The following is a 57671-nucleotide window of genomic DNA, read 5'->3' as shown; positions in this document are numbered from 1 at the left end:
ACGGCCGATGTCGCGGGAAAAACGCTTTTCTGTGATCCCGCTCCGATTGAAATGGGGCCTTGTGCCCCCATCTAGAGCAGAATAATCCCGTATCAAGCCGAGCCGGCAGGCTCAATCCCCGAAGCATGTTGATGGAGTAGCCCATGGCGCTGAGCACAACCCAGGAAATCATTGCCGATATCAAGGCTGGCAAGATGGTGATCCTGATGGATGACGAAGACAGGGAGAACGAAGGGGACCTCATCATGGCCGCCTCCTGTGTCCGCCCGGAGGATATCAACTTCATGGCCCGCTACGGCCGTGGTCTCATCTGCCTGACCCTGACCCGGGATCGCTGCAAGCAGCTGGCGCTGCCGTTGATGGTTGATCGCAACAATGCCCAGTTCTCCACCGCCTTCACCGTCACCATAGAAGCCGCCGAAGGGGTGACCACCGGCATCTCGGCTGCCGATCGCGCCGTGACCGTGCAGGCGGCGGTGGCCCCCAATGCCAAGGCCGCCGATCTGGTACAACCGGGCCACATATTTCCGCTGATGGCACAGGATGGCGGCGTGCTGACCCGTGCCGGTCACACCGAGGCTGGCTGTGATCTGGCCCGGCTGGCCGGTTACGAGGCGGCCTCCGTCATCGTCGAGATCCTCAACGAGGATGGCACCATGGCGCGCCGTCCTGATCTCGAGATCTTCGCCGAGCAGCACGGCATCAAACTTGGCACCATCGCCGACCTTATCGAATACCGCAACCAGCACGAGACCACGGTGGAGAAAGTGGCCGAGTGCAAGCTGCCAACCGAATATGGCGAGTTCGACCTCATCACCTTCCGCGACACCATAGACAACCAGGTGCACTTTGCCCTGAAGAAAGGCGAAATACAGGCCGAGCAGCCGACCCTGGTGCGGGTCCATCTGCACGACGTGCTGAGCGATCTGCTGCTGACCGACCGCCACGCCGCCCGCAGCTGGCCGCTGCCCAAATCCATGGCTCGCATCGCCCAGGAGGGTGGGGTGCTGGTAATTCTGGGGGCGGAATCTCATGGCGAGGAGCTGCTGGCCCGGGTCAAGGGCTTTGAAGCCGCCGACAAGGGGTTGCAACCGGAAGGGGCCAAGTGGCAGGGTACTTCGCGTCGGGTCGGCGTAGGTTCCCAGATCCTCAAGACGCTTGGGGTCGGCAAGATGCGGCTGTTGAGCTCGCCGAAGAAATACCATGCCCTCGGCGGTTTCGGCCTGGAAGTGGTGGAATACGTAGGCGAATAAGCCTGATGCGATGAAATGGATATGAAACAAGGGATGACCTCGGTCATCCCTTGTTGTTTTGCCTTAGCGGCGACGGCGCAACCAGACAAGCGGCAGCAGCAACAGGGCTCCGAGACCCATGGCGCCACCACCACCGCCACCATTTGAGGTCGTGGTGGTCGTTGTTGGGTCAGTGGTCTTGGTGGGTTCGCTGGTGAGGCTCATCAAGGCGGATTCAAGACGCTGACTCGCGCCTCGCTCGTCAGTGACGGTGAGTTCTACCCCCTGCAGGCGAAGCGTGCCGACCGTGTCGTTGCCGTCGGCACGAAGGCGCAGAGCGCAGGTTTGGCCTGCTTCCAGACGGCCGGGACAGCCGTTGCTCATGGCCGGAGCATCGCTGTAGACGCCGCTCAGGGTCACAGCCTGATTGCTGCGGTTGGCTAGCAGGTAGTCGGCCCAGCCACTGGTGCCTGAGGGCAGGATGAGGCCGCGGATCGTGGTCAGGGTAACGCCCTGCTGTTGCTCGGTGATCCAGTCACTGAAGGCAGGCGCGTAGACGTAGCCACCGGCGCTGCCGGTAGCACAGGGGAAAGCCCCGTAGCTGGTCACGCCGACCAGCTTGCCGCCATAAGTCAGCGGACCGCCACTGTCGCCTTTGCAGGTGTCCTGACCGGCCAGGCTGCCAGCAAAGATGTGGGTGGTGGTCGGGTCACCGTACCAGTAGTCCCGCTCCCCCCGATAGGCGAGATCCACTGCCAGCAGCTGCGGGCTGGATTTGGTCGCATCGGGGTCGGTGCCACCGTAACCAAGGGCATGCAGCATGGTCGTGCTCCACTGCCAGGTATCCTTGATGACTGGGTCTGCGATGGCGATGGGGGCCTGGGTGACCGGAGTGGCAAGGTGCAGCAGGGCCACATCCGAAGAGTATGGGGGCTCGCCGTTACCCAGATTGCTGAGCAAATTGACATAATACTCGGGGTGCATCAGCACCTGATCGACCTTGCTGCGAGTGTGGGGACGGCTCAGGTCTGTTACTCCAATGGCCACTTCCATGGTGCCGGACTGGGCATCCGCTACGCAATGCGCAGCGGTGAGTACCCACTGCTTGTCGATGAGGGTGCCGCCGCAGAAATTGCTCCAGTTGCCGTTGACGACTTCGCCGACTGCCACCATCCAGCTTGGGGCCGTCACGGCACTACCGCCGATGATGCGCGGGCTACCAACACCGTCTGCCTGAACAGCCAATGGCAGCAGGCAGGCGACTACGATGCTGCTGCGTTTTAAATCCAACATACTGAACTCCTTGATGTTATTATTTTTAGCCCGTGCCAGGGCCACGTATTATTAACAGGTCGGAGCAGATAATAAAAAGATCAATAGCAGTCTCGTTGTCGAAACTGTGATGCATGTTTTTGTCCGATTCCCCTTTGTGCTAGAATGTGCGCACTTTTGACTCCGGCCCCTTTTGATTGCACAGATACAGGATTTCCAATGAAGGTTATCGAAGGAAATATCGCCGCTCCTGAGGCGCGCGTTGCTATTGTCGTTGCCCGTTTCAACAGCTTCATCAACGAAAGCCTGGTGGACGGTGCTGTGGACGTGCTGAAGCGTCAAGGCCAGATCCAGGACAGCAATCTGACCCTGGTGCGCGTGCCGGGCGCCGTCGAAATCCCCCTGGCAGCCAAAAAGCTGGCCAAGAGTGGTCAATACGACGCCATAGTCGCGCTGGGCACCGTCATCCGTGGTGGCACCTACCACTTCGAGCTGGTGGCGAGCGAGAACGGCAAGGGCCTGGCCCAGGTAATGATGGAATATGAAATTCCCGTTGCCTTCGGCGTGCTGACCACAGAAAACATTGAACAAGCCATCGAGCGCGCCGGTACCAAGGCGGGTAACAAGGGTGCAGAGGCTGCACTGAGCGCGCTCGAAATGATCAACGTCCTGAAACAGCTGGACGTGTAACGAGGAGAAGTACATTGAAACCGTCCGAGCGCCGTAAAGCCCGCCATTGCGCCACCCAGGCCATCTACCAGTGGCAGATGACCAGGGCCAACGTGGGCGACATCGAAGAGCAGTTCAAGATAGATCAGGACACCAAGGGTGTGGACCTGAACTATTTCCGCGATCTGCTGTTCGGGGTAGCCCTCCACTGCAACGAGCTGGACAAGGTGTTTTCCCCTTTCCTCTCCCGTCCGCTGGAAGAAGTGGACATGGTGGACAAGGCGATCCTGCGTCTGGCGACCTATGAGCTGACCCGTCGTGATGATGTACCGCCGCGCGTGGTGATCAACGAAGCGATCGAGTTGGCCAAGGCCTTTGCTGCCGATGACAGCCACAAGTTTGTCAACGGTGTACTGGACAAGGTAATCAAGACGCTGGCCAAGCGTTGATCCTGCTGTCCGTCAGCATTAAGAGAGGAGCCAGCCTAACCGCTGGCTTTTTACTGTATGGGTGAATTTGAGCTGATTGATAAGTACTTCAAGGTTCCCCACGCCCGCAAGGACGTGGTGATGGGCCCTGGAGATGACTGCGCCCTGTTGACCCTGCCAGCCGATACTCAGCTGGCGGTGAGCACGGATACGCTGGTGAGCGGCGTCCACTTTTTCCCCGACATGGATCCGGTGGATCTCGGCTACAAGGCGCTGGCGGTCAATTTGTCCGACCTTGCCGCCATGGGTGCCGAGCCGCGCTGGGTGTCGCTGGCACTGACGTTGCCCGCCATCAACGAACCCTGGGTCGCCGGCTTTGCCGAAGGCTTTCTCGAACTGGCCGAATATTACAACGTGGCGCTGGTGGGCGGGGACATGACTCGCGGCCCGCTCTCCATCACTGTCTCGGTGAAGGGATCCGTCCCCGCCGGTCGCGCCCTGATGCGCAGCGGTGCCAAGGCCGGCGATGGCATCTATGTCACCGGTACTCTGGGGGATGCCGCCCTGGCGCTCTCCCATCTGCTCGGCAAGCGTAGCCTCAACGAGAACCAGCTGGCCGCGGTGCTGCCCCGGCTCGATCATCCCCATCCCCGCATTCTGGCAGGGCAGGCCCTGCGCGGGCTGGCGAGCAGTGCGCTGGATCTTTCAGATGGGCTTTCCTCGGATCTCGGCCATATTCTCAAGGCATCCGGGGTGCGGGCCCAGATCGATCTCGGCCTGCTGCCCCTCTCGCCCGTGCTGCAGGATGCGGTGCCCGAGCAGGATGCCTGGCAACTGGCGCTGGCCGGTGGCGATGACTACGAGCTCTGCTTCACCGTGCCGGAGGAGTATCGCGGCGCGCTGGATACGGCGCTGGCCAACTGTGGCGTCAAGTTCACCCGCATCGGCCGCATCGTAGCGGGCGAGGCGGGCATCGACTACCTGAGAGGCGAGCAAGTGGTCGAGCTGCAACTGAAAGGGTGGGATCACTTCGCATGAGCTTGTTCAGGATAAAGCCTGAGTTGAAACGACTGAACCTGAAGCACCCGCTCCACGTGCTGGCGGTGGGGTTTGGCTCCGGCCTTTCCCCCAAGGCGCCAGGCACCATGGGGACGCTGGTCGCCATTCCGCTCTATCTGCTGGTGAGCGGTCTGGCAACACCCTGGTTCATCGCCCTGCTGGCGGTAGGGTTCGTGGCGGGCATTCGCATCTGCCAGAGTGCCACCGATGCCATCGGCATGCCGGATCACGGTGCCATCGTCTGGGACGAGGTGATAGGTTTTGGTGTGACCATGATAGCGGCGCCAGCTGGTTGGCAGTGGGTGCTGGCCGGCTTCGTGCTGTTCCGGCTGTTCGATGTATTCAAGCCTTGGCCCATCTCCTGGTTTGATCGCCGGATCCACGGCGGACTCGGCATCATGCTGGACGATCTCATCGCCGGTTTGTTCGCTCTGTTTTGTATGCAATTGCTGGCATACTGGCTGGGCTGAATCTCCCGGCAAGGGGGATCGCCAGCCTGGCTTCCCCCTATATAGCTCTGTTTAGTTTTCATTCATCGGCATATGCTGCCGTTAAAAAATCATTTCACATAAATATTCACTACTCATTCGAAGCTTAATGCTATTGTGCTAATAGTGATTATTCCCGCCTGTTGCGTCTTTGTTGAAAGTAAAAGCACTAAAAAGTCTTGATGGTGGTCATATAGTCTGGTTATGTGACATAAGTCATCATTTATGACTGCCGTGATGGCCGCTGACTGAACAAAGTATTGCGAAATTGTATAACCCGATCATTTACAGTCGCGGTCAAACCGTCTAAGTTACTCGCGGGTTATTCCAAAAAAATGCAAAAAACCCGCCCGGATCGCTGGTTTCGCTGCCTCATGGATTGAGCGTTTATTACTCAGAAAAGCACTCAAGATCAGTACTCAAGGCACAACCGGCATCTGCGGCCGATTTACGGACGAATTATTTGGGACGGATGTCCCCCGCAGAGGTAAACATGTCCTTGCTCGAAGTGAAAAACTTGCGGATCGAGTACCCCTCCCGCTATGGGGTGCTGGCCGCGGTCAAAGATCTCTCTTTGTGTGTCGAAAAAGGGGAGATCGTCGGTGTGGTGGGCGAATCTGGCGCCGGCAAGTCCACCATAGGCAATGCCGTCATCGATCTGCTGAGCCCGCCGGGCCGCATCGCCCGTGGTGACATCTATCTCAACGGCGAACTCATCTCCGGCAAGAGCCAGATCGAGATGCGGGCCATCCGTGGTTCCCGCATCGGCTTCATCTTCCAGGATCCCATGACCTCCCTCAATCCGCTGTTCACCGTTGAGCAGCAGCTGGTTGAGACCATTCTTGCCAATACCGATCTCTCTCGCGACGCCGCCTTTGCCAAGGCGCTCGAGCTGATGGGGGCGGTCGGGATCCCGCAGCCCGAGCTGCGCATCAAGCAGTATCCGCACCAGTTTTCCGGTGGCATGCGCCAGCGGGTGGTCATCGCCATCGCGCTGTCGTGCGATCCCGAGCTCATCATCGCCGATGAGCCGACCACGGCCCTCGACGTCTCCATTCAGGATCAGATCCTACAGCTCATCCGCAACCTCTGCAAAGAGCGTCAGGTGGGCTGCATGCTGGTGACCCACGACATGGGCGTTGTCTCCAACGTCACCGACAAGGTGGCGGTCATGTATCGCGGCGATCTGGTGGAGTTCGGTACCACGGAACAGGTGCTGGGTCGCCCCAATCACCCTTATACCCGCAGCCTCATCTCGGCGGTACCCCGCTCGGACGTCAAGCTGGTGCGCTTCCCGCTGGTCTCCTATATCGAGGATGCCAGTGCGCCGGATACCAATATCGATCTCAAGACCCACTGGCTCGGCCAGAGTCAGGATGAGCGCAGCTACGAGGGCGCCCTGCTGCGGGTGGAGAACGTTGATCTGAGGTTTGTCACCAAGGACTCCATCTTCCCGAGCCGCCGCCAGTACGTGCGCGCCTGCAACAACATCAGCTTCGAGATCTTCGAAGGGGAAACTTTCGGCCTGGTGGGGGAGTCGGGCTCCGGCAAATCCACCATAGCCCGTGCCATCACGGGCCTTTATCCGCCAGATACCGGCAAGATCTTCTTCGAGGGGATCGATCTCACCGCGCTCAAGAGTGAGCGTGAGCGCCGTCCCCTGCGCCGCCAGATGCAGATGGTATTCCAGAACCCTTACTCCTCGATGAACCCGCGCATGAAGGTGCGTGACATCATCGCCGAGCCCATCCGCTTCCATAAGCTGGCAGGCAGCGAGAGCCAGATCGAGGGGATAGTCAACGATCTGCTCGATCACGTGGGGCTCGGCCGTGGTGCCGGGGTCAAGTATCCCCACGAGTTCTCCGGTGGTCAGCGTCAGCGCATCTCCATCGCCCGCGCCCTGGCAACCCGGCCGCGCTTCCTCATCTGTGACGAGCCCACCTCGGCGCTGGATGTGTCGGTACAGGCCCAGATCCTCAACCTGCTCAAGGATCTGCAGCAGGAGCTCGGACTCACCATGCTGTTCATCAGCCACGATTTGCCGGTGATCCGCCAGATGTGCGATCGCATCGGCGTGATGCAGCACGGCCATCTGGTGGAAGTGGCCGAGACCGAAAAACTGTTTACCAATGCCGAGCATGAGTACAGCCGCAAGCTGATTTCCCTCATGCCGGAGTTCAAGGGAATGTCCCGCGAGGGGCTGGAAATCGCAAGCTAGGAAAGCACCGGCTCGCCGGTTTGTCTGTCAATAAAAAAGCCAAAAGCATGGAGAAAGACATGAAGAAAGGATTATCCAAGATTGCCCTGGCGCTGTTCGCCGCAGGTTTCGCTTTTAACGTTTCCGCCGTCGACATCAAGGTCGCCGTTGCCTCGGACGCCACCTCGCTGGATCCGCAGGAGCAGCTCTCCGGTCAGACCCTGGAGATGTCGCATCTGGTGTTCGATCCCCTGATGCGTTACACCCAGGATCTGAAATTCGAGCCGCGTCTGGCCGAGAAGTTTGAACGTATCGATGACAAGACGGTGCGTTTCTTCCTGCGCAAGGGCGTCAAGTTCCACTCCGGCAATGACTTCACCGCCGACGACGTGGTGTGGACCGTCAACCGCCTGAAGTCTTCCGTCGACTTCAAGGCCATCTTCGACCCCATCGCCGAAGTGAAGAAGGTCGATGAGTACACAGTCGATCTGATCACCGCCAAGCCGTTCCCGCTGGTGCTGCAGACAGTCACCTATATCTTCCCGATGGACTCCAAGTTCTACACCGGCAAGACAGAGGCAGGCAAAGAGAAGGGTGAGATCGTCAAGAACGGCGACTCCTATGCCTCCACCCACGTCTCCGGAACCGGTCCGTTCAGCGTCAAGTTCCGCGAGCAGGGCGTCAAGCTCGAGTATGCCCGCAACGCCAACTACTGGGACAAGGCCTCCAAGGGCAACGTCGACAACCTGACCGTGGTGCCGATCAAGGAAGATGCGACCCGCGTTGCCGCCCTGCTGGGTGGGGACGTGGACGTGATCTACCCGGTTGCGCCAAACGATCTTGAGCGCGTCAAGAATGGCAAGGACACCCAGCTGGTGACCCTGTCCGGTACCCGCGCCATCATCATAGAGCTGAACCAGAACACCAACCCGGCGCTGAAAAACAAGCGCGTGCGTCAGGCCATCAACTACGCCATCAACCAGGTGGGCATAGTCGAGAAGATCAACAAGGGCTTCGGTACTCCCGCTGGCCAGCTGAGCCCGAAAGGCTATGCCGGTCACAACGAGGCACTCAAGCCCCAGTATGATCTGGCCAAGGCCAAGCAGCTGATGAAGGAAGCTGGCTACGAGCAGGGCTTCAAGATGAGCTTCATCTCCCCGGCCGCCCGCTACGTCAACGACGTCAAGATTGCCCAGGCTGTCTCTGCCATGCTGGCCAAGATCAACATCAAGGTGGATCTGAAGACCATGCCGGTGGCGCAATACTGGCCCGAGTTTGACAAGTGCGCCGCTGACATGCAGCTGATCGGCTGGCACTCAGACACTGAAGATACCGCGAACTTCTTCGAGTTCCTGACCTTCACCAAGGATGCCAAGACTGGCATGGGTCAGTACAACTGCGCCGGTTATGCCAACGCAGAGGCTGACAAGCTGGTGATTGATGCCAACGCCGAAACCGATCCGGCCAAGCGTGCTGCCATGCTGCAGAAGGTGGAAGCCATGCTGATCGATGACGCTGCCTACGTGCCGCTTCATTGGGAAGATCTGGCCTATGGCGCCAAGAAAAACGCCGATATCAAGCCGGTGGTCAACGTGATGAACTTCCCTTACTTCGGCGATCTGGTGGTCGGCAAGTAAGCGAAGCACCAAGGAAGGACGGGGCGGGGTGGTCAGCTGGCCACTCCGCCCACTAACAGAAGCCTGTGCCAAGACACAGGCCACGTAGAAGGACAAGCATGTTTACATTCCTGCTGAAACGGTTCTATCAGGCCGTGATAGTGATGTTCGTCATCAGCCTGGTCGCCTTCTCCATCCAGGACAACCTGGGGGATCCGTTGCGTGAGCTGGTGGGACAATCCGTCTCCGAAGCCCAGCGTCACGAATTGCGCGAGAAGATGGGCCTCAATGACCCTTTCCTTATCAAATACAGCCGCTTTTTGAAAAATGCGGTGCATGGGGATTTGGGCACCTCCTATTTCTTCAAGCGACCTGCTCTCGAGGTGATCCTCGACAAGCTGGTGGCTACCCTTGAGCTGGTGTTTGCCGCCGCGCTCATCATCGTGGTGGTCTCCATTCCACTCGGTGTTTATTCGGCGATCCGCCCGCGCAGCATTCCTACCAAGATCATCATGGCGGGGAGCAGTATCGGCATCTCGATCCCGGTATTCCTGACCGCCATCATGCTGATGTACCTCTTCTCCATCCAGCTCGGCTGGCTGCCGGCCTATGGCCGCGGCGAGACCTACAATCTGCTGGGCTGGGAGTCGGGATTCTTCACTTGGGACGGTATCAAGCACCTGATCCTGCCCGCGGTGTCGCTCTCTTCCATCATGTTGCCGCTGTTCATCCGGCTGGTGCGTTCCGAGATGCTGGAGCAGCTCTCCTCCGAGTACGTCAAGTTTGCCCGTGCCAAGGGGCTGGACAACAACAAGGTCTACTACAGTCATGCCCTCAAAAACACCATGCTGCCGGTTATTACCGTCGGTGGCGTGCAGATTGGCACCATGGTGGCCTATACCATACTGACCGAGAGCGTGTTCCAGTGGCCGGGGACAGGTTTCCTGTTCCTCGAGGCGATCCATCGGGTCGATACCCCGCTGATCACCGCCTACGTCATCTTCGTGGGACTTATCTTCGTGGTGACCAATACCCTGGTCGACCTGCTTTACGGGTTCATCAACCCGACCGTCAACTTGACCGCCAAGGGGTAACACATGACTAACGCTGTGACTGTGAGCCCAAGCCGTTGGGCTCGATTCAAGAACTCTGACATCGTCTACTACTTCCTGCGGGACAAGGTAGCCATGTTCAGTTTTGCGGTGTTCGTGGTGTTTGTGCTGGCGGCGCTGCTGGCGCCCTGGCTGGCGCCGCACAATGTCTACGATCAGACCAGTTTTGATCTGATGGATGCCGAGCTGCCACCCTCCTGGCTGGAAGGGGGCGAGGCGCGCTTCTGGCTCGGCACCGACAACCAGGGCCGCGACATCTGGAGCACCATTCTCTACGGTGCCCGCATCTCGCTGACCATAGGGCTGTTTGCGGTGGGGCTGCAACTGGTGCTCGGCATCGTCATCGGCCTGATCGCCGGTTACTTCGGTGGTCGAATCGACAGCCTGCTGATGCGCTTTGCCGACGTGCAGCTGTCGTTCTCCACCATGATGGTGGCTATCATCATCTCAGCCATCTTCCAGGCAAGCTTTGGTTCCGAGTTCTACTCGAAGTTTGCCATCCTGATGCTGGTGGTGATCATCGGCATTGCCGAGTGGCCGCAGTACGCCCGGACGGTGCGTGCCTCCGTGCTGGCGGAGAAGAAGAAGGAGTATGTGGAAGCGGCCAAGGTGATGGGGTTTCGCGCCCCGCGCATCATGTTCCGCCACATACTGCCGAACTGTCTGTCGCCCATCCTGGTGATCTCCACAGTGCAGGTGGCCAACGCCATCATGAGCGAGGCGGCACTCTCCTTCCTCGGATTGGGGATGCCGGTGGATCAGCCGTCGCTGGGGTCGCTCATCAGCGTCGGCTTCAACTACATCTTCTCCGGCTCCTGGTGGATCACCGCCTTCCCGGGCATCTGCCTGGTGGTGCTGGTGCTGGTCATCAACCTGCTGGGTGACTGGCTGCGGGATGTGTTCAACCCCAAGATCTACAAGGGTTAATTCGGGTCAGAAGTGAAGATACAAGAAGGGCGCCATCAGGCGCCCTTCCTTATTTGCTCGTCAAGGTGCCTGATCAGGCCAGCAGCCAGGCTTCGATGCTGGCTTGAATGCCAGTGCTGTCGAGTCCCAGCAGCGCGTAGATTTCCTCCTGGGTGCCTTGCTCCACGAAGCGATCCGGCAGGCCCAGATTGAGCACCGGTTTGCACTGCTTGTTGCGCATCAGCAGCTCGTTCACCGCAGAGCCGGCACCGCCCATGATGGCGTTGTCCTCTATGGTCACGAACTGGTCATGACTGGCAGCAAGCGACAGCACCAGCGCCTCATCCATCGGCTTGACGAAGCGCATGTCCACCAGGGTGGCATCGAGCGCCTCGGCGGCGGCCCTGGCCTGCTGCAGCAGGGTGCCGAACGCCAGTATGGCGGTGCCCTTGCCCTCGCGAATGACACGTCCCTTGCCGAGCGCCAGCGCCTGCATCTCGGTCTGCACCTCGATGCCTGTGCCGCTGCCACGGGGGTAACGCACCGCCGCAGGCTGGTTGCACTGATAGCCGGTGTAGAGCATCTGGCGACATTCGTTCTCGTCGGACGGCGTCATCACCACCATGTTGGGCACGGTGCGCAGGAAGCTGATGTCGAACGCCCCCTGATGGGTCGGGCCATCGGCGCCCACCAGACCGGCCCGGTCGATGGCGAACAGTACCGGTAGCTCCTGCAGCGCCACGTCGTGGATCAGCTGGTCATAGGCGCGCTGCAGGAAGCTCGAATAGATGGCGACCACCGGCTTCTTGTCGGCGATGGCGAGGCCGGCGGCGAAGGTGACCGCATGCTGCTCGGCGATGGCCACGTCGAAGTAGCGATCCGGATACTGCTGGCTGAACTTGACCAACCCTGAGCCCTCGCGCATGGCGGGGGTGATGCCGACCAGCTTCTCGTCTTTTGCCGCCATGTCGCACAGCCACTGGCCGAAGATGGCGGAGAAGCTCGGCTTGCCACCGCTCGCCTTGGGCAGGGTGCACTCGTCCGGATTGAACTTGGGCACGCCGTGATAACCGATGGGATCTTTCTCGGCGGGCTCGTAACCCTTGCCCTTCTTGGTCTTGACGTGCAGCAGCTGCGGCCCCTTGAGGTTGCGCATGTTGCGCAGTGTCTCAACCAGGGCGTTGATGTCATGGCCGTCGATGGGGCCTATGTAGTTGAAGCCGAACTCTTCGAACAGGGTGCCAGGCACCACCATGCCCTTGAGATGCTCCTCGGCCCGCTTGGCCAGCTCCTTGACCGGCGGCAGGCCCGCCAGCACTTTCTTGCCACCCTCGCGTATGGTGGTGTAGAGCTTGCCCGACATGATGCGGGCCAGGTGGTTGTTGAGCGCCCCGACATTCTCGGAGATGGACATCTCGTTGTCATTGAGCACCACCAGCATGTCCTTGTGGACATCGCCAGCGTGATTGAGCGCCTCGAAGGCCATGCCGGCCGTGATGGCGCCGTCACCAATCACCGCCACTATCTTGCGACCCAGACCCTCGCTCTCGGCGGCGACAGCCATGCCGAGCGCCGCACCTATGGAGGTGCTGGAGTGACCGACCGAGAGCACGTCATATTCGCTCTCGCCGCGCCAGGGGAAGGGGTGCAGGCCGTCTTTCTGACGGATGCTCTGCATCCGGTCGCGGCGGCCGGTCAGGATCTTGTGGGGATAGGCCTGATGGCCCACATCCCACACCAGGCGATCGAACGGCGTGTTGTAGACGTAGTGCAGCGCCACAGTCAGCTCGACTGTGCCGAGCCCGGAGGCGAGATGACCACTGGAGCGGCTCACCGAACGCAGCAGATATTCACGCAGTTCGTTGCACAGCACGGGCAGCCGATCGAACGGCAGGGATCGCAACTCGACCGGCGTATCCGCGAGGGCCAGGTTGGGGAAATTGCTTATATCAACGCTCATATTGTTACTGTTATCCAGCGTTTAGTGGGTTCGCTCGATGATGTAATCGGCAAACGCTTCCAGAATGTCGGTATTGTAGGGCAAAGATTGCAAGGCTGTTAAGGCTTTACCGTGCAGTTCGCGAGCCAGCTCACGGGCATTGTCGAGTCCGAGCAGGGCCGGATAGGTACTCTTTTCCTGCGCCAGATCCGAGCCTTGCGGTTTGCCCAGGGTGGCGGTATCGCCCGTGATGTCGAGGATGTCGTCCTGCACCTGGAAGGCGAGGCCAATGGCGGCCGCGTACGTTTGCAGCGCCGTCAGGGTGGCGTCGTCCACGTCGGGCTTGCACAGGGCACCCAGTGCTACGGCGCATTCGATCAGGGCGCCGGTCTTGTGGCGATGCACCTGCTCCAGCTCGGGCAGGCTGATCTGGCGGCCTTCGGCCTGCAGATCCAGCGCCTGACCACCACACATACCGAGGTAGCCGGAGGCGCGGGCGAGGGCGCTCAGCATCCGCACCCGGTTGGCCAGAAGCCGGTCGGGCAGTGGATGGTCGGCCAGAATGGCGAAGGCCAGGGTCTGCAGGGCATCGCCGGCCAGGATGGCGGTGCCTTCGTCAAATGCCTTGTGCACGGTCGGCTGGCCGCGACGCAAGTCGTCGTTGTCCATGGCGGGCAGGTCGTCGTGCAGCAGGGAGTAGGCGTGGATGCACTCTACCGCAGCGGCGGGGCCATCCAGCAACTCGCTCTTGACGCCCAGCATCTCGCCCACGGCGTAGACCAGGAAGGGGCGCACCCGCTTGCCGCCCAGCAGCAGGCCGTAGCGCATGGCATCGCGCAGACGCGGGGCCATGGCGGGCAAGGATTCAAGTTGTGCAGAAAGGCAGTCGTCAATACGTTGACGATGCAGACGGGAAAAATCGTCCAGCGTCACTCATTCCTCTCCTTGCTCTGGCTGGAAGGGGACCGCTTGCTCTGTGCCATCGGCCTGAGTCAGCAGGATCTGGATCTTCTGTTCGGCCTGCTCCAGCTTCTGCTGGCCAGCCCGCACCAGGTGGACACCCTGTTCGAACTGCTTGAGTGCCTCTTCCAGCGGTAAGGAACCTTGTTCCAGTTGATGGACTATGGTTTCCAGCTCTTCCAGAGTGGCATCAAAACTCAGGCGGTCGATTTTTTTACTGGCCATGTCCATCCTCGGGGATTGAAAAAACAGCTTATCTTAACATCGACGGCGGGCAGGGGGGAGGCTGAAAAGTGCGGTCGGCTTAAACTCTCGGAAAAGTGGCCGATAATAAGCCATCTTGTGAACAAGGAAAAACGTGGTGGCCCTTGCCGCTGATGAGCCAATAGCAGAAAATTCAACAAACTGCAGATACAACAAATTTCGGCTGACAGGAGTAGGGATGTGGATCTAGGTAGTCTGATTGGCATAGTGCTGGGATTTGGGGTCGTGGTGTACGGCATGTTGCTGGGTGGCCCCATGAGCATGTATGTGGATATGCCTTCGGTCTATATCACCATACTGGGTTCCCTCTTTATCTGCATGATGAAGTTCAACATCGGTCAGTTTCTGATGGCGTTCAAGGTGGCCGGCAAGGCGTTCATCTACAAGGGCGACAAGCTCGACGACCTCATCATCAAGGCGGTTGAACTGGCAGATGCGGCCCGTAAAGGGGGGTTCCTGGCGCTGGAAGCCGCCGAAGTGCCAAATGCCTTCATGAAAAAAGGCATCGACATGCTGGTGGACGGGCACGACGCCGATGTCATCCGCGGCGTGATGGAGAAGGACATTGAGCTCACCGCCGAACGGCACGTCATCGCCATCAAGGTCTTTCGCTCGCTCGGGGATCTGGGGCCCGCCATGGGCATGATAGGCACGCTGGTGGGGTTGGTGGCCATGCTGGCCAACATGAGTGATCCCAAATCCATAGGCCCGGCCATGGCGGTGGCCTTGCTCACCACTCTGTATGGCGCCATCGAGGCCAACATGATTGCGATCCCCATCGCCGACAAGCTGGAGCTGCGCAGCGGCGAAGAGCAGCTGAGCCGCTGTCTGGTACTGGACGCCATCATGGGCATTCAGGATGGCCAGAACCCGCGGGTGATCCAGTCCATGTTGCAAAATTACCTGAACCAGTCCAAACGCAACAATGGCAGCGAGTAATCCTCATGGCTAAGTGCAAGTGTCCGCCACCTGGTCTGCCCGGTTACATGGGTACCTTCGCCGATCTGATGTCGCTGTTGATGTGCTTCTTCGTGCTGCTGCTCTCTTTCGCCGAGATGGATGTGCAGAAGTTCAAGCAGATCGCCGGCTCCATGGAGAAGGCGTTCGGGGTGCAGAACATTCTGGAGGTCAAAGACATTCCCAAGGGGACCTCCGTCATCGCCCTCGAGTTCAGGCCGGGCCGCCCCGAGCCGACCCCCATAGACACCATCATGCAGCAGACCATGGACATGACCCAGACAGAGCTGGACTTCCAGCCCGGCGATGCCGATCAGGCCGGGGGTCATGACAAGAGCGAAGACAAGCTGGTGGGGGGGGATACCCGGCAGGAGGCGCAGAAAAAACAGGAGCAGTCCAATGATCTGGCCAAGGAGCTGGCGGAGCAGATGAAGGCCCAGATCCAGGATGGTGCCATCGAAGTGGAAGCGCTGGGTCAGCAGATTATCATACGGATCCGCGAGAAGGCGGCCTTCCCGGCCGGTTCTGCTTTCCTGCAGCCCCAGTTCTGGCCCGTTGTGCGCAAGGTGGCGACGCTGCTCAAGGATGTGCCGGGGGAGATCACCATCTCGGGTCATACCGATGATGTGGCCACCGAAGATGAGCTGTTTCAGTCCAACTGGGAGCTCTCCTCCCAGCGTGCGGTGGCGGTGGCCCATCAGATGATCAAGGTCCCCGGCTTTGACGGCGGGCGGTTAGTGGTGCAGGGCATGGCCGATTCCCAGCCACTGGTACCCAACACCACCCCGGAAAACCGGCGTATGAACCGGCGGGTGGAGATCGCCATCATGCAGGGCAAGCCGACGGTATCAGCGCCAATCGGCGTCACTGAGCAGAAGTAGTGTCGATGGCAAAGCGCGATCCCGCTCGCAGGGACTGACATGGATTTTGTGCCGGCTTCATATTAAGATGCCTCATCCGAACCGATAGCTGCGGCTCTCTTTGATAGCCGCAGCTTCTCTTTTCAAGCAACCCAGGTTTCGACTATGAATCATACTCCGATGACTGTTCGCGGCGCTGAAAAGCTGCGTCAAGAGCTCGACTATCTGAAGAGCGAGCTTCGTCCGCAGATTATCGAAGCGATTGCAGATGCCCGTGAACATGGTGATCTGAAAGAAAACGCCGAGTACCATGCCGCCCGTGAGCAGCAAGGCTTCTGTGAAGGCCGCATTCAGGAAATTGAGAGCAAGCTCTCCAATGCCCAGGTGATCGATGTCACCAAGATTACCAACAATGGTCGCGTAATCTTTGGGGCGACCGTGACCCTGCTGAAAAGCGAGACGGAAGAAGAAGTTGTCTACCGTATCGTGGGTGACGATGAATCTGACATCAAACAGAACATGATTTCGGTGAACTCGCCCATCGCCCGTGCCCTGATCGGCAAGGAAGTGGACGATGTTGCCATCGTCAAGACGCCGGCCGGCGACGTGGAATACGAAGTTCTGGCCGTCGCTTACCTCTGATGTGAGGTGATGCCTGAAACAGGGGAGCCCGGCTCCCCTGTTTGTATTTAGCGGGGCTGGTAGGCCTGAGTGAAGGCGTCCTGATGGCGCTGGAACATCCAGCTGCGCAGTTGCTCAAGATCCGGCTTGGCCATCTGGAAGTGCAGTGCCCAGCCCTGCACACCATTGCGTTGATGGATGTGCCTGACCAGCTCGGCACAGAGGGGCAGCGGGGCCAGTTCATGGATTAGCAGAGTGCCGCTGAGGGTGGCGCCGATCGCCAGGCCGGTGGGCAAGCCCTCCACCACCAATCCGTCCAGCGACAGGCTGTGCACCAGACACTCGGTATCGGCCACCTTCAGGCGCGCCTTCTGGTCGAGACGCCAGGCGCGCAGATGAGGATAACCCAGCTCCTTGATGACGGGCGCGGCGATGCGCGGTTCGACAAAGCCATCGTCCCCCTGGGTGAAGCGCAGCGGAAAGCGGAGTTGATGCCCGGCGAAGCGGGCTTCGAGCACCAGTTGATCGGCGCGTTGCAGCAGTCCGAGCAAGGGGGTGGCGAGATAACCGCTCAGGGATTGTCCGGCGGCCGTCTCCTGACTGCTCCCCAAGTCCCGTAACATGGCCAGTTCATCTTCGGTGAGAATCTGATGGTGATCCATAGCGGGGTGTCCACGAGTATTCATCGCAGGTTAAGGGCCTGGAGACTACTTTGGCAAGCGACTTGGGAAGAAGGGAAATGAAGGAAAGAGCGAGGCTCTTTCCTGTTACTTGCGAGGCAGTTGGATTTTCGGCTCGTTGGCCTGACGGTAGATGGTCAGCACGTGGCCGATGCTCTGTACCTTGACCGCGCCGGTTTCACGGACGATTGCATCCATAACCAGCTGTTTCATCTCACGATCTTCAGACGCAACCTTAACCTTGATCAGCTCGTGGTAATTCAGGGCCAGATCGATCTCGGCCAGTACGCCTTCGGTCAGACCATGTTGACCCAAGAGGACAACGGGCTTCAGACTGTGGGCAAGGCCCTTGAGGTACTGTTTCTGTTTATTGTTGAGAATCATGGCAATTTCTTCATAAGTCAGGGTTGAAAGGGGCGTATTCTACCCCCACTTAGCCCTTAATACTAATAACCCTTGTGGTTTTTTAAAGTCGACAATCATGACCCAGAAAAAACGTTCCCCCAGCTCAAGCCGCTGGTTAAAAGAACATTTCGACGATCAATACGTCAAAAAAGCCCAGAAGTTGGGGCTGCGTTCCCGCGCTGTTTTCAAGATTGATGAGATCCAGGGCAAGGACAAATTGCTCCGTACCGGCATGACAGTGGTGGATCTGGGGGCGGCCCCGGGTGGCTGGTCCCAGTTTGCCGTTGAGCAGGTGGGTGACGATGGACGGGTCATCGCGTGTGATATTTTGCCGATGGATCCCATTGCCGGTGTCGATTTCCTGCAAGGGGACTTTCGGGAGGAAACTGTACTCGGTGCCTTGCTGGCCCGTGTCGGTCCGGACAAGGTGGACCTGGTCATGTCTGATATGGCGCCCAATATGAGTGGCACCCAGCAGGTGGATCAGGCCCGCGCCATGTACTTGGTCGAGCTGGCGCTCGACATGTGCAACCAGGTATTGCGCAGTAATGGCAGCTTCGTGGTGAAGGTATTCCAGGGAGAGGGGTTTGATGCCTATCTCAATGAAATTCGTAAGCTTTTCTCTGCTGTCAAGATTCGTAAACCAGACTCGTCTCGTGCCCGTTCACGAGAAGTCTACATTGTGGCTACCGGTTTTAAACTGTAGTACCCTAACCTTCATCGTTAACTGTCAGTCTGCGAGGTCATTGATTTGAGTGACATGGCGAAAAACCTAATCCTGTGGCTGGTCATCGCCGTCGTGTTGATGTCGGTGTTCAATAGCTTCAGCCCCAGCGATACCACCAGTCGCCAGCTGGACTATTCCAGCTTCGTTAAAGAAGTGACCCAAGAACAGATCCGTGAAGTGCGGATGGATGGCAAGGTCATTAACGGCGTCAAGCGCACTGGTGAACGCTTCACCACCATCATACCGGCGCCGGATCCCCAGCTGCTCAACGACATGCTCAATCACAATGTCAAAGTGATGGGCGAGAAGCCGGAAGAGCCGTCTTTGCTGACCTCTATCTTCATCTCTTGGTTCCCGATGCTGTTGCTGATCGGTGTCTGGGTCTTCTTCATGCGTCAGATGCAGGGCGGCGGCGGCAAGGGTGCCATGTCGTTCGGCAAGAGCAAGGCTCGCCTGATGAGCGAAGATCAGATCAAGACCACCTTTGCTGACGTCGCAGGTTGCGATGAGGCCAAGGAAGAGGTGAAAGAGCTGGTCGACTATCTGCGCGATCCGAGCAAGTTCCAGAAACTGGGTGGCAAGATCCCTACCGGCGTACTGCTGGTAGGTCCTCCCGGTACCGGTAAGACCCTGCTGGCCAAGGCCATTGCGGGCGAGGCCAAGGTGCCTTTCTTCACCATCTCGGGTTCCGACTTCGTCGAAATGTTCGTGGGTGTCGGTGCCTCCCGGGTGCGTGACATGTTTGAGCAGGCCAAGAAGTCTTCCCCCTGCATCATCTTCATCGATGAAATCGATGCGGTCGGTCGCCAGCGTGGCGCCGGTCTCGGCGGTGGTCACGATGAGCGTGAGCAGACCCTGAACCAGATGCTGGTCGAGATGGATGGTTTTGAAGGCAATGAAGGCGTCATCGTCATCGCTGCCACCAACCGTCCCGATGTACTGGACCCTGCTTTGCTGCGTCCGGGCCGTTTCGACCGTCAGGTCGTGGTCGGTCTGCCGGATGTGCGCGGTCGCGAGCAGATTCTGAAGGTGCACATGCGCAAGGTGCCGTTGGCAGATGATGTCAATGCGGCCCTGATTGCCCGTGGTACCCCAGGTTTCTCCGGTGCTGATCTCGCCAACCTGGTCAACGAAGCCGCCCTCTTCTCCGCCCGTGAGAGTCGTCGTGTGGTTTCCATGGCCGAATTCGAGAAGGCCAAGGACAAGATCATGATGGGTGCGGAACGTCGCTCCATGGTGATGAGAGACTCAGAGAAGGAGATGACGGCTTACCATGAGGCGGGTCACGCCATCATAGGTCGTCTGGTACCGGATCATGATCCTGTCTACAAGGTCTCCATCATACCGCGCGGTCGTGCGCTGGGTGTGACCATGTACCTGCCCGAGCAGGATCGCTGGAGCCACTCCAAACAGCACCTGGAGTCCATGATCTCCAGCCTGTACGGCGGTCGTCTGGCGGAAGAGCTGATCTACGGTGCCGAGAAGGTATCGACCGGTGCATCCAACGATATCGAGCGTGCGACCGACATCGCCCGCAAGATGGTCACCCAGTGGGGCATGTCCGAGCGTCTCGGTCCCATGCTCTATGCGGAAGAAGATGGCGAAGTGTTCCTCGGTCGCAGCATGGCCAAGGCCAAGCACATGTCCGATGACACGGCGCGCGTCATCGACGCCGAGGTCAAGCAGGTCATCGATCGCAACTACGCCCGCTCCAAGCAGATCCTGCTGGACAACATGGACGTGTTGCACACTATGAAAGATGCGCTGATGAAGTACGAAACCATCGACGCCAAGCAGATCGACGATCTGATGGCCCGTCGCGAGGTGCGTGCTCCCAGCAACTGGCATGACGAGCACAGCGACACTCCGCAAGGCGGTGCCACTGTCGCGGCGGATGCCAAACCGGCAGTGACCGACGTGGAGCCGGTGGCGGATGTCGACATCGACAAGGCCAACGATCTCCCGGCCAAATAAATCGTGATGATGCAAACCCCGGGCTGGTCCCGGGGTTTTTCTTTATGTAAATGGAAGCGAAGATGCAGCTAACCAGCAAGGGGCTCAGCCTCTCCCTCGATCGTCCCCATGTGATGGGGATCCTCAATGTGACACCCGACTCCTTCTCCGATGGCGGCAATTTCAATCAGATTGACCGGGCCATGGCCCATGCTCGCCAGATGATCTCCGACGGGGCAACCCTCATCGACATAGGGGGGGAGTCGACGCGTCCGGGGGCCCCCGACGTGAGCGAGCAGGATGAGCTGGACAGGGTGATCCCCGTGGTCGAGCGGATGGTCGCCGAGCTGGATGTGATGATCTCCCTCGATACCTCCAAGGCTGCCGTGATGCGGGAAGGCTGCAAGGCGGGGGCCCACCTCATCAACGACGTGCGGGCCTTGCTCGAACCCGGCGCCCTGGCCGCCGCCGCAGAAGCTGACGTACCCGTGTGCCTGATGCACATGCAAGGCCAGCCGAGAACCATGCAGGCCGAGCCCCACTATGACGACCTGCTGGGGGAGGTGAGGGCCTTCTTCGACGAGCGTATCGCCGCCTGTCTGGCCGCCGGGGTTGGGCGCCAGCAGCTGTTGCTGGATCCGGGCTACGGCTTTGGCAAGACGCTGGCACACAACTATCAACTGCTGGCCTGGCAGGAGAAGTTGCTCGATTACCAGCTTCCGCTCTTGGTCGGTATGTCGCGAAAGTCTATGATAGGCAACCTGCTTGGCCGTTCGGTTGATGAACGGTTGGCCGGCAGTCTGGCCTGCGCGCTCATCGGTATGCAGCATGGCGCCCGTATCATCCGGGTGCACGATGTGCGAGAGACCATGGATGCCCTGCGCACCGGCTGGATGGTAATGACGGGACAAGATTTCATATCCAAATAAAAAAACGAGAACAGACAATGGCAAGAAAGTATTTTGGCACCGATGGTGTCCGCGGCAAGGTTGGCGAATTCCCGATCACCCCTGATTTCGTGATGAAGCTGGGTTGGGCCGCAGGCAAGGTGCTCTCCAAGAAGGGCACCCGTAAAGTGCTGATCGGCAAGGATACCCGCATCTCCGGTTACATGCTGGAATCCGCGCTGGAAGCCGGTCTCTCCGCCGCCGGGCTCAAGGCCATACTGATGGGCCCCATGCCCACCCCGGCCGTTGCCTATCTGACCCGCACCTTCCGTGCCGAGGCCGGCATCGTCATCAGCGCCTCCCACAACCCTTACTATGACAACGGCATCAAGTTCTTCTCCGCCGATGGCACCAAGCTGCCTGACGAGGTCGAGATGGCCATCGAGGCCGAGCTGGATCACGAGATCAAGTGCGTCGAGTCTGCCGATTTGGGCAAAGCCGTGCGCATCGAGGATGCGGCGGGTCGCTATATCGAGTTCTGCAAGAGCACCTTCCCCTCCCATCTGAGCCTGGAAGGGCTGAAGATGGTGGTTGACTGCGGCAATGGCGCTACCTATCACATAGCCCCCTCCGTCTTCCGCGAGCTGGGCGCCGAGGTGATAGCCATTGGTTGCAGCCCGGATGGCCTCAACATCAACGATGGTGTCGGCTCTACCGCTCCCGAAGCCCTGGCTGCCAAGGTGCTGGAGTGCAAGGCGGATCTGGGCGTGGCCTTCGACGGTGACGGCGATCGCCTGGTGATGGTGGACCACACGGGTTACATCATCGACGGTGACGAGATCCTCTACATCATCGCCCGTGATGCACTGCGCAACGGCCGCCTCAAGGGCGGTGTGGTCGGTACCCTGATGGCCAATATGGGCCTGGAGCTGGCGCTGCAGACCCTGGGCATCCCGTTCGCCCGTGCCAAGGTGGGTGACCGCTACGTGCTGGAGATGATGAATGAGAAGGGCTGGCGTATCGGGGGTGAAAACTCCGGTCACATCATCTGCCTGGATCAGACCACTACCGGGGACGGTATCGTTGCCGCCCTGCAGGTGCTGATGGCCATCTGCACCGCCGAGATGCCGCTGGCCAAGCTGCGTTCCGGCATGAGCAAGTTCCCGCAGGTGCTGGTGAACGTCCGTTTTGCCGAGGGCAAGGATCCGCTGGCGGCTGATGCCGTCAACCAGGAAGTGGCCAAGGTGGAACAGGAGCTGGCTGGCCGTGGCCGCGTCCTGCTGCGCAAATCCGGCACCGAACCCCTGATCCGGGTCATGGTGGAAGGTGAGCATGAGCAGCAGGTGCGTGACATGGCACAACGCATCGCTCAACAGGTCGAATCGGCGTTTTAATGAACAAAAGGGGCGGCTTTTTAGCCGCCCTGGTTGTATCTTGTTCAAACGATTCGAAAATTCAAAAATAGCGCTTGTCAGCTGACAATCCTCTGGATATTATCAGCCCCGCTTTCGCAAGGGAGTTGCCGATGGGACATCGCAAGCCGTTTGTAGCAGCCAACTGGAAGTTACACGGTAGTAGGTCGCAGTTAGAGCAGTTTACTGGCCAGTGCCTGCAAGGCATGGATGAGCGAGTAGATGTGGTCTTGTGTCCATCCCATGTGCATCTCGACTTCACGGCCGCACTGCTCAACGAGCAGAAGGTGATGAAGTTGGGGGCTCAGAATGTGAGTCAGCACCAGACTGGCGCTTACACGGGTGAAGTCTCGTGTCAGATGCTGGTTGAGGCAGGGTGTCGTTACGTACTGGTAGGGCACTCCGAGCGCAGGCGTCTCTTTGGTGAGACCAGCTTTATCGTCGCAGAGAAGTTTGCGGCAGCCAGAGCGGCAGGCTTGATCCCCATCCTCTGTTTGGGTGAATCGGGCGCAGCGAGGCAGGCGAGAAGAGCCTTCGAGGTGATCGCCGAAGAGCTGGATATCGTCATAGAGAAAAATGGCGCGATGGCTTTCGATAATGCTATCATCGCCTACGAGCCGATTTGGGCTGTAGGTACAGGTAAATGCGCCACACCCGAGCAGGCACAAGAGGTTCATTCCTTTATACGTGGTCGCTTGGCGGAGGATACTCCGGTAATAGGTGAGAAAGTTAGAATCATCTATGGTGGGAGCGTGACGCCGACCAATGCGAGAGATTTGTTTGCCCAGCCCGACATAGATGGCGGCCTGATTGGTGGAGCGAGTCTCGATGACAAGACGTTTTTAGGAATTGTTGAAGCGGCAAAGGGTGCAAGTTAAATGTACGAAATTCTTTTAGTCGTTTATCTGCTGGTTTCACTGGCTCTGATTGGTCTGGTGATGATTCAGCAAGGTAAAGGGGCTGACATGGGCGCCTCCTTCGGCGCAGGGGCATCGAATACCGTATTCGGCTCCGGTGGTTCAGGCAGTTTCCTGACCCGAACAACAGCAATTTTGGCTACTCTGTTCTTTCTGATTAGCTTGGTGCTTGGCTCTATGTCCAGTAACAAGGTAAAACAGGGTAGTGAATGGGAAAATCTGCAACAAACCCAACAGGTTGAGCAGACCAAAGCGCCAGTAAAGAAAGACACTGACGTTCCCGAATAAGTGAGTTTTGCCGTGGTGGTGGAATTGGTAGACACGCTATCTTGAGGGGGTAGTGCTCTAGGGTGTGCGGGTTCGAGTCCCGCCCACGGCACCAATTAAGTAGTGAGCTCGGGCAACCGGGTATATTATAGCCAGTCAGTCTTGTGTGAAGAGAATGAACTGGCTATAATCTCGCACGATTTCGGACGCGGGGTGGAGCAGCATGGTAGCTCGTCGGGCTCATAACCCGAAGGTCGTCGGTTCAAATCCGGCCCCCGCAACCAAATTTCACGCATTTCCTACGCTCAGGAAGGCGGTCGCTGCGAGGCGACAATCAGGGTAAAGCGCCAAGCCCCGATTTGACATCGGGGCTTTTTGTTATGTGCGATTTACTCTGAATCGATCTCTATCTGGGCTTTATGCCCTTTTTTTGTTTTTCGGAGGGTGACTTTGGCTACGTTGGAACAACGTTTGACCGATCTGCTCGAGGCTCCGGTCGTTGCCTTGGGTTTTGAACTTTGGGGTATTGAGTTTATCCGCGCGGGTAACCACTCCACTTTGCGTGTCTTTATCGACAGCGAGAATGGTGTGACTGTCGAAAACTGTGCTGAAGTCAGCCATCAGGTTGGCGCCATCATGGATGTCGAGGATCCCATCACAGAAGAATACTTCCTGGAAGTATCCTCCCCTGGTCTGGATCGTCCGCTGTTCAAGGTTGCCCAGTTCGAAAAATACGTTGGCCAAGAGGCGGCGGTGCAGCTGCGGATGGCAACAAATAACCGCCGCAAGTTCAAAGGCGTAATCAAAGCTGTGCAAGGCGACATGATCACCCTGACAGTAGATGGTAAGGACGACGTGTTGGCTTTCACCAATATCCAAAAAGCGAACATAGTGCCGAACTTTGGTTAACGAGGCTATCGGATATGAATAAAGAGATTTTGCTGGTCGTTGACGCAGTATCCAACGAGAAAGCTGTGCCCCGCGAGAAAATTTTCCAGGCTCTGGAGACCGCGCTGGCGACTGCGACCAAGAAAAAATATGAAGGCGAGATTGAAGTTCGGGTCGAAATCGATCGCAAGACCGGTGACTACGATACCTATCGTCGCTGGGTTGTTGTGGCCGATCAGGCTGCAATGGAGAACCCGTACGGTGAAATCACCCTCGAAGCCGCTCAGATCGAGCAGCCCGAGATCCAGCTCGGTGACTATGTAGAAGACCAGATTGACTCTGTGACCTTCGACCGTATCACCACCCAGACCGCCAAACAGGTTATCGTGCAGAAAGTGCGCGAAGCCGAGCGTTCCCAAGTTGTTGACCAGTTCAAGGACAAGGAAGGCACCATCATCAGCGGTGTGGTCAAGAAGAGTAACCGTGACAACGTGATCCTGGATCTGGGCAGCAATGCCGAGGCCGTGATCTTCCGTGACGACATGCTGCCGCGCGAGACTTTCCGTCCGGGTGACCGCATCCGTGGCCTGCTCTACGCCGTGCGTCCCGAAGCCCGTGGTTCTCAGCTGTTCGTCAGCCGCTCCAGCCCGGACTTCCTGAAAGAGCTGTTCCGCATCGAAGTACCGGAAATCGGTGAAGAGATGATCGAAATCATGGGCGCCGCCCGTGACCCGGGCTCACGCGCCAAGATCGCGGTGAAGACCAACGATCGTCGTATCGACCCGATCGGTGCCTGTATCGGCATGCGCGGTGCCCGTGTGCAAGCCGTCTCCGCCGAGCTGAGCGGTGAGCGTGCCGACATAGTGCTGTACGATGACAACCCCGCCCAGTACGTGATCAATGCCATGGCGCCCGCTGATGTGGCCTCCATAATCGTGGATGAAGACAACCACACCATGGATATCGCCGTGGAAGCCGCCAACCTGGCCCAGGCCATTGGTCGCAACGGTCAGAACGTGCGTCTGGCATCCCAGCTGACAGGTTGGGAGCTGAACGTCATGACCGTTGAGGACATGCGTGCCAAGCACCAGGCCGAGAACGACCGCATCCTGACCCTGTTCACCAGCACCCTCGATATCGATGACGATTTCGCCGGTCTGCTGATGGAAGAAGGCTTCTCTACCCTGGAAGAGATTGCCTTTGTACCGGTCAACGAGCTGCTGGCCATCGATGGTCTGGACGAAGACATGGTTGAAGAGCTGCGCCAGCGTGCCAAAAATGCGCTGACCACCAAGGCTTTGGCCAAAGAAGAATCCTTTGAAGGTGTAGAACCTTCCGAAGATCTGCTCAATCTGAACGGCCTTGGCCGTGACATGGCGTATGCCCTGGCCGCTCGCGGTATCGGTACCCTGGAAGATTTGGCAGAGCAAGGCATCGATGACCTTGCTGATATTGAAGAGCTGACGGCAGAGAAAGCCGGTGAGCTGATTATGGCTGCTCGTAATATCTGTTGGTTCGGAGAAGAGCAGTCTGAGTAAGATCAAACGGAGGAAAATGAATGGCAGAAGTATCAGTCAAACAACTTGCCACTGACATCGACACACCGGTTGATCGTCTTCTCCAGCAGTTTGTCGATGCCGGTATCAGCAAGAGCAAGGCCGACGACATGGTCAGTGAGTCTGAGAAACAGACTCTGCTGACCCATCTGAAGAAACAGCATGGAGGTGACGAGGTCACCGCACCTGCCCGCATGACCTTGCAGCGCAAGACCAAGAGCACCATCAGTGTTCAGGGGACTGGCGGCAAGAACAAGGAAGTGCAGGTTGAAGTGCGTAAATCTCGCACCTACGTAAGACGCTCGGCGCTGGAAGATGAACAGCGCCAGGCGGAAGCCGAGGAAACAGCGCGTTTGGAAGCAGAAGAAAAAGCTCGTAGCGAGGCCGAAAACAAGGTTCGTCTCGATGCTGAAGAGAAGGCTCGCCGTGAGGCTGAGCAGGCTCGTCGTGAAGCTGAGGAAAAGGCGCGGATCGAGGCACAATCAAAGGCTCGACAGGCTCCACAGCCCGCCAAAGCAGCCAGTAGCACAGCTCAGCAAGAGGCAGAAAAGATGGCCAAGCGCGAAGCAGAAGAACTGAAGCGCCAACAGGATCAAACAGCTTTGCAAAAAGCAGAAGAACTCGCCGCCAAGAAAGCCGAAGAGGCTCGCGTCATGGCGGAACAAAACGGCCCTCGCTGGGCTGAAGAAGAAGCTGCTCGCGCCAAAGAGAGCAGTGACTATCATCTGACCACCAACAAGCATGCGCAAGCCGCAGAAGACGAGTTGGACCGGAAAGAAGAGACCAGCCGTCGTACCGCCGCCGCCGCCGTCAAGGCGCCGAAAAAGGCCGGTCGTCGTGAAGATGATCGCGACTCCCGCAACCCGCGTGCCCGTAAAGGCAAGCGCGGCAAGGTGGCCATGCCAAATGCCATGAAGCACGGCTTCAACAAGCCTGCTGCCGTGGTTAACCGTGACGTCGTCATCGGCGAAACCATCACAGTGGCCGAACTGGCCAACAAGATGGCCGTCAAGGGTGTGGAAGTCATCAAGGCGATGATGAAGATGGGCGCCATGGCAACCATCAACCAGGTGATCGATCAGGAGACAGCCCAGCTGGTCGCCGAAGAGATGGGTCACAAGGTTGTGCTGCGCCGTGAGAACGAGCTGGAAGAGGCGGTACTGTCCGATCGTGACGAGACCTCCGAAGCCAAGCCGCGCGCACCTGTTGTGACCATCATGGGTCACGTCGACCACGGCAAGACCTCGCTGCTCGACTACATCCGTAAAGCCAAGGTAGCTGCTGGCGAAGCCGGTGGTATCACCCAGCATATCGGTGCTTACCACGTCGAAACCGACAGTGGCATGATCACCTTCCTGGATACCCCGGGTCACGCGGCCTTTACTTCCATGCGTGCTCGTGGTGCCAAGTCGACCGATATCGTCGTTCTGGTTGTTGCTGCCGATGACGGCGTTATGCCGCAGACCATCGAAGCTATCCAGCACGCCAAGGCGGCCGAAGTGCCCATCGTGGTTGCGGTCAACAAGATCGACAAGCCTGAAGCGGATCCGGATCGCGTCAAGACCGAGCTGGCCCGTTACAACGTCATGTCCGAAGACTGGGGTGGCGACAGCCAGTTCGTTCACGTCTCCGCCAAGTCTGGTGAAGGCATCGACGACCTGCTGGAAGCCATCCTGATCCAGTCCGAAGTGCTGGAATTGAAAGCGGTTGTCGATGGCATGGCCAGCGGCGTCGTGATCGAATCCTTCCTGGACAAGGGTCGTGGTCCGGTTGCCACCGTGCTGGTACAAGAAGGGACTCTGCGCCAGGGCGACATCGTACTGTGTGGTCTGGAATACGGTCGTATCCGTGCCATGCGTGACGAACTGGGTCGTGAAATCAAGGAAGCGGGTCCGTCCCTGCCGGTGGAAATCCTGGGTCTGTCCGGGGTGCCGTCTGCCGGTGATGAAGCCACCGTTGTACGTGACGAGAAGAAGGCCCGTGAAGTGGCGCTCTATCGTCAGGGCAAGTTCCGCGACGTCAAGCTGGCTCGCCAGCAGAAGGCCAAGCTGGAAAACATGTTCGCCAACATGACCGAGGGCGAAGTGTCCGAAGTGAACGTGGTGATCAAGGCCGACGTACAGGGTTCGGTGCAAGCCATCTGCGATGCGCTGGTTCAGCTCTCTACCGACGAAGTCAAGGTCAAGATCGTGGGTTCCGGCGTTGGTGGTATCACCGAAACCGACGCGACCCTGGCCGCGGCTTCCAGCGCCATCCTGGTGGGCTTCAACGTCCGTGCCGACGCATCTGCGCGCAAGGTCATCGAGTCCGAGAGCCTGGATCTGCGTTACTACTCCGTCATCTATGATTTGATCGACGAAGTGAAGCAGGCCATGAGCGGCAAGCTGGCTCCTGAGTATCGTCAGGAGATCATCGGTCTGGCTGAAGTGCGTAGCGTCTTCAAGTCACCCAAGTTCGGCGCCGTTGCCGGCTGTATGGTTACCGAAGGTGTGGTCAAGCGCTCCAACCGTATCCGTGTTCTGCGTGACAACGTGGTTATCTATGAAGGCGAGCTGGAATCCCTGCGCCGCTTCAAGGATGACGTCAACGAAGTCCGCAACGGTTACGAGTGTGGTATCGCGGTCAAGAACTACAACGACGTACGCGAAGGCGACCAGATCGAAGTTTACGAGACCATTGAAATTCAACGGACTCTGTAAGCCGAGAGTTAGACAAAATAGGGGGCCGCGGCCCCCTTTTATCGCAGGATAGAATATGGCCAGAGAATTCAGCCGGACCAACAGGGTCGGCCAGCAGATCCAGCGTGAAATCGCGCTGATCTTGCAGCGTGAGGTCAAGGACCCGCGCATCGGCATGGTAACCGTCTCGGACGTGGAAGTGTCCAAGGACCTCAACTATGCCAAGGTTTATGTCACCTTCTTGCAGCTGGATATCGATGCCGAGCGCATCGCGGAAGGGCTCAAGGGCCTGACCGAAGCGGCCGGCTACATCCGCAGCCTGCTCGGCAGCGCCATGCGCCTGCGGGTGGTGCCCGAGCTGCGCTTCTACTACGACCAGACCCTGGTCGAGGGGATGCGCATCTCCAACCTGGTGTCCAACACAGTGCGTGACGACAAGCGTCGCATGGCCGAAGCCGGCCGTGAAGAAGACGAAGCCGCACCGGATGATACAGAGGATAAAGCCTGAGATGTCTCGTAGACGCCGTTTCAAGGGTCGTGACGTACACGGCATCCTGCTGCTGGACAAGCCGACCGGTCTGACCTCCAACGATGTGTTGCAGAAGGTCAAGCGTATCTACAACGCCGCCAAGGCCGGTCACACCGGTGCCCTGGATCCGCTGGCGACCGGCATGCTGCCGATCTGTCTCGGCGAGGCCACCAAGTTCTCCCAGTATCTGCTGGAAGCGGACAAGCGCTATGAGGTGACCGCCAAGCTGGGCGAGCGCACCAACACCAGCGACTCCGACGGCGAGGTGGTATCCACCCGTCCGGTGAACGTGGCCCTGGGTACCCTGATCGAGTCGCTGGACCAGTTCCGTGGCCCCATCATGCAGGTGCCGTCCATGTACTCCGCCCTCAAGCACAACGGTCGCCCGCTCTACGAATATGCCCGTGAAGGCATAGAGATCGAGCGGGAAGCCCGCCCCATCACTGTGTTCGAGCTCAAGCTCATCAGTTTTGAAGGGGATGAGGTCAAGCTGGAGGTGCACTGCAGCAAAGGCACCTACATTCGCTCCCTGGTGGACGATCTGGGCGAAGTGCTGGGCTGTGGCGCTCACGTCACCCAGCTGCGCCGCACCCAGGTGGCGAGCTATCCCTATGAGCGGATGCTGACTCTGGAACAGCTCGAGTGCATCTTCGAACAGGCGAAGGCCGAGAGTATCCCGCCACGGGAACAGCTCGACCCCTTGTTGCTGCCGATGGATACCGCCGTGGCCGCGCTGCCCGAGGTGAACATGCTGGCGGCGGTGGCCGCCTATGTGAACCAGGGTCAGGCCGTGCAGGTTGCCGGGGCGCCGCAAAGCGGCCAGGTCCGCATGACGGTCGGGCCTGAGCGTGAGTTCATCGGGGTGGGCGAGATCGACGACGAAGGGCGGGTTGCCCCCAAGCGTCTGGTGCGCTACCACGACGATCACGACGAGGAGTGATCCTCAGGCGGTATCAGGGCGTCTTTCCCGTTGCGAAAAGTGACGGGGACGATTATGATACCGCCCTCATTTCACGGCTGAATTAGAGATTGGCTGTGAACCTTTAAACACTCTACTTGGAGTAATACCATGTCTCTAAATGCTGAGATCAAAGCTTCCATCGTTGCTGACAACGCTCGTTGCGCCAACGACACTGGCTCCCCCGAAGTGCAGGTTGCCCTGCTGACTGCCCAGATCAACCATCTGCAAGGTCACTTCAAAGAGCACGCTAAAGATCACCACGGTCGTCGTGGTCTGCTGCGCATGGTTTCCCAGCGTCGCAAGCTGCTGGACTACCTGAAGCGTAAAGATGTTCAGCGTTATGCTGCTCTGATCGCCAAGCTGGGTCTGCGTCGTTAATCGACCATCAGATTTCGCGAAAAAGGGGAACCTCAGGGTTCCCCTTTTTTATTGCGCGTCAGGCTGTTGCCAGCTTCACAGAATTTGTGTCACTGCTTACCTTTTGGTTCGAATCAAGTATACTTGCACGCGAATTTAAAGAGCCAAATTGTAAAAAGGAAATTCACGTGAATCCTATTGTAAAGTCATTCCAGTACGGTCAACACACCGTCACTCTGGAAACCGGTGTGATGGCCCGTCAAGCCACTGCGGCCGTAATGGTCAGCATGGACGATACCTGCGTATTTGTGACCGTAGTCGGCAAGAAAGAGGCCGATCACGGTCGCGATTTCTTCCCGCTGACCGTCAACTACCAGGAGCGTACCTATGCTGCTGGTCGTATCCCGGGTGGTTTCTTCCGTCGTGAAGGCCGTCCGAGCGAAGGCGAAACCCTCACCTCCCGCCTGATCGACCGTCCTATTCGTCCGCTGTTCCCGGAAGGCTTCCTCAATGAGGTTCAGGTGGTTGCCACCGTCATGTCCGTGAACCCGCTGGTTTCCCCGGACATAGTTGCCATGATCGGTGCCTCTGCTGCACTGGCTATCTCCGGCATCCCGTTCGGCGGTCCGATTGCGGCTGCCCGCGTGGGTTACATGAACGGTCAGTATGTGCTGAACCCGACCACCGCCGAACTGCCCCAGAGCGATCTGGACCTGGTGGTTGCCGGTACCGCCAACGCGGTACTGATGGTGGAATCCGAAGCGGCCATCCTGTCTGAAGAAGTGATGCTGGGCGCCGTGGTGTATGGCCACGAGCAGATGCAAGTCGTGATCAACGCCATCAACGAATTCGCCGCCGACGTGGGTACCCAGCCGTGGGATTGGACCCCGCCTGCGACCAACGAAGCGCTCAAGGCCAAGATTGCCGAGCTGGCGACCGCCGAGCTGGGTGAAGCCTACCGCATCACCGAGAAGGCAGTGCGTTACGCCGCCATCGGTGCCATCAAGCAGCGTGTGGTTGAGCAAGTGATCGCCGCCGGCGTGGAAGACGATGCCAAGAAGATTGGCGAAGAGTTCCACAGCCTGGAAAGCCGCATCGTTCGTGGCCGTGTGGTCCGTGGCGAGCCGCGCATCGATGGTCGCGATCCGGAAATGATCCGTGCCCTGTCCGTCGGTACCGGCATCCTGCCCCGCGCTCACGGCTCTGCCCTGTTCACCCGTGGCGAGACGCAGGCAATCGTCGTTGCGACCCTGGGTACCGAGCGTGACGCCCAGAACATCGACGAGCTGGCTGGCCATCGCGCCGACCGCTTCATGCTGCACTACAACTTCCCGCCGTATTGCGTCGGTGAAACCGGCATGATGGGTAGCCCCAAGCGTCGTGAAATCGGTCACGGTCGTCTGGCCAAGCGCGGCGTTGCTGCCGTGATGCCGAGCGCCGCGGAGTTCCCGTACGTGGTGCGCGTGGTGTCTGAAATCACCGAATCCAACGGTTCCTCCTCCATGGCCTCCGTCTGTGGTTCCTCCCTGGCGCTAATGGACGCGGGTGTGCCGATCAAGGCCTCCGTTGCCGGTATCGCCATGGGTCTGGTGAAGGAAGAAGAAGGTTTCGTCGTGCTGTCCGATATCCTGGGTGACGAAGATCACCTGGGCGACATGGACTTCAAGGTGGCCGGTACTACCCAAGGTATCACTGCGCTGCAGATGGACATCAAGATCGAAGGCATCACCAAAGAGATCATGGAGATTGCCCTCAAGCAAGCCCGTGGCGCTCGCCTGCACATCCTGAAGGTAATGGACGAAGCCATCCAGGCGCCGCGTAGCGAGATCTCCGATTTCGCCCCGCGCATCCACACCATCAAGATCAATCCCGAGAAGATCAAGGATGTCATCGGCAAGGGCGGTTCCGTGATCCGTGCCCTGACCGAAGAGACAGGCACCAACATCGAGCTGGATGATGACGGCACCGTCCGCATCTCCGCCGTTGCCAACGAAGCCGCCATGGAAGCCATTCGTCGCATCGAGGCCATCACCGCCGAGATCGAAGTGAACCGCATCTATGAAGGCAAGGTTGTGCGTCTGGCCGACTTCGGTGCTTTCGTCAATATCCTGCCGGGTAAAGACGGTCTGGTACACATCTCCCAAATCACCGATGCACGCGTGCAAAACGTGGCCGACTTCCTGAAGATCGGTGACGTGGTGAAGGTGAAGGTACTGGAAGTGGATCGTCAAGGCCGTGTGCGTCTCTCCATCAAGGAAGCGAATGCACCGACCGAAGCTGCCGCACCGGTTGTTGATGTGGCCGTTGCCGAAGAGCCGACTGCCGAATAAGGCTGCCGTGCCGTTGAAAAGCCGACCTCAGGGTCGGCTTTTTTGTGCCTGTTCGGCGGCAAAGTTGTTTCTTATGAAGCCCTCTGTTACAACAATGGGCTCCCCGTGCGACGGGCAACAAGGAGCAGTATGATGTCGTGGGCCCTCCTCAGGCAGTTTCCCCCGCTGGTCTGGACCGTGATCCTGGGTACCTTCATGGTGCGCACCAGCTATTACATGGTCTGGCCGTTTCTCTCCATCCTGCTCTATCGGGAGTATGCCCTTTCGGCCACCAGCATAGGGGCCATGCTGGGAGCGAGCGCGGGGCTCTCCACCCTGATCAGTTTTTACGGCGGCTGGTTGTCGGATCGGCTGGGGCGACGCAATATCTTGCTGGCCGGCTGCCTGGTCGCGTTGCTCTGCTACGGCCTGCTCGGCTTCTCCCACTCAGTGCTCTGGCTCGGGGTCGGGGTGATCGGCAGTGGCCTCTCCTCCGGTCTCATAGATGCACCGGGCAAGGCGCTGATGGCCGACAGCCTCGCCTCGGCCAAGGCGCGCGAGCTGGCACTGCACATGCGCTACTTCCTGCTCAATCTGGGGGCGGCGATAGGGCCTCTGCTTGGGGTGACTCTGGGCATCAGCGCCCAGCAGCAGACCTTCCTGCTGCTCTCCGGCAGCTATCTGCTGCTGGGGGCCACCTTCGTCTGGGGCTTTCGCAGGTTGAACGAGGAAGCACGGCGCGGTGGCGGCCTGGGCCTGCGGGCCGCCATCAAGGTGCTGTGGCTGGATCGGGGATTTTTGCTGCTGGTGATGGCGAACCTGCTGATGGTGCTGGTCTATTCCCAGTTTCACTCACCCTTGGTGCAATATCTGACGCGGGCCGAGACTCCCGAGGTGGCGCGACTGGTCGCCATTCTGGTGACGATCAATGCGCTGACCGTGGTCTTGCTGCAATTCCCGCTGCTGCATCTGCTCGCCCGCTGGCCGGGAAAGGTGCGGCTGCAGCTTGGCATCATGCTGTTTCTGGGGGCTCAGGTGTTGTTTGCGCTGGGGGACCCCGCGCAGTGGTCGCACTGGATCGGGGCCGTGCTGCTGCTGAGCGTGGGGGAGACGATCCTGTTCCCGCTGCTCAACGTGCTGATCGATCAGATGTCGCCCCCTCATCTGAAGGGGAGCTATTTCGGCGCCGGTGCGCTGGCCGGGCTGGGCGGTGCCATCGGGGCCGTGCTGGGAGGCTGGATCCTGGAGCGATGGAGCGGACAGTCACTCTACATACTGATGGCGCTGTGCTGCATGCTGACCTTTCTGTTGTACGAGTGGGGCGCCAGGATCCCGCGCCCCGAGGTGGCGAAAGCCTGCTCCCGCGAGGGTTAGTGGGTCTCTTTCTGGTTGACCTGCTTCATCGCCTTCTTGGCGGCATACATGCGTTCGTCAGCTAACCGGATCAGGCTGTTGCCCTCGTCGAACTGGATGGGGCCCGTCTGCACCATGCCGATGCTGAGGGTCACGTCGCCGAGCTGCTCTGTCAGGGTGTGGGTCAGCCGTTGCAGATAGACGTCCCTGGCCTGATCCTCGTTGCAGTTGGGCAGGATCAGGCAGAACTCATCCCCGCCGTAGCGAAAACAGCAATCCTCCGCCCGAGACACCTTGCGAATGCAGGCGCCGACGATGCGCAGTATCTCGTCTCCCCGCTGGTGTCCCTGGGTGTCGTTGATCTGTTTGAAGTCGTTGATGTCGAGGTAGGCGATGACCACGGGCTCGGCGCGGCGCTGGCAGGTACGCAGGGTGCGGGTCAGGTTCTCCTGCAGGTGGCGCACGCTGAGCAGACCGGTGAGGGAGTCGGTCCGGCTCATCTCCTCCAGCTGCTGGGTGCGCTCGCGCACCTTCTCCTCCAGCGTCTTGGCGTAGATCTCCGACTTCTCCTTGGATGACTCTATCTCCGAGACCAGACTGCGGATATAGGTCTCGAACACCAGGGTAATGTCGAACAGAAACAGCTTGTCGAGGGCGGTCAGCATGGTGATGCGATTCTGCTCATGCTCTATCTGGGTGAAGATATCCTCAATGAGCAGCCCCTTGAGGGTGTTGATGGCAGCCAGATAGAGTTTGGGTTCCACCCCGATCCACTTGTGCACCAGCCCGATCCGCAACCGGTTGTTGACGTACTCCAGGTCATAAAGGCCGCTGAACAGGTCGAGGATGTAACGGCGCTGGGCCGCCCGCAGCCGGGTGAGCGTATCGGCGTCGCCGATCAGCAGGGCAATCTCGGTGATCCCGGTCTGCAGCGTATAGAACTTGTCGACCAGCGCATCTATGTGGGGCTCAATCTTGACGCGATAACTGGCGAGCAGGATGAAATCTTCCTCACCCAGCAGCAGCAGCTCCTTGCGATGGGCGATTTCGAACTCTGTGATCCGCATCTGCTCCAGCAGAGTCTGTTCGGTTGGATTCATGGCAGTTCCCTGAACGAAAATGGCGGCGCGCACTTTGTTATCTAACTGACAGTGTAGACATTAACGGCAGGGAACAGGTTTTCAAATGGCGCAGGTTTGTTGCAGGTCAACGGCTGCGCCCATCGCTCTATGCACTAGAAGGTCAGCACCTTGTCGGCCGCCAGGGTCCACTGGGCCAGCAGCGGCAGTGTGCCGATCTCGATCCCCTCGATGAGCGGCAGGGCCGTGATGCCGCGGGCATCGGTACAGGTCTTGCACAGGCGGATGATGGCGCCCTGGGCCAGCAGGATCTCCAGCATCTGGCGCAGATTGTATCCCTCGGCCGGGGCTTGGCCCGCCAGCGCGGCGCCGACCGCATCGGACATCAGAAACAGTTGCAGGCTGGCGCCGCCCTGTTCGCCCAGGGCAATGGCCAGCCGCAGGGCGTTGAACAGAGATTCGCTGCCGTAGGGGGCGCCGTTGGCAATGATGACAATTCGTTGATTCATAAAAGACTCCATCCTGAAAGCCGCTATTGTAGGCTCGCCGGGGCCGCGCTGGCGTGATGTTGCACAAACTCTGTCGTATCGGTTGGCACACGGCTTGACCCGCCTGGCCGAGTGCGGTCTGATAGGCAGCCATCAAACATGACAGAGGAATGAGGTCGTTATGTGGAAGGCTATCGGAATGAGTATGCTGTTGTTGGCCGGTCAGGCTTATGGCAGTCAGGAGGTGGGCTGCAAGGCACGGCAACAGGCCGTGGCGGATCAGCTGGTCTTCGCCAAGGCGTACAACAACGCGGATCAGGTTGCCGGGCTGGAGCGGGCGCTGCGCAATATCGAGGCTCACTGTACCGATGCGGGCCTGTTCAAGGAGCAGCAGCAACGGGTGGCCGAGCTGAAAGAGCAGGTGAACGAGCGGCTGCTCGAGCTGCAAAATGCGCGGGTGTCTGGCAAGCCTGACAAGATCGCCAAGAAGCAGGCCAAGCTGGAAGAGGCCCAGACCAAGTTGCTGGCAGCCCAGAACGAGCTGGATGCGCTGAGCAAGCTGATCACTCCCTGAACGGCGTATTGCAGAATGAAAAAGCCGGGCATGCCCGGCTTTTTGCTGTCCAGTGATCCCTTATCTCATGTCACCCGTCGACCGACCATCTTGGCCGGCACCACCCAGGCATCGAACTCCTGCGCCGTGAGATGGCCGGAGGTGATGGCCGCTTCTCGCAAACTAACCCCCTCATGGTGCGCACGCTTGGCTATCTCGGCCGCCTTGTCGTAGCCAATGTGGGGGTTGAGCGCCGTGACCAGCATCAGGGATCGGGCCAGCAGCTCGTCGATGCGTGCCCGGTTCGGGGTGATGCCGATGGCGCAGTGATCGTGGAAGCTCCGCATGCCGTCCGCCAGCAGCCGCACGCTCTGCAAAAAGTTGTGGGCAATCAGGGGGCGGAACACGTTCAGCTCGAAGTTGCCGCTGGCGCCACCTATGTTGATGGCCACGTCGTTGCCCATCACCTGGGCACACAGCATGGTCAGCGCCTCGCACTGGGTCGGGTTGACCTTGCCGGGCATGATGGAGGAGCCAGGCTCATTTTCCGGGATCAGCAGTTCACCCAGCCCGCTGCGGGGGCCGCTGGCCAGCCAGCGTACGTCGTTGGCGATCTTCATGAGCGATGCCGCCAGCGTCTTGAGGGCGCCATGGGCATGAACCAGGGCATCGCTCGCCGCCAGCGCCTCGAACTTGTTGGGGGCGCTCACCAGCGGCAGGCCCGTCTGCTCCGCCAGGGTGGTCGCCACCTCGTCGGCAAAGCCGGGTGGCGTGTTCAGGCCTGTGCCTACGGCCGTACCTCCCAGCGCCAGCTCGCACAAATGGGGCAGGGCGGCCCGAATGTGACGCTCAGCCTGTTCCAGCTGGGCGACCCAGCCGGAGAACTCCTGCCCCAGGGTGAGCGGGGTGGCGTCCTGCAAGTGGGTACGGCCAATCTTGACTATGTCGTCGAAAGCGTGAGCCTTGCGGGCCAGGGTGGCGCTCAGGGTGATCAGGGCGGGCAACAGTTGCAGCGTGATGGCGCTGACGGCCGCCAGGTTCATGGCGCTAGGGAAGACGTCATTGCTCGACTGGCTCTTGTTCACCTCGTCGTTGGGGTGCACCAGACGCGCTTCGCCGCGCGGGCCGCCGAGCAGCTCGCTGGCCCGGTTGGCCAGCACCTCGTTGACGTTCATGTTGGTCTGGGTGCCCGAGCCTGTCTGCCAGACCCTGAGCGGAAACTCTTCCCCGTGCTGACCGCAGAGGACCTCATCGGCGGCACTCATGATGGCCTGGGCCGTGCGAGCGGGCAGCAGTCCTTTGGCGTGATTGACCCGGGCACAGGCAGACTTGATGCGCGCCAGGGCGTGGATCAGCTCCATGGGCTGACGCTCCCCCGAGATGTCGAAATGGTGCAGGGAGCGCTGGGTCTGGGCCCCCCACAGCCGCTCGGCCGGAACGGCTATCTCCCCGAAGCTGTCGTGTTCTATCCGTGTCGTCATTGCATCCTCCCGCCGAAAAGAAAAGGGGCGAGGGAATATCCCTTGCCCCTCACAGCATGGCAAACCACAGGCTTGGTCGCTTAGAACAATATGTAAAACTGTAGATGATCTTGGTTGACATTACATGACACATTCTTAATGTAAGTTGATATTTTAATTTGGATTCCTTCCAGAGTTTATTAAAAGTACTGGAGGCTTTCTTGCGATTAAAGTACCAATTGCTTCTTTGCATTTATACTGTATGCAACCTATTACCATTCATAGTTGTGATATCTTCCTATTAACAATAATGTTCATCAAAGAGGACTTGAATAGTCTCAGTGTCTATTTTTCTTGTTAATTAAATAGGCATTTAATAATTATTTAGGAATTTTCCTACAGCATCAATAGGCTTGGTCTTATACTTGGTGTGGCGTCAGAGGTAGTATCATTCTGGCCGGTTAATTTTGGGGGGTATATGAAAAATAATTTAAATATTCTAATAGTAGATGATCACCCTGCAGTCAGGTTGGCTGTGAAATATGTTTTAAATTCAGCTGGCTATAGCGATGTGATGCAAGCATCCAGTGGGATAGAGGCAATTAATGAAAGTAATAAAATAAATTTTGATATGATTATTCTAGATTTAGATTTACCACATATTGATGGGTTAGAGGTAGTCAAACGAATTAGAAGAACAAATCCTACGGTGCGAATTTTAGTTTTGTCTGCAATGGTTACCGATGTATATGTTATGCGCTGTTATGCTGCTGGTGTTAATGGGTTTATGGAAAAAAATGAAGATATTGAGAACTTACCATCAGTTGTTATAAATATAATGAAAGGGTTTACCTACTTTCCTACAGTGTTTGGTGAAGAGGGGCTAAAACGCAGGACTAATATTGGGACTGGATTAATATCTTGTTTGAGTGATCGTGAATTGACCGTCTTTAATAGTTTAGTGATAGGGAAAACAAACCTAGAAATCGCTAACGAACTATTTTTGAGTAATAAGACAGTGAGCACTTATAAGACCAGGATTTTTCAAAAGTTAGGTGTTTCCAATATAGCTGAGCTTATTGATATATCTAAGCATGTTGAAGGATAAATAGTAATGAAATGGTTCAGTATGTTGTTTGCTTTATGTGCATCAATGCCTGGATTTGCTGTAGAGCACCTAGAGTTGGTTGGTCGTACACTGACGGTAAAAGATCCTGTATTTATTTCTCCATCAGAAGATGAGTGGCTATCTAGGAATAGAGTATTGAATGTAGGCGTCATCTTGCCTTCATATGAGCCATTTGAGGTAATATCAGCAACAGGGGATTTTGAGGGGATCTCTGCTGATATATTAAAGTTTATTGGCGATGAGCTGAAAACAAAAATAGTTATTAAGGCATACAACGATAACATCAGTGCGAAAAATGCCATGCAAGCTGGTGACATTGATATGTTAAGTGTTGGCAGCTGGTTTAACATTGAAGATAGCAACTTGATTGGTACCTTCAGCGAGCCATTTTTGAAAAGCAAGCTGGTCTTTTCTACTCTTAAAGGGCGGGTGGATAAATATAAATTAATTCCTGATGGAACAAGAGTTGCCGCTCCAAAAGGAATTGTTGATGATGAGATCTTCAACCTTATATATCCTAATGCAGCTCTTGTCGAGTATTCATCACCACTAGCTGCTATGGATGCGGTTTATTTTGGTCATGCAGATATACTGCTGAGTGATATATATTCCACACATTATTTGAGTGGGGAGCGATTTGGTGACTTTGTGTTTATTGGTCACGCCAGACACGAGTCAAGGGACTTTGGCTTTTTCATATCAGAGCGAGTACCTCAGCTACTATCATTGGTCAATAAAAGTATTTTAAATCTGCAGGACTATGGCCGTGGCCCAATAGTATCTCGATGGCGAGGTGCAATCACAGAGGTCTTGTCTGCCAATGATATATTATCACAGTCGGAGCTAAACTGGATTGATGAGAGAAAGGCGGTAATTGTCGGTATTAATAAAAACAATGTGCCTTACACATTTATTGGGCATGAAGGAAAGCCAGTTGGCATAGCCAATGATGTGCTGGATATTATCACAGGCTTGAGTGGTCTTGATTTTGAGATCAAAACCTATGATTCTGATGATGAAGTAAAAAACGCAGTGATATCCGGTGATGTAGATCTTATGGCTGCATATCAAAATAAAGTGATGGAGGCATCTCTCACTTCCACTATAAATTATAATCGTGATGATATTGTTGCTCTTACCTCAGATCGGATGTCCATCGATAATGGTGGACGATTTATTGGAAAGAAGATTGCTGTCTCTGAGGGAATTTCCAACTATAGTACATTCAGGCAGAGGTATCCAAATACAGAAATAATATTTGTATCCAATGGCGTAGATACACTTAGATTATTATCTGAAGGAAAGGTCAATGGTGCAGTGACCTCCCTCTATCAAGCCAAGTATTTTCTTTCATCGAACAATTTTGTTGATAAATATCTTTTTTTGGAGCGAGTTAGTGATAATCCATTAGAGTTTTCTTTTGCTCTACGTTCATCTGATGTGCAGTTATTGAAAATCATGAATAAGGTAATTAAAGCAATTCCTCCTAGTGATTTATCCCGGATTTCCTATAACTGGAGAAATAATCCATTACCTCATCTCACTCTGTGGGAAAGATACTCGGCTGAACTAACTGCTGCCTTTTTCTTGTTGGTTTCTGCATTCATAGTTTATTTTATGCGAAGCTACTACTTGCATAAAGAGCTAGAGCATAAAAAGGAATTGGAAGGGAAGTTACTCGATGAACTTTATTTTAATAAGACTCTGCTAGATGGACTACCTATGCCAATCTCTGTGCGAGATGATAGTGGCAAGCTTATCTTTTGTAATAATTTTTATCTTTCAGCATTAAGTGTTAAACAAGAAGATGTCCTTGGGAAAACTATATCTGAATCATTCTCAGGTAGAATTGACGATACAGATCGTATCAATGAAATTTATAATGATGTACTTTCATCTGGGATTCAGTCCGTCAGAGATCTATCCATAAAATTGGATGGAGGGGCTATTGAAATATATCAATGGGTGATTCCATTCAAAGATGCCAATAACAATATAAAAGGTATTGTTTGTGGTTCAATTGATGTGACAGAAAGAAAAACGTTGCAAGTTCAATTGGAAGTAGAGAAAGAAAAAGCTGAACAAGCAAATTTAGCCAAGAGCAATTTTTTAGCGGTGATGAGCCATGAGCTCAGAACACCAATGAATGCCATCATTGGGTTCATTGAGCTATCATTACAAAAAGCAAAAAATGGTCAGCTTGATACTGATTCATTGAACCGTGCATCAGAAGCTGCGGATGCTCTATTGGATCTTATTGGTGGGATTCTTGATATATCGAGTATTGAGGCGATGAAGTTCACCATAAATAATAAGAGCACTTGCTTAAACAAACTAGTGAACTCTACGATCGGATTATTACAGGCAGTTGCTTCAACTCAAAATAATAGACTGCTGTACTCTTCCGATATTGGTGATGAGAGCTTTATTCTTACTGACCCTGTCAGGTTTAGGCAAGTGATATATAACGTTGTTGGTAACGCTTTAAAATTTACTAAGAATGGGCTGGTTGATGTTAATCTCAACCAAATAGATAAAAAATTCATTATTACCATCACTGATAATGGTATTGGAATTCCTAAGGAGAAGCTGGGGGACGTGTTTCAGCCGTTTAGTCAGGCACACAATAATTATCAATCAGGCTATAGTGGTAGTGGATTAGGTTTGAGTATTGTTAGACAAATATGCCAAATAATGGGGGGGGAAGTTGAACTTAATAGTAAAGAAGGGTCCGGTACATGTGTTGTCATAACACTTCCCTTCATCTTGTGTCAAGATGAGTTACCTCATACTTCAATTTCTCACGCTTCCCCTGATATTAGTGTAGAGATAAATACAGAGAGACATATCTTGGTTGTTGATGATCATGTTGCAAATCGCATCTTGATGCAAAAGCAATTGGAGTATATGGGATACCGTGTGGTGACTGCATGTGATGGTGTCGAAGCATTAGCCATTTATAATAATGAGCCGGTAGATCTGATCATCACAGATTGCCAAATGCCTAATATGGATGGGTATTCCCTGGCACGCGCAATCAGACAGCAGGAGCTGATATTAAATAAAAAGCCAATTGGAATATATGGTTTGACCGCAAGTGCCATGCAGGAAGACTTTGACAAATGTATTGAATCGGGCATGGACAACTGCTTATTTAAGCCATTTAAGTTGACAGTGATGGCAGCACAAATAAATAAATATTTTGATTCAATGTCTTTGAACAATATTACCAAGGTCAGAGAAAATCCATCAGATTGGAAAGTTGCATTATATGGTCAATTTATGGAGTGTAATATAAAAGATCTGGAAAGTATAACTGGTTGTATTAATAATGGTGATCTTGATGGTGTACTGCACTATATTCATAGATTGAAAGGCTCATGCCAAATGATTGGTGGGGATAATATTGTAGCGTTATGTAAAATGATAGAGGATGAATATAGGAGTAGTGGTGTATTCAGAACTGATTTGATAAAAGAAATAGAAATTAAAGTAAAAGCTATGCCTACCAGTATCAGTTAATTAGGTGATCACTATTTTCTGTAAAAACTAGCTTGTATTTTATCTCACTATACATTTCTATATAGCAGTCCATTACAAGAACCTACTTAAATAGGCTGCTCTGTAGTGTGATGAGATGGCTGTATCATAAGCTGTACCAAATTTTATTAAAATAGTTAATTTATTTCATGTGTTAGTTGGCGTGTAACCACTATGTAGATTCTGTAAATGAAAAACCAGATATATACGGAGGAGAACTTGCTAATGAGATCGCCAGGTCCATGCAATAGGCGATTCAATAAGGTTGGGCCTACGTACTTATAGTCTCGTTCCTACATACGTAAAGTGGATGCGCTTGGTATCTTATCGGTCAAGAAATCACCGCTGCTTACATATATCAGCTTTTGATGGATTTCTTATAAAGCCGATGTCAAAACAACTTACAACACAGGAAGTATCTAAATGAAAAAAACTATGCTGGTTCTGGCTCTTGCCTTCTCCGCTTCTGCCATGGCCGCCAACCCGGTAGCGAACATCGTATGGTCTGGTTTTGTACCAGGCTCTGTTGCAGGTGACAAGCTGGAAATCACCGGTCTGGCTGGTCAGGCCATTGAGAATGGTCAACTGATCGTTGCTACTGATGGCTCCTTCACTTCTACTGCCGTGACTGTTGAAGCTCGTAGTTTGGAAGTTGCAACTATCGGTGCATTGGTTTCTGCCAACTGGAGTCTGAGCAATGCACAGGTGAGCTACTCAGGTACCTCCGACGTTGGTACCCTGCTTGTTAAAGCTGATGGTACCGAGTTTAAGGTTGGCACTCCTGTTTCCGGTAAAACTAGCCTCAGCCTGACTGTTGAACAGAGTGACCCTGTTGCTGTTGGTGCTGGTGGTTCCGTGCAGGCGCAAGTAACCATCGTTGCCGAAAAAGTTTAAGTCCTTAGTTTAGTTAGTCACTATACTTAGCGACAGAACTGAAATATTTGAGCGCCTATTTATTTCTAGGCGCTCTTTTTATGTAGAAAAATCTAGGAGGTATTGTGCGCATAGCAATCATTACGCTAGGTGTTTTGTTGTTACCATCAATGTCCATTGCAGCGCCAATATCCAGACAAATTGATATCTCTACCGAGATAGATAAAAATAAGTTCTCGTCAGGAGAATTTATGGACGTTAGATTCGTCCCTGATTCATTGGTTGCTGTTTTTGAACGTGATATCGGATCATTCAGGGATCTGACCACGAATATGTCGGTTATCACTAGCCTGCCGACATCTGAAGCCAACAGCGGCTTTTCGGTATTGCTCAATGAAAACAATATCACCTGTTTTGATGGAAATAACACGGCAGTCACATTAACCCCGGCCCTTGATACGGATGTCTACGGCTTTGCAAAGTTGCGTATCGATGGTATTAGCCTCCCCATAGGAAGTAGTGTGTCTATACCAAAATTCAATATTGTCAACGATGGTTTTTTTGAAGGGTATTATCCTGTCAATATCAGTTTTTCAGCATTGTCGGCATCCCACCTTGATGCAGGAAAGTGCTCAGGAAACATTTCTGTTCGGGTTGAGTTTAATATATGAAAAATATTAACAATGTAGCGCTCGTGATCCTCATGACATTGTCATGGCCCATCATGGCTGAAAGCGACATGCCAGAAGAGTTTTCTGAGCTTTTTGAGTTTAAAGAGCGCTCGGTCTCTATTAAAGATATTAATGGCACAGGAAAAACTAGCCTTATTTTAAGTGTCAATTACGACACCATCAGGCTGCCCAAAGATCAGGGCATGGCGGTTACGCAGTTGCAACGTTATTTCAAGCGGAATAATGTCTCACAGGCCATGTCAGATCGGATTCTGCTATCGCTGCAAAAGGGAGTCAAGAACACCGAGAGCTGCCACGGTTATATCAGTGAATGTGTGGTGACACCGGTTGACTATGAGTTTTACTATGATTATGACAATGCGCTGTTAGCCTTGTTTGTCAATGGTACTGAGCTGGATAAGCCAACCGCCAATGTTGAGTATGCAAGCGCCCTCAATGAACATGGCGCCTTGGTTAATCATGTCGATATATATTCTAGCGCATACCATGATTCGTCATCATCTTATGCGATTAATAACAAGTCGATACAAGGCTTACCCTATGGTCATCTGACATCAGACTTTACCGTCAGCAATTCACTCAATAAATTTTATGAAATCTCGTATGATCTCTCTTTTGCCGGTGATAAGCGCATTTATCTCGGTCAGTTTGATAATGGGGTCTCGTTTAACTCAACAAATATTGTCAGCCCTACCCGATTCATCAAGCAGACATCATTCAATTTTGGCTCGACTAACAACCTTGTTATAAATAATGAACAAAGTTATGAGCGGTTATTCTTTTTCTCGCCAGCACCTGGTGAGCTGAGGGTGCTGCGCGATGGGCGAATTATCAAACAGCTGCCAATTTCTGAAGGGCAAAGTACGCTGTCATACAGCGATCTACCACCTGGGCGTTATGATATCGAGCTCGAAGTGCTGGTGGCGGGCAAGGTTGTCTCATCTGAAAAAAAGACAATCTATAATGATATTACTAATATGCCAAGGGTCGGTTATGGCGATTTTGTGCTTACGGCCGGCCAGTTGAATGAATCTCGCGAGTTGTTTTCAGAGCAGTTCGATGAGCTAGAGGGGACGACGCCGCAGCTGCAGAGTGAGGCATCTCGTTTCGATGATGTTGCTTTTGCCAGTGCCTTATATTCCAGACGCGTCACTGATTCATGGTTTGTTGCCGCTGGCGGACTCGGTGCCGACAGTGATGGTATGGCGGTACTGGGTTCACAATGGTATCTTCCCTTCAAAGGAAGCCTGAATAGCAGCGTGTCAATCTATCAGCCCGGTTCGCTAGCATTTGATGCACAGCTCGCGGTAAATTATTTTTCAATCCAGTATGAAAAACTGCAGCATAAAAACAGTGGTGATACGCTGGCTGCCTATCTCATGGGGGAGTTTGACTATCAGAAGATATCTGGGAATATATTTTACAGCTTTGATAATGGCCTGAATAGTTATTATACCTACACCAATGGTGATTATTATATTCCGGAAAGCGGCAAGCTATACACTGAATATAATGTATCCACCATTGGTCTTGGTTATACCTTACCATTAAATGTGAGGGTCGATCTCACCCTGGATTATGATCATGTTGGCAAGAGCCAGGCTACATTTATTACGTTCCAGATTCCAATTGGTAGAAGTTGGGAAACGAAATTCAGTGCCAATGATAGCTCTATCGGTGGCAGAGAATATCGTGCCAGCGTGCTAAAAAATGATCTCATTGATCGAGCCAATACGAGCAGTTCGCTTGAGCTGTCTTCGGCATACTCAGATACCAGCCGGGACCTCATCAATGAGATATATGGCACAGCGTCAACCAATGAGACCGCATTTCGCGGCAGTGCCAATGTGTATGCAAATAATGATGGCAATCATGGCATATCGGGAAGCTTGTCCAGTAGCCAGATTGTCTCAAGTAACGGTGTTACTTTTACCAGCCAGCGCGCAGATGCTTATACGGTTATTGATGCAGATGTACAAGAGATGTCTGTCTCTGACAGTGAGCCTTATGGTTTTGTCACGTTGCGCAAGAATAATATTTTGGAAAACAAGACGTTCATCTATGAAAACAATCAGAGCATGCCCATCAGTGCGTATGATAGCTACGATATAAATATTGATACAGAGAGTGTCTCTCTTTATAACAGCGGTGATCAGGGATTTGATGGCTTCACTTATCCAGGCAGTGCAGTAGTGATTAAACCCAAGTTGAAACCGGTCGTCACCTTTGTCAGCTCGTTTTCGGATGTCTTTGATGACTTTATCGATGATGTGTCATGCAAGGGATTTGGTTGTATTGATGTAACCAAGGTGATGGATGGCGTATTTCGTGTGACCCTGGTTGAGGGAAGCGACTTTGCATTGTATGCAGGGACAGATCGCTGCCTGGTACCGAGCGATTATGAAGATGCCGAGTTGATGAATTTTGGTAATAATTATTGTCTGCCTGATGCAAAGCCTCGTTCAATCGTCAGTGTTACCAAGCAGGATGCCCTGACACAATCAGAGCTTTATTATGTTGGCACGTTTGATGACACCAATTTGGTTAACGACTACATCAAGCGATTAGTCTCACTTGATGGCACTATCTATCAACGAAAAGTGGGGTCTGATATAGCACTGTATCTACTGATGGACAATGAAAAGTCATTGACGTTGTCCAAGGCACAACAATTGGTCATTGATAGCATGCAATTGTATGCTCGTGAGAACCATAGTCTGAATACGATCAATCAACCTGTGGCAATGCGTGAAAATAGTAAGGGCGTACAACATGATTAAGAGATTTTATTTTGTCCTAGGTCTGATGGGCAGCTGCGCTGCCCATGCATTGACCGTTGATACTATGTTTCTTGTCTCTGATGCGAGCGGCAATGGTGTCGTTACCTTGACCAACGACTTCGACAAGACGAGTTTTATCAAAACATCCATCAGTGAAATTAACACTGATAGCCGGGGTGAGATCACACGAAATAAATATACAAAAGAGAATATCCAGCAATGGCGTGTGATGACAACCAATCCAAAACTGATTCTCGAACCCGGCCGAGCAAAGGACGTTGGCATTCGCTCACTCTGCTACAAGGTGAAGTGTGACAGTGACAAGGATATGACCTTCAGCGTGGTATTTGAACCAGCACCCTATCTGAAAAAGGACGAGAAACAAGATAGCGCAGTACAAGTGAATTATGGCTACTCGGTTATTTATGTTGTTCCTGCTAAAACCAGTGAAATGAAATACAGTATTACCCGCAAGGGCCGGTCACTTGAGATCTTGAATCAGGGTAATACCATGCTTACCTTTGTGATTGATCGCTGCAAGTCAGATAATGTGGTTAATTGTCGAACTCAGGAGCGTGTTATCTCTGGGCGACTAAAGAAATTTGAATTGCCAGAGTATATGCAATCATTGACGCTGGAAGCGTCGATTTACAATCATGATGAAAGCTATAAGCGTCAGATTGTGCTGACACCGGAAGCCAAAATATGATTTGGAAATGCATTATTACAGCCTTGCTATGTTTACCAATGTCATTGGCCTATGCCTTTACCTTAAATGGGAACATTGCCAACGGCAGAGTGACCTGGGATAACCTTGTACCATCACATGGTAAAAGTTCACTGAGTACTTGGGCTCCGATCAGTGGGTTGACGCCGACAGCAAAGTGGCGCCCAGGGTTTATGGCCTCACCTCAGGCAAGTCCAGATATTACCCTCACCAATGGCGGCAATAGTGTGACGTTTGCATTGTCACTCACTGGCATAGAATATAATACGGGCAGTAACTCTATTGCAAATATGACACCCAGCGCACCAGCGACAGGGTGTGCTGAGCAAGGGGTGACAGGCAATGTGATCTATTTGATTGGGGAGTGGCATTGTAGCTATGATCAGTTGATAAATAATAGTGCCTCAAAAACACCATTCTTTTTTTTACGACCACTGTTTAATGTTGATAGTAGTGCTGTTCTCGCCGCTTTTGCGGGTAAACCAGAGGGGTTGTATACCGGTGTGATGCCCATGTCCACTCGTTATTTTTATTATACCGAGAGTGGCGCTCTGACATATCGAGATCTCCGCCAATCTTTTTCTGTGCAGATCCGCTTTAAGCCAGCCTATATCAGTTCGATTAGTTTGATTGGCAGCGGGATTCTGCTGCCAACCTACGATAAGGTGGCTAAAACGGTGTCGGCAGCAACGACATTTGATGTCAATGCGACCGGCTATTTCGATAAAGGGATAAAGATGATGCTGATGCCTAGGAGCTATCGTCTCACTCATCCGACATCGAGTAAAAATATCCCTTACAGTATCAAGTGTACAGGTGTTGCATGCTCATCCTCCTCATTGGTGGTTGCGGGGACACTCAACACGGCAAATTCCATATTAAGTGCCGGTACAGATAAATCTAGAGTGGATTTTAAGCTGGAAATATCATACGACAATATCGCTGCCGCTAATATTGAAAGTGGCCGTTATACAGATAGTTTCCTGGTTTTATTCGAAACTGATTTTTAATGTATTACTTTTTTATTAGAGGTTGAAATGAATAGGTATCGAATTTACTCAACGTTGATATGTGCGTTCTTGAGTGGTTGTGGGGGCGGTGGCGACGGCGAGAGTGACAATTCTGCCACGCCAACGCCGCCAGTGGCTACGTATGCAGTATCTGCCAATGATACAATCCATATGTTTAAGGTTAATGATATAGCCTCTGTGGATTTAAAACCCTTTACGGCGTCCTCAGATGGCGGAGCTGTACACCTTAAATCCCTTGAAGTATTAGGTGGGGATAGTGTTTGCCACGACGCGGTGAAAGATAAGAATGGTTTCTCATTAAAATCTGATAATGCTGTATCTTGTGTGTTCAAGTATACCGTTGCGAATGAGCAGGGTGGTACGAACAGTGCCATCAGTCGTACTGTTGTTCGAGCTGTCTCGGCGGAGCCCACAGTCTATAGTGTACAGTTGACACCATTGAGTCTTACGCTGTCAGAATACACTGATGGTTCGGTGGATGTTTCTAATGGTGAATTAACGTTAGCCGATAATATTATTGTGTTGGGCTCAGGTACTGCTGTCACTAACGTGGTAAATAATACGATTTCTTACACTGCACAAGAGTCTGGTATTGCACGTATTCTGTATGAGATGACAGATAATGAGGGTGCGATATATCTTGGTAGTGTCGATGTTGCTGTTTCTCAGGAGGGCAATACTGCCCCGATAGCCAATGGCTTTTCTTATCCAGTAACACCACAGGTTATTAAGCCTGGAGAAGATGTTATTGTTGATATAAAAGATTATATATCGGATCCTGATGGAGACAATATACAGTTGTATGATGTGTATTCCTTTAATGGTCTTGCAACGGTTGCGTCACCAGAGGATGTAGGTAATACCAAGATAAAATTCAAATCATTTGTTCCTGGGACTTTTTATATCACCTATACAATTACGGATCACAATGCTGGCTTTGCTACAGCTATCATTGCTGTTTCGGTTGTAAATTATTACTCTGATATTGAGCTTCCCGATACATCAAGTGTGTATACTGCCCCGCCAAGCTCAAGCCAAGCTCAATTTTTAGCGCTAAGTTACCAGCCTTTTTTAGAGTCTGATATTCCTGGAAGCAATGGTCAGTTTAGTGCCGCTGGTTTTTCTTATTATGCAGCCAAGGGATTTTGTGACGCTCGTGGTGCCAGATTGCCGACTTTAGATGAGTTGGTTAAACTGAAAAAATCGGGAAAATTGAAGGGGTATTGGCCAACTAAAAAGAATTATTGGAGCAGTGCAACAACTATTTTAGATGTCAGTTATAAATCAATTGATATGCTCAGTGCATCAGATACACCTGTCGATTTATTTACACATGAGTTCGCCTATGTGACATGTGTTAGTGATGATGAAGGCACTGGTGACTATATATTGTCGGTTCCATTTCCTGAGACACTTAAAACAGCCTCAAATTTTGACTATACCGTTTATTATAGGGGTCAAAATGAGTCTTCTTTCCGGGTTTTCACTGGTAAAGTCAGCTTGTTAAATACCGGAGTAACATTTACTACAACCGGTCTTAGTGCTGGGAAAAATACTTTTTTTACAGGTTTTACAACTGGTCAAGTCCAGGCTGAGTTTTTACTTTCGGAGGCAGGCCACCCGCTGGATGGCGTTAAGTTTACGAAGCTAATCTCTTTTAACGGTTCAGATTTGAAAGGAACCTATGGCACTCTAACCTTTAATGATGGTATTAAGCCATTGCCGCTCAGTAAAACATTTAATTTCTCTGCAGGTAACGATATATTTTGTCGCAGTGGACTCATAGTTGATGCGCTAGGTGTATCACCTACTAATTATGTTGGAGGTACTGGTGGTTCTATAAATCCGTTGTCTGTACCTGGGGGCGTTATAGCGAAGTTACATATTCGCAGTGGACTTTATCAATATGTTGGTGACCCTAAGCGAGTAATAAGCTACTTTGGTATTGTTAATGCCCAAGGGAATGAAGTTGGTTGTGGAACTGCAGGTAACAGTAGTACATTGACAAGTATTCAGGATTCGGTTCTCACTATACCAGCAAATGAAAAGCTGACCGAGGTCACCGTATATTCTACCGGTATGACGGGGTATATATATGGGATCCGAGTCGCCACAGAAAAATCCAATTAAAAAATACGGTAGTAAAATCCCTAAACCATGATTAAAAAAACCCAAGTGTTAGTAACACTTGGGTTTTTTAATAACTTGATTTGATATTGGATTTCAATCTAGTAGTTTGAAATGGTTTTATGTGGAAATTAATTTCATAGGTCTGTAAGTTTTAAAAAAGTAGCATATTAAATATTTAATTTAAATCTTGTTAACCTGGTTGAGTGGCACGCATTTGATTTTTGAATGATATTCAGCCATGGTTCTTTAAATGCTATTATTTGACGTTCAAGAACTGTAATTACAGTCCGTTCTTTTTCGTTGAGGACCGTTTTTTTTATGTATGAATTGTTATTTGAAAGGTCGTCCGCTGATGATATCCATACTTTTATATCTGCTGCGCAAGATGTACTATTTTCAATCCACCAGTGGTACTTTTTGTCGTTCTTTGTCGGGGTTATGCCGCTTGAGAAATTTATTGCATAAGATGGGTGCATAAATAACATTAATGAAACTATAAACACTATATGTTGTCTATTTGATGTTTTCATATTCAATTACCCATGTATCTATAATGTTGCCATCTAGAACGACAGATTCCTTTTTAATGAAAACCTGTTTTTTATCTGGGCACTTTATGGGCTTATATAATATGTGCAGCTTTTCATCTGCGTATTTATCTATTTCACAGGTTGCTGTGGGTACTACTCCAGAAAAAGTGATGGTTTGACTTGCTGGGTGAGTGGTGGCGTTTTCATTTGCCATCAAGGCCGTGGTAAGAAGCAATGCGAGCATGGTGTCTTCCTTATGGTCTGGGATTCACCTATAGCATCGGCTTCATCTGGCTAATGTTGAGCGAGGGGGGATTGCTGTGCTGCCTGTTTCAAGGGTTTTGAGGGGGGGCTGTCAGTTGTGGCCTACAAATATTTTGCTAAGCGTTTCTTATGGCTGGGGATAAATTTTGTTTGTAAGAAAGTTCTTTTTTATCAGGGGTAAAGGAAAGAGGGATGGTTTCGCCATCCCTCTTTTGCTTTTCAGGCTGTGATATGGATGGTCAGGCCACCTTGAACGGCGTCAACGCCGCCAGTGGACTGGCATCGATACACTCCTGAATCGCCTCGCCGTGTTTGAAGATTTTGAAGCTCTCGCCGCGGGCGCTCCAATATTCGAGGGTGTCGCCGCTGCTCTCGCCACTTATTTGGAGCAGGCTGGCTTCGCGCAGGGCCACCACATGTTCGCTTGGGTTGATGGCGCAGAACTCCGCCAGACGCTCGTCGCGGGTCTCCCCCATGTGGCCGCTGATGCTGGCGTCCAGATAGTGGGGGTTGATCTGCAGCGGGAACAGGCCCAGCGCAGGCAGCACGGCGGCATTGCAGACCGGCATGTCGTTGGTGGTGCGAATGCTCGGGGTTGCCACATTGCAACCTGCGCTCCAGCCCACATAGGGCACGCCCCGCTCGCGCACCGCGCGCTGGATGGGCACGATCAGGCCGTTCTCGTGTAGCAGCTGGTTGAGGCGCCAGGTGTTGCCACCGCTGATAAAGATGGCGTCGGCCTGGTTGATGGCGTCCACAGGGTCGTCGAACTGATGGATGCTGATGGCTTCCACTCCCAGGCTTTCGCCGAGCTCATTAGCCCTGGCATCCCAGTCACTGCGGATCACGGCGTAGGGGATGAGCAGGATGCGCTTGACCTGTTTGCGGGCGAGCAGGCTCTGTACCCGGTCGCGGGCCCAGCCGAGCAGACCCGGAAATTCGGTGGCTTTACCGTTGCTGAGAAGAAGCAGTTCCATGAAAAATGTCCTCATGAGTGAAAGCGGAGGAGGCGTCGCCAGGGTGTGGCATGGCGACAGGAGTCCCCATTCTAACCCGATTGGCCGCCGGGTTCTGTGATCGGTTCATGTATCCCGATGAGGCTGCCCTCTGGCCGGTTATCAAGCAGTTCACTCTCTGCGCCACTCTCTGGACCACTGTCCGGCGGCTCTGTATGTATTCGCCGGGTCGCCGAAACAGGCGGAGATCTGCCTCCCGCCGCGTTTCAAATACGAAAGACCCCACCGAAGTGGGGCCTTGATCCTTGAGGACAGTTCCCGTCAGCTGGCGCTGGCCGGGGCAATTTGGAACTCGGGTTGCTGGCGCAGCTTCCACAGCTCAACCCACTTGCGGATGGCCGACACCAGTATGATGGCGCCAAGCCCCAGCATCAGCAGCGAGATGCCGCCGTTGAGCAGGTTGTAGCCCTTGGATTCCGGGTTGAAGTAGACGTGGCTCACCATCCAGTAACCGGCGTAGTTGACGGTTACGAACAGGTAGGCCAGCGGGATAAGGCAGGTCAGCATGTAGCGGCGCTTGCTGGCCAGTCGCAAGATGATGGTGGCACCTATGATGAGGCCCACCGAGGCCATCAGCTGGTTCGATACCCCGAACAGCGCCCACACCGAGCCGATATCGCCGGACATCAGCAGATAACCCCACATCACGCAGGCGAGCACGCTGGCCCCGATGGCGCCCGGCATCCAGTCGATGCGCTTGAGGGGCGGGTAGAACTCGCCGAAGAAGTCCTGGATCAGGTAGCGGGAGACCCGGGTGCCGGAGTCAACGGCAGTCAGGATAAAGACAGCTTCAAACATCACCACGAACTGGAAGAAGTAGGAGGCGAGGTTACTGAACCAGGGCACCTTGGTAAAGATGTAGGACATGCCCACCGCCAGGGTGACGGCACCGCCGGTGCGGCCGTTCAGATCCATGCCGATCTCTTGGGAGAGGAACGGCAGATCCACCACCTGCATCCCCAGTTTGGCGAAGGCCTCCGGGGTGGCGTTGATGGCGAAGTAGTCGGCCGGGTGCAGGGCGGTGGCGGCGATCAGCGCCATCACGCCCACCACGCACTCGGCCAGCATGGCACCGAAGGCGACCGGCAGGATGTCGCTCCACTTGTCCACCAGTTTCGGGGTGGTGCCGGAGCCGATAAAGGCGTGGAAGCCGGAGATGGCGCCGCAGGCGATGGTGATGGAGATGAAGGGCCAGACCGGGCCACCCAGTACCGGGCCGCCGCCGTGGACAAACTGGGTCATGGCGGGGAACTGGATCTCGGGGTTGATGCAGATGACGCCGATCACCAGCGCGCCGAACACGCCGATCTTCATAAAGCTGGAGATGTAGCCGCGCGGGGTGAGCAGTAGCCAGACCGGCAGTGCGGTGGCGAAGAAGGCGTAGATGGGCAGTGCCAGACTGATGGTCTCGGCACGCAGGGTCAGCCAGGCACCGAAGGCGCTCTCCTGCACGTAGGGGCCGAAGAAGACACAGGCCAGCACGGCGGCAAACCCGACCCAGGAGGCAGCTTGCAGGTTGCCGGTCAGCTTGTGCCAAATTCCCACCACCATGGAGATGGGGATGGTCATGAAGACCGCGAACACGCCCCAGGCGTTACGCTCCAGCGCGTGTACCACCACCATGGAGAGACCCGCCATGGTGATGGTGATGATAAACAGCATCGCCAGCCCGGTACACCAGCCGGCGATGGGGCCAAGTTCGGCCTTGGCCACCTCGGAGAGGGACTTGCCCTGATGCTTCATGGAGGCGAACAGCACCACGGTATCGTGCACGGCGCCGCCGATGACGCAGCCGATCAGCAGCCAGAGAAAGCTGGGCAGGTAGCCGTATTGGGCGGCCAGTACCGGGCCGACCAGTGGGCCGGCGGCGGCGATGGCGGCAAAGTGTTGACCGAAGTTGACCCACTTGTTGGTCGGCACATAGTTTTTGCCATCTTCCAGCTGGTGGGAAGGGGTGACCAGCTTGTCGTCGGCCATCAGCACCTTGCGCACAAAGAATACGCCGTAGAGGCGATAGGCGATGGCGAGGATGCAGAGGGCCGCAATGACGAAGGTGATTGCGTGTTGCATGGGGGAGTTTCCTTTTCCTGTGGCCAGTCTGGCCGGGCTCAGGCTGCACTCTACCCACGCGCTGGGGAAAGGGGAGTGAAGAAAAGGTCAGTGGCTGGGTTCTGCCCGTGAGTGGCAGAAAAGCGACCCCGAGTGGTTTGGCGGGGGGGCTGACGGCCGTGGTAAACAGGTGAGTGGTAGCAGGCAGAGCGGGAGCTGAAGCATCCCGCCCCATCAGGGAATATCGAGCAGCTCCTTGAGGGGCTTGAGGTAGCGGCGACTCACCGGCACCTTGTGGCCGCCCTGGGTCACCACTTCCGCCAGGCCACCGTCCAGCAGCAGGATTTCGCGGATCTGGCCCGGGTTGAGCAGGTACTGGCGGTGACAGCGCACGAAGCCGGTCTTCTCTTCCAGCGTGCGCAGGGTCAGCTCTGTGGTGCCCTGCTGCTGGCCGCTGATCACCCGGTTGCCGGTGAGATCGCTGTGGATGAACTCCACCTCGCCAAGGGGCAGCAGCAGAATGCGGTTGTGGCCGGTGCAGGGGATGCTGCGCAGGGGCTGGGCGATGCGGGTCGGATCCGGCAGCGGCTGGCCAGCTAATTCACCTTTGGGTGAGAGCAGCCGGTTGATGCGTTCCAGCGCCCGGTTCATCCGTTCACTGGTGACCGGTTTGAGCAGGTAGTCGAGGGCGTTCTCCTCAAAGGCGCGCAAGGCAAACTCGTCGTAGGCGGTGATGAAGACGATGTGGGGGCGCAGATCTGGATCCAGCATGCTCACTAGCTCCAGCCCGCTGATGCGCGGCATCTGGATGTCGAGAAACAGCAGATCGGGTTTCAGGCGATGGATGGCGGGCAGCGCCTCCATGGCGTGGGCGCACTCTCCCAGCAGGCGGATATTGCCGGCCTGCTCCAGCAGCAGGCGCAGCTCCTCGCGGGCGAGGGGTTCATCGTCGACGATCAGGGCGGTCAGCATGGGCTCTCCTGCAGGGGGAAGGCGATCCTCACCCGGGTTGAATGGTGCTGTGTGCACTGTATGGTGACGCCGTATTCCGGGCCGTAACGCGCCTTGATGCGCCTGTCCACTATGTTCATGCCAAGGCCGCTCCCCTCCTGATCCGCCTTATAGAGACCCGCGTTGTCGCACACCTCCAGCACCACCCTCTCCCCCTCAATCTGCGCCGTCAGGGTCAGCCTGCCCGGTTCGAACATCTGGGAGATGCCGTGCTTGATGGCGTTCTCGACAATGGGTTGCAGGGAGAAGGTGGGTAGCCGGTACTCCAGCAGGGCGTCGGGGATGTCGATCTGCACGCTCAGGTGCTCGGCGAAGCGGGCCTGCTCTATGTGCAGGTAGGCGTTCACGTGCTCCAGCTCGTCGGCCAGGGTCACCTCGTCCCCCTGCCGCTTGAGGTTCTTGCGAAAGAAGGTGGAGAGGTGATGCACCAGGGTGCGGGCATCCTCGGGATCGCGCCGGATCACCGCCGACAGGGTGTTGAGGGCGTTGAACAGGAAGTGAGGGTTGATCTGCGCCTGCAAGAGCTTGATCTCCGACTGGGCCAACAGCCGCTTCTGCTCGTTGTACTTGCCGGCCAGGATCTGGCCGGAGAGCAGCCGGGCAATGCCCTCTCCCAGGGTGCGGTTGATGGAGGAGAAGAACTTGCGCTTGGGCTCGTAGAGCTTGATGGTACCCACCACCGACCCCTCTTCCCCCCGCAGCGGAATGACCAGCGAGGAGCCGAGCCGGCACTGGGGATTCAGGTTGCAGCTGTAGGGGATGAGGTTGCCGTCGGCATAGACCACCTCGTTGTGCTGGATCGCCTTGAAGGTGTGCTGGGAGTTGATGGCGGTGCCCGGCAGGTGGTGATCCTCGCCGATGCCGATAAAGGCGAGCAGCTTCTCCCGATCGGTGATGGCCACCGCGCCCACCCCGGTCTCCTCGTAGAGAATGCGCGCCATCTGCTGGCACGCCTGCTGGGTGAACCCCTTGTCCAGCACCCGCATTGCCCGCTCGGCGATCTTGAGGGCGCGGGCGGAGAAGGCGACCGAGTACTTCTCCAGCATGGCGCGGTGATCGAGGATCATCCGCATGAACATGGCGGCCCCCAGGGTATTGGCCACCAGCATGGGGGCTATGATGTTCTCGATGAGGTGGATGGCGTCATCAAACGGGCGGGCCACCAGCAGGATGATCCCCATCTGCATCAGCTCGGCAACCAGGGCCACCGACCCCACCACCCAGGGGCTGAACAGCAGATCGAGCCGGTGGCGGGCGACGAAGTGGCGGTGCACCAGCCCGCCGAGCAGCCCCTCGGCTATGGTGGAGAAGGTGCAGGCCAGCGCGGTGAAGCCCCCCAGCGAATAGCGATGGATGCCGCCGGTGAGCCCCACCAGCAGCCCCACCACAGGGCCGCCGACTATGCCCCCCAGTACGGCGCCGATGGCACGGGTATTGGCGATGGAGTCCTCGACCCTCAGGCCAAAGTAGGTGCCCATGACGCAGAAGCCGGAGAAGATGAGGTAGCAGAGGAGCTTGTGGGGCAAGCTCAGGGTCACCTGAGTGAGTGGCATGAACAGCGGCGTCTTGGAGAGCAGCCAGGCGATCACCAGATAGACGCAGAGCTGCTGGAAGAGAGATATCACGAGCGCGAATTGTTCGAAAGCCACGGCACACTATCTCGAAAGGGGATGCTCATCCAATGGACGCGGAGTATTAGCAAACCCCGATTTGCGCTGCAAGCCACGGGCGCCGGAATAGCGGGCTTGCGCACAGATTTGGCTGACAGCCTGAGCCAAAGGCGTCCCATGTCGCCATCTGGCCCGCCCATTCACGAAAGCTGTCAACAATCAGGGGGCCCGCGGGCCCCCTGATTGTTGA

General features: G+C 55.1%; 50 protein-coding genes and 2 tRNA genes (1 of these 52 cut by a window edge). 38 read left to right on the top strand and 14 right to left on the bottom strand.

Annotated elements, in window-relative coordinates:
- Nucleotide 1 carries a 1-nt sliver of a riboflavin synthase gene (locus BN1128_RS04720; protein WP_042866790.1) on the top strand. It extends 653 nt beyond the left edge of the window, so a 1-nt sliver of its 654-nt coding sequence is all that appears in the window; its start codon lies beyond the left edge, outside the window; only part of the stop codon is in view: it crosses the left edge, with 1 base visible at nt 1.
- A gap of 142 nt (nt 2-143) precedes the next feature.
- Nucleotides 144-1253 (top strand): bifunctional 3,4-dihydroxy-2-butanone-4-phosphate synthase/GTP cyclohydrolase II, encoded by a 1110-nt coding sequence (ribBA, locus tag BN1128_RS04715; RefSeq protein ID WP_042866642.1) that lies wholly within the window; start codon nt 144-146, stop codon nt 1251-1253.
- Between the two features lie 63 nt (nt 1254-1316).
- Here the strand turns inward: ribBA and BN1128_RS04710 are convergent, their stop codons facing one another.
- On the bottom strand, nt 1317-2525 hold the full coding sequence (locus tag BN1128_RS04710; RefSeq protein WP_042866641.1) for a S1 family peptidase: 1209 nt from the start codon (nt 2523-2525) through the stop codon (nt 1317-1319).
- A gap of 198 nt (nt 2526-2723) precedes the next feature.
- On the opposite strand from BN1128_RS04710, the gene ribH reads away from it, so the two are divergent.
- From ribH to BN1128_RS04670, 8 genes are all read left to right on the top strand, one after another.
- Complete coding sequence (gene ribH / locus BN1128_RS04705) at nt 2724-3194, top strand: 6,7-dimethyl-8-ribityllumazine synthase (RefSeq protein ID WP_042866640.1); 471 nt, start codon at nt 2724-2726, stop codon at nt 3192-3194.
- A 14-nt stretch (nt 3195-3208) separates the two neighbouring features.
- A complete protein-coding gene (nusB, locus tag BN1128_RS04700; RefSeq protein ID WP_042035824.1) occupies nt 3209-3622 on the top strand; it encodes a transcription antitermination factor NusB in 414 nt (137 codons plus the stop codon).
- A gap of 57 nt (nt 3623-3679) precedes the next feature.
- On the top strand, nt 3680-4639 hold the full coding sequence (gene thiL / locus BN1128_RS04695) for a thiamine-phosphate kinase (RefSeq protein WP_042866639.1): 960 nt from the start codon (nt 3680-3682) through the stop codon (nt 4637-4639).
- Complete coding sequence (locus BN1128_RS04690) at nt 4636-5130, top strand: phosphatidylglycerophosphatase A family protein (protein ID WP_042866638.1); 495 nt, start codon at nt 4636-4638, stop codon at nt 5128-5130. Before thiL ends, BN1128_RS04690 begins: the two co-directional genes overlap by 4 nt.
- A 511-nt stretch (nt 5131-5641) precedes the next feature.
- Nucleotides 5642-7366 (top strand): dipeptide ABC transporter ATP-binding protein, encoded by a 1725-nt coding sequence (locus tag BN1128_RS04685; RefSeq protein ID WP_042866637.1) that lies wholly within the window; start codon nt 5642-5644, stop codon nt 7364-7366.
- A gap of 59 nt (nt 7367-7425) precedes the next feature.
- Complete coding sequence (locus BN1128_RS04680; RefSeq protein WP_042866636.1) at nt 7426-8982, top strand: ABC transporter substrate-binding protein; 1557 nt, start codon at nt 7426-7428, stop codon at nt 8980-8982.
- A gap of 98 nt (nt 8983-9080) precedes the next feature.
- Nucleotides 9081-10055 (top strand): ABC transporter permease, encoded by a 975-nt coding sequence (locus BN1128_RS04675; RefSeq protein WP_042866635.1) that lies wholly within the window; start codon nt 9081-9083, stop codon nt 10053-10055.
- Nucleotides 10056-10058: 3 nt separating this feature from the next.
- Entirely contained in the window at nt 10059-11000 is a 942-nt protein-coding gene (locus BN1128_RS04670) for an ABC transporter permease (protein ID WP_042866634.1), read from the top strand.
- 73 nt (nt 11001-11073) lie between these two features.
- Here BN1128_RS04670 and dxs read toward each other — a convergent pair whose 3' ends face one another.
- Genes dxs through xseB form a run of 3 tightly spaced genes read right to left on the bottom strand, consistent with a single transcriptional unit; the run spans nt 11074 to nt 14103 of the window.
- On the bottom strand, nt 11074-12939 hold the full coding sequence (gene dxs, locus BN1128_RS04665; protein ID WP_042866633.1) for a 1-deoxy-D-xylulose-5-phosphate synthase: 1866 nt from the start codon (nt 12937-12939) through the stop codon (nt 11074-11076).
- A gap of 21 nt (nt 12940-12960) precedes the next feature.
- Entirely contained in the window at nt 12961-13851 is an 891-nt protein-coding gene (gene ispA, locus BN1128_RS04660) for a (2E,6E)-farnesyl diphosphate synthase (RefSeq protein WP_042866632.1), read from the bottom strand.
- Nucleotides 13852-14103, bottom strand: a complete 252-nt coding sequence (xseB, locus tag BN1128_RS04655; protein ID WP_005317577.1) for an exodeoxyribonuclease VII small subunit — start codon at nt 14101-14103, stop codon at nt 13852-13854.
- Nucleotides 14104-14322: 219 nt separating this feature from the next.
- Here xseB and pomA point away from each other — a divergent pair, with 219 nt between their 5' ends.
- The 3 genes from pomA to greA all read left to right on the top strand — a co-directional run bounded on the left by pomA (nt 14323) and on the right by greA (nt 16601).
- Nucleotides 14323-15081, top strand: coding sequence for a flagellar motor protein PomA (gene pomA / locus BN1128_RS04650; RefSeq protein ID WP_042866631.1), 759 nt, complete (start codon nt 14323-14325; stop codon nt 15079-15081).
- 5 nt (nt 15082-15086) lie between these two features.
- Nucleotides 15087-15980 carry a flagellar motor protein MotB gene (locus BN1128_RS04645; RefSeq protein WP_042866629.1) on the top strand — a complete coding sequence of 298 codons (894 nt, stop codon included), beginning with the start codon at nt 15087-15089 and terminating at the stop codon, nt 15978-15980.
- Between the two features lie 144 nt (nt 15981-16124).
- Nucleotides 16125-16601 (top strand): transcription elongation factor GreA, encoded by a 477-nt coding sequence (gene greA / locus BN1128_RS04640; protein ID WP_042866628.1) that lies wholly within the window; start codon nt 16125-16127, stop codon nt 16599-16601.
- Nucleotides 16602-16648: 47 nt separating this feature from the next.
- Here the strand turns inward: greA and BN1128_RS04635 are convergent, their stop codons facing one another.
- Together BN1128_RS04635 and yhbY are read right to left on the bottom strand one after the other, a co-directional pair.
- Complete coding sequence (locus tag BN1128_RS04635) at nt 16649-17242, bottom strand: hypothetical protein (protein WP_042866627.1); 594 nt, start codon at nt 17240-17242, stop codon at nt 16649-16651.
- A 105-nt stretch (nt 17243-17347) separates the two neighbouring features.
- Nucleotides 17348-17644: a ribosome assembly RNA-binding protein YhbY gene (gene yhbY, locus BN1128_RS04630; RefSeq protein WP_042035811.1), complete on the bottom strand. Its 297-nt coding sequence runs from the start codon at nt 17642-17644 to the stop codon at nt 17348-17350.
- 97 nt (nt 17645-17741) lie between these two features.
- On the opposite strand from yhbY, the gene rlmE reads away from it, so the two are divergent.
- The 16 genes from rlmE to BN1128_RS04550 all read left to right on the top strand — a co-directional run bounded on the left by rlmE (nt 17742) and on the right by BN1128_RS04550 (nt 34480).
- Entirely contained in the window at nt 17742-18371 is a 630-nt protein-coding gene (rlmE, locus tag BN1128_RS04625; protein WP_042866625.1) for a 23S rRNA (uridine(2552)-2'-O)-methyltransferase RlmE, read from the top strand.
- A 45-nt stretch (nt 18372-18416) separates the two neighbouring features.
- Nucleotides 18417-20366, top strand: coding sequence for an ATP-dependent zinc metalloprotease FtsH (gene ftsH, locus BN1128_RS04620; protein WP_042866624.1), 1950 nt, complete (start codon nt 18417-18419; stop codon nt 20364-20366).
- Nucleotides 20367-20428: 62 nt separating this feature from the next.
- Nucleotides 20429-21274, top strand: coding sequence for a dihydropteroate synthase (folP, locus tag BN1128_RS04615; RefSeq protein ID WP_042866622.1), 846 nt, complete (start codon nt 20429-20431; stop codon nt 21272-21274).
- Between the two features lie 17 nt (nt 21275-21291).
- Entirely contained in the window at nt 21292-22626 is a 1335-nt protein-coding gene (gene glmM / locus BN1128_RS04610; protein ID WP_042866620.1) for a phosphoglucosamine mutase, read from the top strand.
- 131 nt (nt 22627-22757) lie between these two features.
- Nucleotides 22758-23522, top strand: a complete 765-nt coding sequence (tpiA, locus tag BN1128_RS04605; protein WP_042866619.1) for a triose-phosphate isomerase — start codon at nt 22758-22760, stop codon at nt 23520-23522.
- On the top strand, nt 23523-23849 hold the full coding sequence (gene secG, locus BN1128_RS04600) for a preprotein translocase subunit SecG (protein WP_025326063.1): 327 nt from the start codon (nt 23523-23525) through the stop codon (nt 23847-23849).
- 9 nt (nt 23850-23858) lie between these two features.
- Nucleotides 23859-23943, top strand: a tRNA-Leu gene (locus BN1128_RS04595).
- Between the two features lie 92 nt (nt 23944-24035).
- Nucleotides 24036-24112: transfer RNA gene (locus BN1128_RS04590), tRNA-Met, on the top strand.
- A 166-nt stretch (nt 24113-24278) separates the two neighbouring features.
- Complete coding sequence (rimP, locus tag BN1128_RS04585; protein WP_042035804.1) at nt 24279-24737, top strand: ribosome maturation factor RimP; 459 nt, start codon at nt 24279-24281, stop codon at nt 24735-24737.
- A 14-nt stretch (nt 24738-24751) separates the two neighbouring features.
- A complete protein-coding gene (gene nusA, locus BN1128_RS04580) occupies nt 24752-26254 on the top strand; it encodes a transcription termination factor NusA (protein WP_042866618.1) in 1503 nt (500 codons plus the stop codon).
- Nucleotides 26255-26274: 20 nt separating this feature from the next.
- Nucleotides 26275-28971, top strand: a complete 2697-nt coding sequence (gene infB, locus BN1128_RS04575) for a translation initiation factor IF-2 (protein WP_042866617.1) — start codon at nt 26275-26277, stop codon at nt 28969-28971.
- Between the two features lie 55 nt (nt 28972-29026).
- On the top strand, nt 29027-29458 hold the full coding sequence (rbfA, locus tag BN1128_RS04570) for a 30S ribosome-binding factor RbfA (RefSeq protein ID WP_042866616.1): 432 nt from the start codon (nt 29027-29029) through the stop codon (nt 29456-29458).
- Between the two features lies 1 nt (nt 29459).
- On the top strand, nt 29460-30419 hold the full coding sequence (gene truB / locus BN1128_RS04565; RefSeq protein ID WP_042866615.1) for a tRNA pseudouridine(55) synthase TruB: 960 nt from the start codon (nt 29460-29462) through the stop codon (nt 30417-30419).
- A gap of 129 nt (nt 30420-30548) precedes the next feature.
- A complete protein-coding gene (rpsO, locus tag BN1128_RS04560) occupies nt 30549-30818 on the top strand; it encodes a 30S ribosomal protein S15 (protein ID WP_005317514.1) in 270 nt (89 codons plus the stop codon).
- Nucleotides 30819-30985: 167 nt separating this feature from the next.
- Nucleotides 30986-33127: a polyribonucleotide nucleotidyltransferase gene (gene pnp, locus BN1128_RS04555; RefSeq protein ID WP_042866610.1), complete on the top strand. Its 2142-nt coding sequence runs from the start codon at nt 30986-30988 to the stop codon at nt 33125-33127.
- Nucleotides 33128-33259: 132 nt separating this feature from the next.
- Nucleotides 33260-34480 (top strand): MFS transporter, encoded by a 1221-nt coding sequence (locus tag BN1128_RS04550; protein WP_042866609.1) that lies wholly within the window; start codon nt 33260-33262, stop codon nt 34478-34480.
- On the opposite strand, the gene BN1128_RS04545 is transcribed toward BN1128_RS04550, so the two are convergent.
- Nucleotides 34477-35559, bottom strand: a complete 1083-nt coding sequence (locus BN1128_RS04545) for a protoglobin domain-containing protein (protein WP_042866607.1) — start codon at nt 35557-35559, stop codon at nt 34477-34479. The genes BN1128_RS04550 and BN1128_RS04545 overlap by 4 nt on opposite strands.
- Before the next feature lie 134 nt (nt 35560-35693).
- A complete protein-coding gene (locus BN1128_RS04540) occupies nt 35694-36047 on the bottom strand; it encodes a DsrE/DsrF/TusD sulfur relay family protein (RefSeq protein WP_042866605.1) in 354 nt (117 codons plus the stop codon).
- Between the two features lie 178 nt (nt 36048-36225).
- Here BN1128_RS04540 and BN1128_RS04535 point away from each other — a divergent pair, with 178 nt between their 5' ends.
- Entirely contained in the window at nt 36226-36600 is a 375-nt protein-coding gene (locus BN1128_RS04535; protein WP_042866603.1) for a DUF1090 domain-containing protein, read from the top strand.
- A gap of 65 nt (nt 36601-36665) precedes the next feature.
- Here the strand turns inward: BN1128_RS04535 and fumC are convergent, their stop codons facing one another.
- Nucleotides 36666-38060 carry a class II fumarate hydratase gene (fumC, locus tag BN1128_RS04530; RefSeq protein WP_042866602.1) on the bottom strand — a complete coding sequence of 465 codons (1395 nt, stop codon included), beginning with the start codon at nt 38058-38060 and terminating at the stop codon, nt 36666-36668.
- A 457-nt stretch (nt 38061-38517) separates the two neighbouring features.
- On the opposite strand from fumC, the gene BN1128_RS24435 reads away from it, so the two are divergent.
- The 8 genes from BN1128_RS24435 to BN1128_RS24430 all read left to right on the top strand — a co-directional run bounded on the left by BN1128_RS24435 (nt 38518) and on the right by BN1128_RS24430 (nt 50941).
- Nucleotides 38518-39147 (top strand): response regulator transcription factor, encoded by a 630-nt coding sequence (locus tag BN1128_RS24435; RefSeq protein WP_082030356.1) that lies wholly within the window; start codon nt 38518-38520, stop codon nt 39145-39147.
- 6 nt (nt 39148-39153) lie between these two features.
- A complete protein-coding gene (locus BN1128_RS04525; RefSeq protein WP_042866600.1) occupies nt 39154-42690 on the top strand; it encodes an ATP-binding protein in 3537 nt (1178 codons plus the stop codon).
- Between the two features lie 441 nt (nt 42691-43131).
- Nucleotides 43132-43602, top strand: coding sequence for a hypothetical protein (locus BN1128_RS04520; RefSeq protein ID WP_042866598.1), 471 nt, complete (start codon nt 43132-43134; stop codon nt 43600-43602).
- 104 nt (nt 43603-43706) lie between these two features.
- Nucleotides 43707-44252 carry a hypothetical protein gene (locus BN1128_RS04515; RefSeq protein WP_156140118.1) on the top strand — a complete coding sequence of 182 codons (546 nt, stop codon included), beginning with the start codon at nt 43707-43709 and terminating at the stop codon, nt 44250-44252.
- Entirely contained in the window at nt 44249-47053 is a 2805-nt protein-coding gene (locus tag BN1128_RS04510) for a TcfC E-set like domain-containing protein (protein WP_042866594.1), read from the top strand. The genes BN1128_RS04515 and BN1128_RS04510 overlap by 4 nt, the downstream gene beginning before the upstream one ends.
- A complete protein-coding gene (locus tag BN1128_RS04505) occupies nt 47046-47762 on the top strand; it encodes a fimbrial biogenesis chaperone (RefSeq protein WP_052445491.1) in 717 nt (238 codons plus the stop codon). The genes BN1128_RS04510 and BN1128_RS04505 overlap by 8 nt, the downstream gene beginning before the upstream one ends.
- Before the next feature lie 38 nt (nt 47763-47800).
- Nucleotides 47801-48790: a hypothetical protein gene (locus BN1128_RS25210; RefSeq protein ID WP_156140117.1), complete on the top strand. Its 990-nt coding sequence runs from the start codon at nt 47801-47803 to the stop codon at nt 48788-48790.
- Nucleotides 48791-48961: 171 nt separating this feature from the next.
- Nucleotides 48962-50941, top strand: a complete 1980-nt coding sequence (locus BN1128_RS24430; protein ID WP_167335792.1) for a beta-prism lectin domain-containing protein — start codon at nt 48962-48964, stop codon at nt 50939-50941.
- A 513-nt stretch (nt 50942-51454) separates the two neighbouring features.
- Here the strand turns inward: BN1128_RS24430 and BN1128_RS04500 are convergent.
- The 5 genes from BN1128_RS04500 to BN1128_RS04480 form a co-directional block, all read right to left on the bottom strand.
- Nucleotides 51455-51715, bottom strand: coding sequence for a hypothetical protein (locus tag BN1128_RS04500; protein ID WP_042866593.1), 261 nt, complete (start codon nt 51713-51715; stop codon nt 51455-51457).
- Between the two features lie 259 nt (nt 51716-51974).
- On the bottom strand, nt 51975-52712 hold the full coding sequence (pepE, locus tag BN1128_RS04495) for a dipeptidase PepE (RefSeq protein ID WP_042866590.1): 738 nt from the start codon (nt 52710-52712) through the stop codon (nt 51975-51977).
- A gap of 300 nt (nt 52713-53012) precedes the next feature.
- On the bottom strand, nt 53013-54821 hold the full coding sequence (locus BN1128_RS04490) for a carbon starvation CstA family protein (RefSeq protein ID WP_042866588.1): 1809 nt from the start codon (nt 54819-54821) through the stop codon (nt 53013-53015).
- Nucleotides 54822-55034: 213 nt separating this feature from the next.
- The gene (btsR, locus tag BN1128_RS04485; RefSeq protein WP_042866586.1) at nt 55035-55772 is read right to left on the bottom strand and encodes a two-component system response regulator BtsR; all 738 of its coding nucleotides are present in this window, start codon (nt 55770-55772) and stop codon (nt 55035-55037) included.
- Nucleotides 55766-57460, bottom strand: a complete 1695-nt coding sequence (locus BN1128_RS04480; RefSeq protein ID WP_042866584.1) for a sensor histidine kinase — start codon at nt 57458-57460, stop codon at nt 55766-55768. The genes btsR and BN1128_RS04480 overlap by 7 nt, the downstream gene beginning before the upstream one ends.
- Nucleotides 57461-57671: the final 211 nt, after the last annotated feature.

This window comes from Aeromonas piscicola (assembly GCF_000820005.1).
Taxonomy (GTDB): Bacteria; Pseudomonadota; Gammaproteobacteria; order Enterobacterales; family Aeromonadaceae; genus Aeromonas; species Aeromonas piscicola.
This window is presented reverse-complemented; position numbering and strand designations above follow the sequence as displayed.

What these genes read in the sequence shown, in the direction of transcription:
- BN1128_RS04510 (WP_042866594.1), top strand. Translation starts at nt 44,249, where the DNA reads ATGAAAAATATTAACAATGTAGCGCTCGTGATCCTCATGACATTGTCA.
- BN1128_RS04500 (WP_042866593.1), bottom strand. Translation starts at nt 51,715, where the DNA reads ATGCTCGCATTGCTTCTTACCACGGCCTTGATGGCAAATGAAAACGCC.
- rbfA (WP_042866616.1), top strand. Translation starts at nt 29,027, where the DNA reads ATGGCCAGAGAATTCAGCCGGACCAACAGGGTCGGCCAGCAGATCCAG.
- truB (WP_042866615.1), top strand. Translation starts at nt 29,460, where the DNA reads ATGTCTCGTAGACGCCGTTTCAAGGGTCGTGACGTACACGGCATCCTG.
- BN1128_RS04535 (WP_042866603.1), top strand. Translation starts at nt 36,226, where the DNA reads ATGAGTATGCTGTTGTTGGCCGGTCAGGCTTATGGCAGTCAGGAGGTG.
- tpiA (WP_042866619.1), top strand. Translation starts at nt 22,758, where the DNA reads ATGGGACATCGCAAGCCGTTTGTAGCAGCCAACTGGAAGTTACACGGT.
- dxs (WP_042866633.1), bottom strand. Translation starts at nt 12,939, where the DNA reads ATGAGCGTTGATATAAGCAATTTCCCCAACCTGGCCCTCGCGGATACG.
- BN1128_RS04545 (WP_042866607.1), bottom strand. Translation starts at nt 35,559, where the DNA reads ATGAATCCAACCGAACAGACTCTGCTGGAGCAGATGCGGATCACAGAG.
- BN1128_RS04675 (WP_042866635.1), top strand. Translation starts at nt 9,081, where the DNA reads ATGTTTACATTCCTGCTGAAACGGTTCTATCAGGCCGTGATAGTGATG.
- rpsO (WP_005317514.1), top strand. Translation starts at nt 30,549, where the DNA reads ATGTCTCTAAATGCTGAGATCAAAGCTTCCATCGTTGCTGACAACGCT.
- BN1128_RS25210 (WP_156140117.1), top strand. Translation starts at nt 47,801, where the DNA reads ATGTCATTGGCCTATGCCTTTACCTTAAATGGGAACATTGCCAACGGC.
- BN1128_RS04520 (WP_042866598.1), top strand. Translation starts at nt 43,132, where the DNA reads ATGAAAAAAACTATGCTGGTTCTGGCTCTTGCCTTCTCCGCTTCTGCC.
- greA (WP_042866628.1), top strand. Translation starts at nt 16,125, where the DNA reads ATGAATCATACTCCGATGACTGTTCGCGGCGCTGAAAAGCTGCGTCAA.
- BN1128_RS04550 (WP_042866609.1), top strand. Translation starts at nt 33,260, where the DNA reads ATGTCGTGGGCCCTCCTCAGGCAGTTTCCCCCGCTGGTCTGGACCGTG.
- rlmE (WP_042866625.1), top strand. Translation starts at nt 17,742, where the DNA reads ATGACCCAGAAAAAACGTTCCCCCAGCTCAAGCCGCTGGTTAAAAGAA.
- glmM (WP_042866620.1), top strand. Translation starts at nt 21,292, where the DNA reads ATGGCAAGAAAGTATTTTGGCACCGATGGTGTCCGCGGCAAGGTTGGC.
- pepE (WP_042866590.1), bottom strand. Translation starts at nt 52,712, where the DNA reads ATGGAACTGCTTCTTCTCAGCAACGGTAAAGCCACCGAATTTCCGGGT.
- infB (WP_042866617.1), top strand. Translation starts at nt 26,275, where the DNA reads ATGGCAGAAGTATCAGTCAAACAACTTGCCACTGACATCGACACACCG.
- BN1128_RS04645 (WP_042866629.1), top strand. Translation starts at nt 15,087, where the DNA reads ATGGCTAAGTGCAAGTGTCCGCCACCTGGTCTGCCCGGTTACATGGGT.
- btsR (WP_042866586.1), bottom strand. Translation starts at nt 55,772, where the DNA reads ATGCTGACCGCCCTGATCGTCGACGATGAACCCCTCGCCCGCGAGGAG.
- ribH (WP_042866640.1), top strand. Translation starts at nt 2,724, where the DNA reads ATGAAGGTTATCGAAGGAAATATCGCCGCTCCTGAGGCGCGCGTTGCT.
- nusA (WP_042866618.1), top strand. Translation starts at nt 24,752, where the DNA reads ATGAATAAAGAGATTTTGCTGGTCGTTGACGCAGTATCCAACGAGAAA.
- BN1128_RS04635 (WP_042866627.1), bottom strand. Translation starts at nt 17,242, where the DNA reads ATGGATCACCATCAGATTCTCACCGAAGATGAACTGGCCATGTTACGG.
- yhbY (WP_042035811.1), bottom strand. Translation starts at nt 17,644, where the DNA reads ATGATTCTCAACAATAAACAGAAACAGTACCTCAAGGGCCTTGCCCAC.
- xseB (WP_005317577.1), bottom strand. Translation starts at nt 14,103, where the DNA reads ATGGCCAGTAAAAAAATCGACCGCCTGAGTTTTGATGCCACTCTGGAA.
- secG (WP_025326063.1), top strand. Translation starts at nt 23,523, where the DNA reads ATGTACGAAATTCTTTTAGTCGTTTATCTGCTGGTTTCACTGGCTCTG.
- BN1128_RS04670 (WP_042866634.1), top strand. Translation starts at nt 10,059, where the DNA reads ATGACTAACGCTGTGACTGTGAGCCCAAGCCGTTGGGCTCGATTCAAG.
- BN1128_RS04680 (WP_042866636.1), top strand. Translation starts at nt 7,426, where the DNA reads ATGAAGAAAGGATTATCCAAGATTGCCCTGGCGCTGTTCGCCGCAGGT.
- folP (WP_042866622.1), top strand. Translation starts at nt 20,429, where the DNA reads ATGCAGCTAACCAGCAAGGGGCTCAGCCTCTCCCTCGATCGTCCCCAT.
- BN1128_RS04685 (WP_042866637.1), top strand. Translation starts at nt 5,642, where the DNA reads ATGTCCTTGCTCGAAGTGAAAAACTTGCGGATCGAGTACCCCTCCCGC.
- fumC (WP_042866602.1), bottom strand. Translation starts at nt 38,060, where the DNA reads ATGACGACACGGATAGAACACGACAGCTTCGGGGAGATAGCCGTTCCG.
- thiL (WP_042866639.1), top strand. Translation starts at nt 3,680, where the DNA reads ATGGGTGAATTTGAGCTGATTGATAAGTACTTCAAGGTTCCCCACGCC.
- BN1128_RS04525 (WP_042866600.1), top strand. Translation starts at nt 39,154, where the DNA reads ATGAAATGGTTCAGTATGTTGTTTGCTTTATGTGCATCAATGCCTGGA.
- BN1128_RS04490 (WP_042866588.1), bottom strand. Translation starts at nt 54,821, where the DNA reads ATGCAACACGCAATCACCTTCGTCATTGCGGCCCTCTGCATCCTCGCC.
- BN1128_RS24430 (WP_167335792.1), top strand. Translation starts at nt 48,962, where the DNA reads ATGTTTAAGGTTAATGATATAGCCTCTGTGGATTTAAAACCCTTTACG.
- BN1128_RS04710 (WP_042866641.1), bottom strand. Translation starts at nt 2,525, where the DNA reads ATGTTGGATTTAAAACGCAGCAGCATCGTAGTCGCCTGCCTGCTGCCA.
- ribBA (WP_042866642.1), top strand. Translation starts at nt 144, where the DNA reads ATGGCGCTGAGCACAACCCAGGAAATCATTGCCGATATCAAGGCTGGC.
- BN1128_RS24435 (WP_082030356.1), top strand. Translation starts at nt 38,518, where the DNA reads ATGAAAAATAATTTAAATATTCTAATAGTAGATGATCACCCTGCAGTC.
- BN1128_RS04505 (WP_052445491.1), top strand. Translation starts at nt 47,046, where the DNA reads ATGATTAAGAGATTTTATTTTGTCCTAGGTCTGATGGGCAGCTGCGCT.
- BN1128_RS04540 (WP_042866605.1), bottom strand. Translation starts at nt 36,047, where the DNA reads ATGAATCAACGAATTGTCATCATTGCCAACGGCGCCCCCTACGGCAGC.
- BN1128_RS04690 (WP_042866638.1), top strand. Translation starts at nt 4,636, where the DNA reads ATGAGCTTGTTCAGGATAAAGCCTGAGTTGAAACGACTGAACCTGAAG.